Genomic DNA, 57475 nt, shown 5'->3' on the forward strand with positions numbered 1-57475 from the left:
TCCATGGTAGACGCGCCGCCGCAGCTGATGGGGATGAGCGGCCCAAGGTGGCGGGCCAGCAGCGGTGTGAGCAGCAGGGTGATGAGCTCGCGGGCAATGTTGCTGATAAGGGCGATTGTGCCCAGCTCTGCCCCCTTGTACTGCGAAATGAAGATGGACGACAGCGAGTAGTAGGCAAAACCCGCACCCACCGCCATGCATTCGCTCACACTGTAGGAAAGAAACAGGCTCACCAGCGCAGTGCCTGCAAAAGTACCCGCCGTGGTGGCCAAGGGCAACAGCAGCACACGTGGCTTGAGGGTGCGCAAAATTTCGCCAAGCCTGCGGTCTGAACCGATGGAAATGCCCACCAGCAGCATAAGCAGCCACAGGGCGTACACTGTGCAGTCGTGCTCCAGCAGATAGGTGGGTATCAGGCCCAGGCGGGCGAGCAGCACGCCGGTACAAAAGAAAAACAGGATGATAAGGCTGCCCTTCATGCCCGATCCTCCGGCCCGGCGCTTTTGGACGTTTCGGCCTTGCCGCTCAGCGGGGCTGGCGCGGGCGACCGGGGAAAGAAGCGGCTGATGAGGCCTACGCACACAAAGGAACCCGCAATGCCCGCCACCGTCAGGGCAATGGCCGCACCGCCCAGCCGGGGCAGCGACTGCATGAGCATTTCATTGCTGCCTACCGATATGCCCAGGGCAAAAAGCAGCAGCATGATGGCGGGGGTGACACCGCGTGTCAGCCAGGTGATCCAGGGCTGGCCGCGCAGCAGAAAGCCCAGGGCCATGCCAAGAAAGGTGAGTCCAAGCGCGATAAACATGAAAAAACAGTCTCCTCGACGCCGCAACCGGGGCGGCGTGGCATGCGGCGTCAGCGTTTGCGGCTGGCGCGCGTCGCATCAACAACTGTGGGCGGGCTAACGTAAAAAATGGCGCAGGGCATCGCGCAGCAGGGCCAGCATGGATGCGTAACGCTGGTCAAACTGAAGCAGATTATCCACGTCCCAAAGAACCCACACCAGCTTGCCCCGGTGGCGAATCTGCTGCGGGGGCCGCAGGCCGCCGGGCAGGGCCACGGCACGGGCAGCGGCTGAGCCCATCACAACTACGCCTCTGGCCTTGAGTTGCAAGGCTCCCGACCAGAAAACATCGGGGTTTGCCACATAGGCTTGCCCCTGCGGGTCTGCGGCATCGGGCGAGGGCAGGGCGGCGGGGTCTGGCGGCAGGCATGAGGGCCAGAAGGTGTGCGTGCCGGCAGGATGCCCCAGGTCTTGCAACAGGCGCTGCAAAAACTGGCGGCGTTCAAGCCTGCCGGGAGTCTGCGGATCGCACATGTCCGGGCCGAGGTTCCAGTATGTCCACAGCACCGGGCCGGGGCGGGTTTGCTCCAGCCGTGTCTGCCACGGTGCGGGCCACACATGGGGCGGCAGGGGCAGCCATGCGGCTGGCTTGCCCTGATCTGCGGGCCGCCCGGCGTCATTGTCTGGCCGGTGCGGGGCCTGCGGTTGGGACTCGGCCGGATTTTGCGGGCGCGCCTGCGCACGGCTTTGCTGCCAGGGCTGGCGGTCGCGGGGCAGCGCCTGCGATTGCCCCACATGCGCCTGCGCCGTGTGCGAATGTGTAGAATCGCTGCGTGCAGGCCCCCTGGCAGCGGGCGCAGACACAGAACTTTGCGCTGCGGCAAAGGCGTCGTAGCCATCGGGCATGAGCAGGCTGGTAAGCCCCCGGCGCTGCCAGAGCGCGCTGACCGGGTTTACGAACGCAAAAGCCATGAACACAGTTCCCAGGCCACGTCAGCCTTGCTTTGGTTGGGCCAGATTTCCTCATGCCCCGTGGCGTCCACCACGGCCATGGAATTGGTGGCCGTGCCAAAACCGCTGTCAGTGGCATTAACCCGGTTGGCGGCCAGCACATCTGCCTTTTTGCCCTGAAGCTTGGCGTGGGCCAGCGGCAGCAGGGCCTGCATGTCGGCGGCTGTTTCTGCGGCAAAGCCCAGTACCTTCTGGCCGGGTTTGCGGCCATGCGAGAGCGTGCGCAGAATATCCGGGTTGGGCGTAAAGGATACGCTGAGCCCGTCAGGAGCATCAACTTTTTTGAATTTGCGGGGCCCGAAGGGCTGGGGCGAAAAATCCGCCACAGCGGCGGTAAACATGCCCATATCCATATTGGGCCAAAGGTCGACGGCGGCCGCAAACATGTCGCGGGCGCTCACCACGTCAACCCGCGCAATTTCGCGGGGCAGGCGGGCGCGCACGCCAGGGCCGCACACCACTGTAACCTCTGCGCCGCGCAGCCATGCGGCCACGGCCAGTGCCGCGCCCATGAGGCCCGTGGAGGGGTTTGACCAAAAGCGCACGCCGTCCCACGCCTCGCGGGTGGGGCCAAGGGTGACCATAACCCGTTTGCCCGTCATATCCTGCGGAGAAAGTGCGCGCAGCGCGGCAAGAAAGATATCGTGCAGGGGGGCAAGGCGGCCCTCGCCCTGTTCGCCGCAGGCCGTGCCGCCGCAGGCGGGAATGACAATGCGCGCGCCCCGCTGGCGCAAAATATCAATGTTGGCCTGGGTGGCGGGGTTGCTCCACATGCGCGGGTTCATGGCTGGCGCAATAATCATGGGCCCGTCAAAGGCAAGCGCCTGCGCCGCCAGCATGTCGCCCGCAGCGCCGTGCGCCAGGCGGAACAACGCGTCAGCCGAGGCCGGGGCCACCACCATGGCCTGGGCGTGCTGGCCCGGCTCGAGATGCGAAAAAACGTCCTGTCCCGCCGTGAACATGTCTTCGTACACAGGGGCAGCGCCCAGGGATTCAAACAGCAGGGGAGCCACAAAACGCCGCGCGCCGGGCGTGAGCGTGGCCGAAACGTGTATGCCCATGCCTGACCACGCGCGCAGCAGATCGGCTGCCTTGTAACAGGCCACAGAACCGCACACGCCAAGGTGCAGCCGCTTGCGTTCAAAGCGGGTGCTCTGGTCAAAGGGAGTTTTCAGTCCACTCTTGGTTTCGCTCATAGGTTGCGCTCCTGAATACCGCCCTTGTTGCCGCCGCCTCCCCAGCTTTCGGAAAAGCCGGGTTTGGGCGCAGGATTCATGCCGCCGCCACCGCCTGTGCTTTCGCTGTAACTGCCCGTGCCGCCACTGCTGCCACTGCTGCTGCCGCTGCCGCCGCCATAGCCGCTGGCCCCGGTATTTTCCTGCATGGGCAGGGTTGCGCCGTCGGGCATGCGGTCTGCCACCCAGATGGCCAGCACAGTGCCGATGGCCTCTCGCTCAACGGTGAGGGTGGCAATGGAGGATCCTCGTTCATACACATACACGCCGCGCACACCCTTGCGTTGCGCCTGGCGCAAATGCCAGCCTTGGCTTTGAAGGCCGTTGTACATAACCTGTGCTGCAAAGGCCATGTCTACATCGCCGCGAAATATTTCAAGCCCTTGCGTGCCGCCCGTGCCGGGAACCTGGTAGCCGTGGGTAGGGAAACGCTGCATGCCTGCCGGTGTAGAAACAGCCAGCAACTGGCTTTTTCCTGTGTCCACACCGCCCGTAAGGGGGTCATTGGTAAAGGGATTGCTGATTTCCATTGTGGAACAGCCCGCCATCAGGGCGGCAAGCAGGGTGACTGCAAGGATGACAAGCGGGCGCTGCATGGCTATAATCTCCTCCTTCCGGTGCGGAATGCCCGGAATCAACCCAAGTACACTAGCCCCTCAGCCGCATGCTGACAAGCCCGCAGCGTGAGGGGTTCATTAACGAGGCCCACGTATTATGCCCATTGAGGAAGCGGATTTTCTTCTCGAAAGTTATAATTTTGAATTGCCCGAATCGCAGATAGCCCAGTTTCCGCCAGAGGAACGCGGGGCTTCTCGTTTGCTGGTCATGCCCCGCGAGGGCGCGCTTGAGCTTGAGCACCATCAGTTCAGCGATCTGCCAGACTGCCTGCCCAAGGGGGCGCTGCTGGTGGCCAACAATTCGCGTGTGTTGCAGGCGCGCCTGCTGGGCACGCGTTCTACCGGCGGCAAGGTAGAGTTTTTGCTGCTTACGCCGCTGCCGCTGGTGCTTGAGCGCGCGCGGCCCGACAAACTTGGCGGCACAAGCGCCGAGGTTGAGGGGCTGATACGCTCTGGCGGCAGTATTCGTGACGGCGAACGCCTGGAGTTTGGCGCGGGTATTAGCGTAACCGTGCTGGAATCTGGCGAATTTGGCCACCGGCGCGTGCGGCTGGCCTGGGACGGGGATCTCTCGAGGGCTTTTGCGGCCACCGGGCATATCCCCCTGCCGCCCTACATCAAACGTACAGATGCGGAAGAAGACCTGAGCCGCTACCAGACCATCTACTCCCGCGAGGACAAGACGGGTTCTGTGGCCGCGCCCACGGCGGGGCTGCACTTTACCCCTGAAATGCGTGAAACCCTCAAAGCCAGAGGCTTTCAGTGGGCCGACGTAACCCTGTATGTGGGTTACGGAACCTTCAGCCCTGTGCGCAATGCCGACATACGCGGCCACCGCATGCACAGGGAATACGTGGAAATACCCGAAGCAACGGCCCTGGCCATTGCCGAGGCCAAGCGCGAAGGACGGCCCGTGATTGCCGTAGGAACCACCAGCCTGCGATCCATGGAAGGCGTGGCCGAGCTGTGTGGCAGGGTTCAGCCCTTTACCGGCTGGACAGACATCTTTTTGTACCCTGGCAGGCCCTTCCGTGTGGTGGATGGCCTGTTGACCAATTTTCACTTGCCTGAATCCTCCCTGATCATGCTGGTTTCTGCCCTGGCCGGGCGCAAGCGCGTGCTTGATGCCTATGCCGAGGCCGTGCGCAGGGGATACCGGTTCTTCTCATATGGCGATGCCATGCTTGTTCGCTGATTGTTTCATGATGCGGGTGTGGAATCCCAAGGAGCTGAAATGTCAAGAGTTGTATTCTTGGAAGAGCGCTGTAAGGGCTGCCGCCTGTGTGTGGAAGTCTGCCCGGCGCACATCCTGAAACCTTCGGGCCGGTTCAACCGTCACGGGTATGAAGTGATGGAAATGGACGGCCAATGTACTGGCTGCGCTTCGTGCGCGGTCATGTGTCCCGATGTGGCCATACGCGTGTTCAAAAGCGCGAAAACCAAGGGGGGCAAGGCATGAGCGCTGCAACAGAACGTGTGCTCATCAAGGGCAACGAGGCCGTGGCCTTTGGCGCTATCGACGCGGGTTGCCGCTGCTACTTCGGCTACCCCATCACCCCGCAAAACGAAGTGCCCGAAGCGCTTTCGTCCCTGCTGCCCGAAGCTGGCGGCCAGTTTGTGCAGGCCGAAAGCGAAGTCGGCGCCATCAATATGGTGCTGGGCGCAGCTGCCAGCGGTGTTCCCGCGCTTACCTCGTCTTCCAGCTGCGGTATTTCGCTCATGCAGGAAGGCATTTCGTACATGGCTGGCAGCCAGATTCCCGGCGTGATCGTCAACATGCAGCGCGGCGGCCCCGGTCTTGGTGATATTGGCCCCTCGCAGGGCGATTATTTTCAGGCCGTCAAGGGCGGCGGGCACGGTGACCACCGCAATCTGGTGCTGGCCCCCTCCACCGCGCAGGAATGCTACGACTTCATGTTCAGGGCCTTTGCCCTGGCCTTTAAATACGCCAACCCGGTCATGGTGCTGGGCGATGCCATTGTGGGGCAGATCAAGGAACCCGTGCGCCGCGTGCCACCCAGGGACGCCGTGCCCGCCGAAGAACTGGCCGCCCTTGCCGCGCCCTGGCGCATGGAAGGCTTTGGCCGCCGTGGCCCCGGTGCGCAGCCCCGTCTGCTCAAGTCGGTGTATCTGGCCGAAGGCGCTCTGGCCGAGCGCAACCGCATGCTCATGCGCAAGTACGAATCCATGAAGGCCGACTGTGCCTTTGAATGTGTGGATACGGACGATGCAGAGCTGATCGTGGTGGCCTTTGGCTCCATTGCCCGCATTGCCCGCAGCGCCATACGCCAGCTGCGCGCAGAGGGCCACAAGATCGGCCTGTTCCGGCCCATAACCCTGTTCCCCTTCCCCGATGAAGCCCTGCGCGCCCTTGCGCCCGGCAGGCGTTTTCTGGTTATGGAGCAGAACACGGGGCAGATGGTGGAAGATGTCCGCCTGTCCCTGTTCGGTCAGGCCGGTGTTTCATCCGCATCCGTGCTGTGGCACGGCGTTATGCCGGGGCTGTTCATCGGTGCCGATGCCCTGCGCGACCCCATGCTTCAGGCCCTCAAGGAGAAATAATCATGCAAGCTCAGGAACTGGACGCCTTGCGTCCCGCCGAGGGCGAAAGCCTGGTTTTTGATACCAACCCCGTGCTCAACGAGCGCCCCACCCACTACTGCCCCGGCTGCCACCACGGCATTGCCCACCGGCTGGTGAGCGAGGTGCTGCACGAGCTTGGCGTGGCTGACCGCACCATTCTGGTGGCATCGGTGGGCTGCGCTACCTTTACCTACGACTACTTCAACGTGGACGGTCTGGAAGCCCCGCATGGCCGCGCCTGCGCCGTGGCCACCGGCGTGCGCCGCGCGCGGCCCGATTCTGTTGTCTTTACCTATCAGGGTGACGGCGACATGGCCGCCATAGGCATGGCCGAATCCATGCACGCCGCCAACCGTGGTGAAAAGATCACGGGTATCTTTATCAACAACACGGTGTACGGCATGACCGGCGGGCAGATGGCCCCCACCACCCTTGTGGGGCAAAAAACCACCACATCGCGGGCTGGGCGTTCCATCGGCAACGAGGGCGGGCCCATCCGTATGGCCGAAATAATGGCCCAGCTGGACGGCGTGGCCTATTCTGCCCGCTGTTCGCTGCATTCGGTCAAGCATGTACGCGAAGCCAAAAAGGCCCTGCGCAAGGCCTTTGAAGTGCAGTTGCAGGGGCTCGGCTTTGGTTTTATCGAGATGCTTTCGGGCTGCCCCACCAACTGGCACATGGACCCCATTGCCGCCAACAAGCGTATTGCCGAGGCCATGATGCCCGTATTCCCCCTTGGGGTGTACAAGGACATGACCGCCAACGTGGAGGCCGAGCATGCCTAACGCGTATCAGGATGTGATCATCGCCGGTTTTGGCGGTCAGGGCGTTATGCTTATTGGCAACCTGTTGGCCCAGGCTGGCATGGAGCACGGGCTTGAAGTGAGTTTTATCCCCGTGTACGGGGCTGAAATGCGCGGCGGCACGGCCAACTGCACCGTGGTGCTCGATGAGCACCACATCGGTTCGCCCCTGGTGCGCGAGCCCCTGTCCACCATCATTCTCAACGAACCCTCGCTTACCAAGTTCCAGCCCCGGCTGGCGGCAAGCGGCGTGCAGATCGTCAATGCCTCGCTGGTGGCGCAGAATCTGATCGATGCCGACAAGCGCACGGTCTACATTCCCGTCAACGACATGGCCCACGAACTGGGCAATGTGAAGATGGCCAACATGGTGGCCCTGGGCGCATGGCTCAAGGCCACGGGCGCGCTGCCCCTCAACGTGGTGCAGGAAGCCCTGAACCGCGTGGTGAGCGCGCACTATGCCAAGCTGATCTCTGCCAACGCCAAGGCGCTGGAGCAGGGTTACAACTTCGCCTAGCAAAGGCCAAAAGCCCGATCACCGATACGGAATCAAATAGTACGAAAAAAATCCGGCAGGGGTTTGCGCCCTTGCCGGATTTTTTTTGTTCTAATTATTTGTTTTTTTGAGTTGCATGCTTATTAGTGGTGTAAGTATGGGCGTGTTCGGTAAGAAAAAATATACTATCATTGTTCAGATAGTCTTAAGGGGGGGTATCCAAAGGATTTTAACATTGAATCAATTACCTCCGAAACTATGATTTCAATTTGTGATTGTCCATCTGAAGAATTTGCCCATTCGGAAAATTGTTCGAAGGTGCTATCTTTTGATGTGAATTGAATTTCTATTGATATCGTAAAGTCAAAAGGCAGATGATCGCTTTTTATATTCGTGGTAACTTTTGCAGCAAAGACGTGGCTCTGTGCTTCATTCCATCCAGGAGTGACGGACATTGAAACTTTTAGGGGGAATTTCTCTTCAGCCTTACTGAAACTGACCTTAGAAAAAGAACATTCTGAGACAATATATTTTGTTTTTTCAAACGAACTCATAAGTTACTCCTGCAACGTTCTTCTGTAAGGGCAGTGGCGAAGCGTTCGCAAAAAAATCTTAAAAACTTTGTTTGTATAAATAGTTATAACGTGAAATAAGTTTTATAAATCCACTTGTTGAATACACAGGGATTTCCTCGCTGAGTGGAAGGCTATAAGTATTGTTCTTTGTGTGTTCTGAGTAATAAGGGAATGTTAATTTACCCCCAACCTTTGGGGGAGTCGGAGTGAATAAATTATCCACAGCAATTAGTTCTAGTCTGTCATCATTGTAGTAAACCCTGGCCGTTTGGATATTGCAGACAGAGTAAATATCAAGAAGGTCAATTTCTCCCCGAAGATATCTATTAAATATATCCTCTTGTCCGGCGACATCTACAATTTTCCAATGTTCACATTCATCTTGATAACTGTCCCACAGATATAACTCTTTGCGTGAAATACTAAACGCCTCTTTTAACCCGTCATAAAAAGTTAGCGGCGTCATTTCAGACAGAAATCGCTTATGGGCAAGTGTACTCATGCTTACACACTACCAGTTCTGGTTGTACTGTTCTTAGGGGATACCAATCTTTATGTGCTTTATCTTTAGGGAGATCAGTGAGATATCCGTGGATTTTTTGAATAATTTGCCCGCTATGAATAAGATTCCCTAAGACAGGAAATTTTAAGGCGGTATCTATTGCAGATTGAATACAAGTGAACACAGATATTCCATAACAAGCTGTGGCTGATGGGAAACGTCTGCTCGGCTGAGAAAATCTTTGTGGTATAAAATCAGAATGTTGAGATGGGTTATTTTTTGTTATCCTATAGCAATAGTAGTCGTCAGGGCAACAGTTGTTGCAAATATGTACAACGACACATTCAGGATAATCAAACAAGAATTCGCGTGTAATTTCAGATGTCTCAGGCATTATGAATCACCTAGCGCATATTTTAGAATCTACACAAAAAATAATTATGAATTATGCCCTCAAATTTTGCAATTGTCCATAGAGGAATAATTGATATTTTGTAGGGTCAGTATAAAATTGCGACATTATAAATGGAAATTATTCACTTGAATTGGATCTCTGCGGACTGTTGTTTAGGGGTAAAAAGTTTTTAAATACAATTGTCAAAATTTCGAAAATTGTGTGGCAAAGGCCCCCGGCCCACGCAGTGCGAGGAATCCGGGGGCCTTTGCGGTCAAATGTAACCGGCGGCTTGTGCTGGCAGCGGCTAGAAGCCCTTGGCTCCCATCAGGCAGGCCAGGTCGCACACGCGGTTGGAATAGCCCCATTCGTTGTCGTACCAGGCCACAATCTTGACCAGGCGGCCTTCCTGCACGGTGGTGTAGGGGGCTTCAAGAATGGAGGAATGCGGGTCGCCCTTGAAGTCCATGGAGACCAGCGGCTTTTCGTTGTAGGCCAGAATGCCCTTGAGGTAGGTTTCCGAGGCCTGCTTGAGTTCGCCCAGCAGGCCTTCGGTATCGGTGGATTTTTCCAGAATGCCCGAAAAGTCCACCACCGAAACCGTGGGCGTGGGAACACGCAGCGAATAGCCGGTGAACTTGCCCTTGAGTTCGGGAATAACCTTGGCCACGGCCTGAGCTGCGCCGGTGGAGGTGGGGATGATGTTGCAGGCAGCGGCGCGGGCGCGGCGGGGGTCCTTGTGGGCCATATCCAGAATGCGCTGGTCGTTGGTGTAGGCGTGGATGGTGGTCATGTTGCCCATCTCGATGCCAAACTTGCGTTGCAGCACAAGGGCCACCGGGGCCAGACAGTTGGTGGTGCAGGAGGCGTTGGACACAACGTGGTGTTTGGACGCGTCGTACTGCTCGTGGTTCACGCCCATGACAATGGTGATGTCTTCGTCCTTGGCAGGGGCGGTGATGATGACCTTTTTGGCGCCGTTTTCGATGTGTACCGCCGCCTGGGTGGCAGAGCGGAAAATGCCGGTGCTTTCCACAACGATGTCAACATCATGGGCGCCCCAGGTCAGCTGCTTGGGGTCGCGCTCGGCAAAGCAGTGGATATTCCAGTCGCCCACGGTGGCGTCCTGGCCGTTTACCTTGGCGTCAAGGTTGGCGCGGCCATACACGGAATCGTATTCCAGCAGATGAAAATTGGATTCCGCGTCAAAAAGATCGTTGATGGCAACCACTTCCACGCGGTCGCGGTAGCTCTGGTGCAGGGCACGGAAAACCTGCCGGCCAATGCGGCCAAAGCCGTTGATGCCTACTTTGATTTTTTTCATATGCACGTTCCTCATAACGTAGAGGGAAAAGGCGAATTCGGTGCGCTGTTGCGGCCTGAACGGCGGCCTGTGCGGCGGCATGTACTGCGGCCTGTGCGGTGCAGGGCGAACAGTGGTGTTGGGCCTGAGCCCAGACACTGCGCCAACGCACGGGGCAAGCCGCTGCATTTTCTGCACACGCAAAGAGCGGCGCATCGCCAGTGCCGCGCCTAGTCTTCGTAGACCGAGTAGGCGTGTTTGGCCATCAGCTCGTAGTTGTTGCGCAGGGCTTCGTGCAGGCGCGAGTTTTCAATGGCCAGTGCAGAAATGGCGGCCACGGCTTCCATAAAGGTCACTTCGTCGGCGCTGAATTCGCGTTCTTCGGCGGAATAAACGCGGATAAGGCCAATGGCCTTGCCGTCGGCCATAAGCGGGGCAGACAGCACGGAAACCAGGCCTTCGGACTTGGCCGATTCCGGGTACTGAAAGCGTCCGTCGGCTGTGGCATCCTTGAGGTGGATGGTCTTGCCGGAAAGCACTTCGCCGTCAAGGCCGCTGCGCTTCACTTCAACGGGCCCTTTGCGCATATAGGTGGTGGAAAGGCCGTATGCGGCACTGGGCAGCAAAAAGCGGCCCGTGCTGTCGAGCAGGCGGATGGTGCTTGCCTTGCAGCCCATGGTGGCTGCGGTCTGCTCGGTGATTTTGTGCAAAACTTCGCGGGGCTCAAGGCTGGAATTGATGACCAGCGCCACATCCCTGAGCGCACGGAAATAATCGTGTGCCATAGGTGCCTCCTGAGGAAAGCGTTTCGGCAGTGCGTTAGCTCTGCCGCGCAAGAATTGTTAAACTGGTTAGTAACACGTTTTCCAGTTGCAATTATGCGCTATTTTCCTGCATCAGGCAAATGTGCTCTGCACAAGCTGGCGGCGGGCAGGCTGCCGGGGATACACACCCGTAGTATGGGTTCAGGCCTTGGGCTTGGCGGGGGTTTTCATGCTGATCTGCCCTTCAATAACGCCGCCTTCTTCAGTCAGCAGGTTGGGCGTGGTAACCTGTCCTTCAAGAACGCCGGTGCTGTAGACCACAACGCGGCGCTTGGCGGTCACCTCTCCGTTAAAGCGGCCCGAAAGCAGCAGCTCGCCCACGTCAAGGGTTCCCTGCACCTGGGCATCCTTGCCCACGTTGAGGGTTCCGTCGCTCACGATTTCGCCGGTGTAGCGGCCTTCGATGCGCACAGTGCCCTTAAAGTGCAGCTTGCCTTCGTATACGGTATCAGAGCCGAGGTAGGCTATTTCGTCTTTTGCCACGTGTATCTCCCTTGGCTTGCGGTTAGCTCTTGAACATGAAACGGCGCATGGACACGTTGAGAACAATGCCCAGCAGGGTGAAATTAACCACCGTGGCGCTGCCGCCGTAGCTGATAAAGGGCAGGGGAATGCCCACCACCGGCATGAGGCCGATCACCATGCCCATGTTGATGAATATCTGCCAGAAAAAGTAAAAAAATACGCCCACCACCAGGGTGCTGCCAAACCTGTCCTTGGCCTGCACAGCAGAGGAAAAGATGGAGAGCAGGAACAGGCAGAACAGGGTGACCAAGGCCACGCAGCCCACAAAGCCCCATTCTTCGCCAAAAACGGCAACGGCAAAGTCAGAGTGGCGTTCGGGCAAAAAGCGCAGCTGGCTTTGCGTGCCTTCGCGAAAGCCCTTGCCCCACAGCTCGCCAGAACCAATGGCAATGCGCGACTGAATGATGTGATAGCCCGTGCCGCGTGGGTCGTTGCCGGGGTCGAGAAATGTGAGGATACGTTGCCGCTGGTAATCGTGCATGCCCACAAACCACATGAAGGCCACGGCAGCTGGCGCGGCCAGCAAACATGTTTTGAGCACATAGCCCTTGAGCCCGTGGAACAGGATCATGCCGCCCATGATCAGCAGAATAAGCAGGGTAGTGCCAAGGTCGGGCTGAATGACGATGAGCCCGCAGGGTATGAGCCCCACGCAGACCACGCTGAAAAAGTTTTTCCAGCCCAGGGGTCGGCTGTCGCGCGCAAGCAGGCGTGCCACCAGTATGAGAACTGAAAGCTTTGCCATTTCAGAGGGTTGCAGGCTCATGAAGCCCAGCGATATCCAGCGTTTTGCGCCGTAAACCGTTTTACCTGCTATGGGAACCAGCAGGAGCAGAAAAACGGTTATGAGAAAAAAAGGCCAGGCCAGGTTGCGCAGCTGCCGGTAGTCAAAAAGCATGGCCAGCAGCATGCACGCCACACCGCACAGCCCCCAGATGAGCTGCCGCTGGTAGAACGGATTGAATGCCGTGCCGGATTCAATTCTGGTACCGCTGGCAGAATACAGGTTGCCCACGCCCACAAGATAGAGCAGCAGCATGCAGGCCAGCAGGCCCCAGTTGATATAGCTGTATAAATGTTTGTCCATGCTGCCTGTTCGCTTGCCGGTGCTGCCTGTTTGCAGATTGGTGTAATATGTGCCGCAGCTGCCAGCGGCGCGCCAGAAGGGCTATTCGGGGTGGTCGCCCACGGGGGTGGGTGCTGGCAGGGCAAGCATGGGCGCGTTGGGGTCTGGGCCGAAAAGGTAATCGTATACCTTGCGCGCCACCGGGCCAGCCACGCTCGAACCGCCGCCGCCGTGTTCCACCATGACAATAACCACGTATGATTTGCCGTCCTTGACACCCCAGGTGGCAATCCACGCATGGTCACGCTGGGCGTATTCCATTTCCGAGGTTTTCAGGCGGCGGTCGCCAGCGGCCATCTTGAGTTTGACCACCTGGGCCGTGCCTGTTTTGCCGCCCATGTCTGCGTCTTTGCGGCCCACAACCTTGGCTGTGCCGCCGTTGGCCGTGCGGCGCATGGCTTCAACCACAAATTTGAGTGTTTCCGGCTTGGCAGGAACACGGCCCCGAACCTCGCGGGTGGCATCGTCCACCAGCTGGGGCTTGAGCAGGTCGCCACCGTTGAGCAGGGCAGAAACAAAAACAGCCACCTGCACCGGGGTAACCAGGGTGTAGCCCTGACCAATGGATATGTTGTAGGTTTCGCCGCGTGTCCAGGGGCGGCCAAAGCGCCTGCGCTTCCAGTCGCGCGAGGGCACAAGGCCCGATTTTTCATGGGGCAGGTCAATGCCCGTGGGCCGCCCGAATCCACAAGCCTTGGCGAATTCCTCGATCTTGTCAATGCCCATGCGGTCGCCCATCAGGTAGAAGTAGACGTCGCACGAATCAATGAGCGAATGCACCAAGTCTTCCGAACCGTGGCCGCCCTTTTTCCAGCAGCGGAAAATCTGGTTGCCCAGCTTGACCTGCCCGGCGCACGAAACGCTTTCGCGCGGGTTGACGCCCTTTTCAAGCAGCATGGTAGCCATAACCAGCTTCCAGACCGATCCGGGGGGATACACGCTCTGGATAACGCGGTTCTGAAGGGGAAAACGGTTGTTGGTGCGCAGGGCGTCCCAGTCGCGCTGCGAGATGCCAGCGGCAAAAAGGTTGTTGTCGTAGGCTGGCGAGGTTACCAGGGCGCGCAGTTTGCCGCTGTCGGGCTCCATGACCACAATGCAGCCCGCTTCGCCGCCCAGGGCGTCCCACGCGGCCTTTTGCAGGCCGTCGTCCAGCGAAAGATGTATCTCGTGGCCGCCGCGCGGTTCTTCGCGCAGGGTTTTGCCCAGCACGCGGGCGTGGGCGTCCACTTCCACATCGTACAGGCCCTTGCGGCCACGCAGCTGTTTTTCCAGCTCCAGCTCCAGCCCCTGCTTGCCCACAAGGTCGCCCATGGCAAGGGCGCTGTCCGAGCTCATTTCCTGCTCGTTGGCTTCAGCCACATAGCCCAGAACGTGGGCAAAAAGCTCGCGCTCAGGATAGCTGCGCTTGGTGCGCACCACAATTTCCAGGCCCGGCCATTCGTGGATTTCAGATTCGATGCGCGCCACCAGATCAAAGTCGATATCGGTGATAAGCAGCAGCGGTTCAAAGGGTTTGACCTTGAAGCGGTCCTGACGGAACTTGTCCCAGACCTGCTGGAGAGGAATGCCCGACCATTCGCTGATCTGCGCAAGGGTGGCGGGGATGTCGTGGCAGTCTTCACGCACTATGGAAAGGCCGTAGGCCGTGCGGTTGTCTGCCAGCACCTTGCTTTTGTCGTCGAGGATGCGCCCGCGCGGGGCAAAGATGCGTTCAATGCGCAGGCGGTTGTCCTGCGCCTGACGGGCAAATTCTTCGCCCCGGTGTACCTGCAAATACCAGAATCGCACCACAAGCACAAAAAACAGCAGGCCCACCATGACCTGAAGCAGGATGGCGCCAGCGCGCGGCGGTTGATAGCCCTCGCTCTCGACCTGAATCTTGAGCCAGGAGCGTATGCCCTTGTGCGCGCCCTTGTCCTTGTGCGCGAGCAGAGAGGTATTGTCAGTTTTCCTGATCATTGGGGTTCCAGTGGCGGGTGGCCACCAACAGCCGCCAGGCGAAAGGCACAAAAATGGCCTGTATCAGGCTTCTGTCCAGGGTTCCCTGCACGTCGAAGGGCAGGTTCTGCAAGGGCGACATGAGCCATGCCACGCCGTAATAGGCTGCCCCAAGGCAGGCTGAGAGCAGAAAAACAAAGATGAAGTTTTCCACCTCAAACAGCCAGCGGCCCATCTTGAACAGCAACACCACGGTAGCGTACCACACAATGACAGCGCCAAAGGGACGCGTACCCATGCCCTCTTGCAGCAGTATAAACAGGGGCAGCAGCCAGAGCATGTTTTTGTAATCACGCTCCTGCAACATGATAATCAGCCCCACCGTAAGCACATCAAGCCCCGGTACGGCCGCCTGCAAAACAATGGCCCCGGCCATAAAACAGAGCCACCATACAAGGCTGCGCAGCTTACTCATGGTGCGGCGCTTTTGGGCGCGGGAGGCCCGATAAATTCTTTGGGGGCGTCGCCCAGATCAAGAGGGCGCGGCGCGCCGGTGGGTTCGAGCAGCAGCACTTCTTCAAGATGCTGCAAATCCACCAGGGGTTCGGCCTTGATGGCCATGAACTGGGTGTAGTCCGAGGGGGCCACGCGCAGCACCCGCGCCACGGGAATACCCTTGGGATATTTGCCGTCCAGCCCAGAGGTGATGATAATCTCGCCGGGCTTTACCTTGGCATCGCGCTGCACAAAGTTGACCTCAAGCTTTTGGCCCGTGCCCATGCCCATGAGGATGCCGGGGGCGCGGCTTTCTTGCGAAAAAACGGCAATGCGGCTACTGGGATCGGTGAGCAGCAGCACGATGGAACTGTGGGCGCTGGCCTTGAGCACGCGGCCCACAAGGCCCAGATGCGTTACCAGCGGTGTGCCGGGGCGGCCGCCCGTGCTGTAGCCTCGGCTGATGGTGATGCTGTCGAGTACGGCGTTGGGGCCCATGCGGCCCGAAAGCACGCGCGCGCCAAGCGGTCGCCACGACTGGTCTACCGGCAGCTGCACCAGGGCGCGCAGGCGTTTGAGTTCGGCCAGGTCTTCGCCATTGGCCAGCAGGCGGGCTTCGAGTTCGGCCACCTTCTGCTTGAGGGCTTCGTTTTCTTCGCGCACGCCCACAAGGTCAAAATAGCGGTCCCACATGTTTTCTGCCGTATCCTGGGCAGAGCGTATGGGCGTGAGAACGGCACCAGTTATTTCGAGCCCCAGTTTTGCGGCCATGTCATCCAGAAAGCGCGTGCGCTGGTTCCAGGAATACATGCCCAGAAACAGGATGAGCAAAACGCCCGCGAGGAGGAGAAGACGCCGCAATGTCACTGGCCGAAGCTCCTAGAGCAGATTACCCCTGAAAGGTCGCACGCTTCAAGGGTGCAGATATCGCTCACATGGCCGCAAGCAGCGCTACTGATGCGCCGGGGCCGTGTGGCGGAAGGCTGTTTACAGCCCTGCCGGGCATTGGTGGTGTGCAATGCCCTGAAAAAATGGTGCATAATAAACCGCGCCCCTGCGCCGGAGACGCAGAGCCGGAAACAGGTGTTCCGGCATTGCGTCAGCCGCACAGGGGCGCGAGAACAGTCGGCTCTAGTCGATGCACACTTCTTTGAGAATGTGCAGATTGTCCAGTGCCTTGCCGGTTCCCATAACAACCGTGGACAAGGGATCGTCCACAACGGTGATGGGCAGCGAGGTTTCTTCACGCAGCAGCTGGTCAAGGCCCTTGAGCAGCGCGCCGCCGCCCGTAAGCACAATGCCCCTGTCCACAATATCCGCCGCCAGTTCCGGCGGGGTCTGTTCCAGGGCTATGCGCACAGCCTGAACAATGCTGTCCACCTGTTCAGAAATGGCCTTGCGCACTTCTTCAGAGGTGATGATGATATTCTGCGGAATACCCGTCACAAGATCGCGGCCCTTGACCTCAATCTGCTGTTCCGGATCAAGCGGATAGGCAGAGGCGATCTTGATCTTGATTTCTTCCGCCGAAGATTCACCGATGAGCATGTTATACTTGCGCTTGACGTGGGTCATGATGGCTTCGTCCATCTTGTCGCCGCCCACGCGCACCGAGCGCGAGTACACAATACCCGAAAGGGAGATAACAGCCACTTCGGTAGTGCCGCCGCCGATGTCCACCACCATGTTGGAGGTAGGCTCCTGAATGGGCAGGTCGGCACCGATGGCAGCGGCCATGGGTTCTTCGATGAGGTACACTTCTCGCGCACCGGCAGACTGTGCCGATTCTTTCACTGCGCGTTTTTCCACCTGGGTGATACCCGTGGGCACGCAGATCATGATGCGCGGGCGCACAAGACGCCGCGAATTGTGAACCTTGGCGATAAAGTGGCGCAGCATGGCCTCGGTAACTTCAAAGTCGGCGATAACGCCGTCCTTCATGGGGCGGATGGCCCAGATATTGCCGGGGGTTCTGCCCAGCATGCGCTTGGCATCATGCCCAACGGCCAGAACCACGTTGTTGCCGCGCGGGTCTTTTTTGACCGCAACCACAGAGGGCTCGCGCAACACAATACCCTGGCCCTTAACATAGACGCAGGTATTGGCCGTGCCCAGGTCGATGGCCAGGTCATTGGAAAACAGTCCTAGTGCGAAATCCAGAATTTTGGACATTAGTCTAACTTGCCTCGCTGTGCTGGTGTGCTACCTTACCGTCATGTTGAAACAACACCCGCACCCGGCGAGGCGAATAGGCCTGGAGTGGGGGCGCTGTTGGAATTGGTAACGTCAGGCTGAAAACTGTTCTGCTAAAACCGGCATGAAGTCAAGACGGTGGACGCAGGGTTAAAATATTTGTCCCGTCCGCATACGCGGATATAAGCCCCCAAGGCATGTAAACATGCAGCGTTGGCATACTCTGGCCGCCCATTACAATCATAAGTGCGGTTGCCGGGTGCAAAAAATTCCACTTGATGCCGGGGCTTCCTGCCCCAACCGCGACGGCACGCTTTCGCGTTCTGGCTGCACATTTTGCAATGCCAACGGTTCCGGCTCTGGCCGTGCAAAACAGGGGGATTCCCTGTTGCAGCAATGGAATGCCCAGCGCGCAGCATACCTGCGGGACGACCCCAATACGCGCTTTATTGCGTATCTGCAATCATTCTCTAACACCTATGGGCCGCAGATACGCCTGCAACAACTGCTCCAGACCGTGTGCGGCCTGCCAGAATGCTTTGGCGTGGCCGTGGGAACCCGTCCCGATTGCCTGGATGGCCACAAGCTCGACACCCTCGCGGCCCTCAACTGCGACCTGTGGCTGGAACTTGGCCTGCAAACGGCCCACAACGCAACCCTCAACCGCATTAACCGTGGGCACACCGCCGCCGATTCCGAAAAAGCCGTGCGCCTGGCCGCAGAGCGCGGCATAGCCGTGTGCGCCCACCTCATGGCCGGCCTGCCTGGTGAAGACGAGCGCCACTTCCTGCAAAGTCTCGACTGGGCGCTTTCTCTGCCCATCAAGGGCCTCAAGCTCCACAACCTCTACGTTCCCAAGGGCACAGCCCTCGCCACCCACTATGCAGCTGGCCTCTACCACCCCCTCTGGCGCGACGAATACGTGGACACCCTCTGCGCCGCCCTGCCCCGCATTCCCTCAAGCATCGTCATCCACCGCCTTCAAAGTGATCCCGCCCCCCGCGAACTGCTTGCCCCCACCTGGGCCTCCGACAAACGCGGCCTGCTGGGCGATTTGCGCAAGGCCCTGGGGGCCAGGGAGTTGTGGCAAGGTAAGCACGCCGACTCCCCCCTGGGGTGTCCGGCGGTCTTTTTGGGCGCTGGCGGCGTCAGGGATGATCTATGATCGGGTCGAGTACCATTGTGAGTACACTCCCCTCACAAAGCTCCTCCCTTCCTTGCCAGCGCCCAAAAATCCTCGCCGGACACGGCGCATGCGCTGGGGGGGGGCAGATGTTGCCCCGGCGGCGTCAGGGATGATCTTTGATCGGGTCGAGTACCATTGGAGTACACTCCCCTCACAAAGCACCTCCCTTCCTTGCCAGCGCCCAAAAATCCTCGCCGGACACGGCGCATGCGCTGGGGGGGGCAGGTGTTGCACCGGCGGCATCAGGGACGATCTTTGATCGGGTCGAGTACCATTGGAGTACACTCCCCTCACAAAGCTCCTCCCTTCCTTGCCAGTGTACCCCTCAAAAAAAGCGCCGGTTGCCATGATGACAACCGGCGCTCGCTGTGCAAAGCTTGCTGCGGGCTAGTCCACAGTCAAAATAACGGAAAAAGCCTTGAAAAATACGGTAACCGTCTGACCAGCCACAAGGTTGATGGGATTTTCCGGGCCACGGTTGCGCAGGGCGCACACCTGGCTGCCCTCGCCCAGAGCCACCAGAATTTCGGCCACCATGTCGTCCTCGCGCACGCGTTCAACCACGCCGGTAAAGCAGTTTTCTGCCGGGGGCGAACTTTTGGGCGACAGCTCGCCGCCCTGCACCAGCACCCAGGGGGCTTTGATGCTGGCATTGACCAGTTTGCCCTCATTGAGCGCCAGGGTTTTGCAGCTTTCGTCGGTAATGAGCGACGAAACGCGCAGGCCGCCTGCGGTGCGCAGCACCACCTCGACCAGCAGCCCGCTTTGGCGCAATGTGGTTATGCGCCCCTGAAAGACGTTGCGCGCACTGGTTTTCATGGGTCGCTCCCTTTGCAGTTGTTCGCGCAGCAGGCGTTTGGCCTCCTGCGGGTCGCAGCGGACAATGCCGCTCTGGCCGGGTGCAGAACGCCGACCCAGAAAAATATCCACAACGGGCAGGGGCAGGCCCTGCCGCCCCAGTTCAAGAGCGCGTGTGTGCCGTAGTGCGCGCGCGCTCAGCAGGCCCTTGGGCAGGCCGCAGGCCGCCCCGCACTGTTGCAGGCAGCGGCGCACATAGCTTGCGTCGCAGCGCAGAAGCTCGCGCGTTTCGGGAAACAGCGCCGGGTCTTCCAGCACTCGCCGGAGGCGGCGGCTGATGGTCAGCGGCAGCGGCACTTCACGTCCAGGCGTGTCGTTGTTGCCGGGAACCCGGATGACCCCCTCCTGAAAATCGAGATGCGAGGGCATGATTTCAAAAATTTCCACAAGCCGCAGGGCCGCGTAACGCAGCAGCATAAAGATAAGCCACATGCGCAGGCGGGGCCGTTTTTCGCGTGGGCCGCGTGCCGCGCTGGCACGCTCCCACAGCCATGTTTCCACGGCAAGAAGTTCACGCGGGCTTATGCGTCCTGTATCTTGCAGCAGTGCAGCCGAATCGCGGCGCATGAGCCTTTGGCGCAGCCAGGCTCTGTCTGCGGAAGAGAGCGAGCGCAAAAGCGCGGCCATTTCCTCACGGTTTTTGTTTTTTTCCATGCTGCTTCCCGTCAGTTTTCTGATCTTATACAAATAAAAACCCTTTGTTGTACAGTGTTCACGCTTTTAATAAAAATCGCGACTGTATTGCCCGCCCTGATGGCTTCTGTACTGTGAACGTACAAACAGCGCATCTGGCGCACGGAGGGACTTCATGAAAAAGACAGCACATGTTCGTGGGGCATTTGGCCGTATGGCACTGGTACTGGCCTGTCTGGCCCTGCTCGGTCTTCCTGTTCAGGCAGCGGAAATGACGGTTTCTGCCGCCGCCAGCCTTACCAATGCCTTTACCGAAATCAAGGGCTTGTTTGAAAAGAAGCATGCGGGCTTGCAGGTACACACCAACTATGCCGCCTCCAACCCCCTGCTCAAACAGATTCAGGAAGGCGCGCCTGTTGACGTTTTTGCCTCTGCCGACCAGGCCACCATGGACAAGGCCGTGGCTGCGAAGGTTGTGGACCCCGCCACCCGCAAGGATTTTGCCCTCAACGACCTGGTGCTCATCGTGCCTGCCGGTTCCAAAAAGCCTGCCAAGCTTGACGACCTCAAGGCTCTCAAGCGTGTAGCCATCGGCAATCCCGATTCCGTACCGGTTGGGCGCTATACCAGGGATGCGCTGACCACCGCCAAGCTGTGGGAAGCCCTGCAACCCCAGCTGATCATGGGCAACAGTGTGCGGCAGGTGCTGGACTATGTGGCGCGCGGCGAGGTTGACGCTGGCTTTGTGTACCGCACTGATGCCAAGCAGCTTGCCGACAAGGTTGACGTGGTCATGATTGTGGAAGGCCATGATCCTGTGAGCTATCCCATTGCGGTTGTTACCACCGGCAAGGAAGCCAAGATGGGGCAGGAATTCCTTAATTTTGTGCTCTCGGCTGAAGGGCAGGCAGTGCTTGCCAAGTACGGTTTTTCCAAGCCGTAATAGCAGAAGTGCTTGAGCCTCTAGCTGAAACAACTTTTGCGTGGGCTTGAGTGTGCTGGCGGTTGCCGTTTTGGCAGAATCGGCAACCGCTTGAATTTTTTATGTTCATTGCGGTGATGTGGCAGGGGGATGGACATGGATTTTGATTTTGCATTTGTCTGGAGCCCCCTGGAGCTTTCGTTGCGCGTGGCCGGAGCGGCCACGGCAGTCTCCTTTGTTGTGGCGACGCTGGCGGCCTGGCGGCTGGCCCGCAAACGCGGCCCCATGCCAGCCCTGCTGGATGCCTTGTGCTCCTTGCCTCTGGTCATGCCGCCCACAGTGCTGGGCTACTACCTGATCCTGCTTGTAGGGCGACGCGGCGTGTTTGGGCCGGGGCTGGCAGAACTGGGAATAAACCTGATTTTTTCGTGGCAGGGCGCGGTTGTCGCGGCCACGGTGGTGGTTTTTCCGCTCATTTACAAATCGGCACGCGCAGCTCTTGAGCAGGTAGACAAACACCTGGAAGACGCGGCGCGCACGCTTGGTGCATCTGAGTGGCGGGTATTTGTGAGCGTATCACTGCCGCTGGCCTGGAAGGGCATTTTTGCGGGCATCATGCTGGCCTTTGCGCGCGGTATGGGTGAATTTGGCGCAACGCTCATGATCGCGGGCAATATTCCGGGCAAAACACAAACCCTGGCGCTTGCCATTTACGATGCTTTTCAGGCAGGCAACGATCTGCAAGCCTCGTGGCTTGTGGTCATCACCTCCGCCGTATGCGTGAGCCTGCTGATGGCAGCGGAACTGCTGGTAAAATTCAAGAGGCGGCGCTGATGTTATCCCTGCATCTGGAAAAAAGTTTCAGGAACGGCGTAACGCCCTTTAGCTTGAACGTGCGCTATGACATTGGCGACGAGCACAAGTGCGCGGTGCTCTTTGGCCCATCGGGCTCGGGCAAGTCGCTGACCATGCAGTGCATGGCAGGGCTCACACGGCCAGATGCCGGGCATATCCGCATTGGCGACTGCACGCTGTATGACAGTGCGCAGAATGTCTTTGTTTCAGTGCAAAAAAGGCGCATCGGCTACATGTTTCAGGATTACGCGCTGTTTCCGCACCTGAGCCTTTTGCAAAACGTGGCTTATCCGCGCACGGGCTGCTGGCCCTGGAAGGTACACGGCGAGGAGCGCGACAAGGCGCAGGGCATGCTCGAACGTCTGGGTATCGGGCATCTGGCGGCCCATCTGCCGTCGCAGATATCCGGCGGGCAGCGGCAGCGGGCGGCGCTGGCTAGGGCGCTCAACGCAGACCCTCTGCTGCTCCTGCTCGACGAGCCCTTCTCTGCGCTTGATCCTCTGCTGCGCGAACGCCTGCGCGAAGAGCTGCTTGAGCTTATCGGCAATCTCACCATTCCGGCTGTGATCATCAGCCATGACCCGGATGATGTGGATACCTTTGCTGGCGGGCTTGTGCTGTACGACAGGGGAGGGGCGCGCACGGTCGCGGATTATGCAGACATGCGTAAAAGCTTTGCCACAGCTGGCAAGTGCCTGCGGTACTTGCAGGAGCAGAACGGGGCGGCGTAGCTGCCTCAATCCGCAACGTACTGCGCGTGGTGGGGGAGGAAGCTAGGGCAGATTGCCAGAATCGCCCTGGGGGAGTTTGGAGGCCTTTTTGGCCATATACAGGGCACTGTCGGCGCGCTTCAGGGCATCTTCAACCGTTTCCTGCGTGCAATCCCATGTGGCGTGCCCAATGCTTATGCCAATGTGCAGCAGCAGGCCGTCGGTGGCAATGGGTGCGCCCACAATTTCGCGGATGCGCCGAACCGTGCGCATGATGTCGGGCGTGCCATTGCGGTGGCCCAGCAGGGCCAGAAATTCGTCGCCGCCAAGACGCACAAGCACGTCCTCCTTGCGCAGGCAGCCCGAAAGCCGCTGGCCGAGAATGGTCAGAACCGTATCACCCACATGGTGGCCGTAGGTGTCGTTGACAGGCTTGAATCCGTCAAGATCCATATATAACAGTTCAACAACACCGTGGTTTTGGCGCAGTTCTGGCATGGATTCATCTATGCGGGCGGCAAGGCCGTGCCTGTTGAGCAGGCCCGTGAGGGAATCGCGTTCTGCGGCGTACTGGATGCGGTTTTTGTCTTTTTCAGCACGGGTAAGGTTATCAATCAGGGTCGAAAGGGTGGTGGAGAGCACTTCTATTTCCAGAATGCCCTGATCGCGCGGAATGGCCACGCGCTCGCCCTTGCTGAGCTTGTCGGCGGCGAGAGTGAGGGCCTTGAGCGGGGCGATAACCCTTCTGGCAATATAGCCTGCCACCAGCGCAAAAAGTGCGGCCAGCAGCAGCCCGGCCACAAGTATGCGCGACACAAGCCTGCGCACCGGCTCGTAGGCCGCTTCAAGCGATTGGCGTGCCACAACGCTCTACTGCAAGCCGTCGTAATCCTTAAATCCTGTACACTTGACAGCAGCGGTAAGGTAGGAGGAACCGTCGGGCCAGGGCTCCACGCCCCAGGCGGAAGCGGCGTTCTCAAGCTGTTGCAGCAAGGGCAGTGCCAGCGGTTGGGTGTTGGTGTCGCCCCCCAGTATAACGCTGCCGTCTGCACCAAGAACCATAATCCGGGTATCGGTATCAGAGCCTTCGCCGGACAGAATGAATTCTTCCACCTCTCTGGCCCATTCCCAACTGAGGTGGGCCACAATAACCCAGTCTTTCAGCTCACCGTTGCCGATGGGCATGCTGATGTCCACAAACCTGAGCGGCGCGTCATGTGGGTGGGGCAACAGCTGTGCCAGCAGGCTGGCCTTGCGCACGTCGCCCACGAACAAACCGTTTTTGCCATGGCGAAAGATGGAGCAGATAGAAAGATCAGTGCCTTGCAGCACCCCGCCTGTGGCGGCCTGAACCTTGCCCGATGGGTCCATGAGTCCGATCCAGGCAAATGAGGGCAGTGTGGCCTGCAACCGATTGATTGCGGAAGAAACCTTGTCCATGTCAGTGCCAAGCAGGCCCACAGTGTACCGCAGGGTGTCCACTTCCTTGATCCAGAACCACATGGACTGGTCGAGTGCCCTGGCCAGCGATTGTACGCGGTTGGTCAGCAGCAGGCCGCGTTCATAGCGCGCCTCGCTGCTGGCCTCGCGCCCGGTTATGGCCGCAAGAAAGCAGGAGGAAAGCAGAATGAGCAGGGTGAAGGCCTCAATAAATTGCGCCTTGAGGCTGCGCGTAAATAGGCGCATGGCTCCTCCTGCGGAGGCATGACAAAACAGCGGTCAAAGGTTCTTTTTCGTTATTATTGCACCTTATCGAATTGCGCGAAATACGCAATGGGTTGGGAACTTCTGGCCTGCCAGCTCATCAGAAATAAAAAAGGGAGGTGCAGACGCATTGCACCTCCCTTTTTGGCTACAGGTTTGAGGAGAAGAGATTTTTTATGCGGCGTTGCCCAGGGCAGACTCCCTGCGGTTGCGCTGTTGCCCGCGCCACATGGCACCAAGTATCATGCCTGCACCCACAAGCAGACCGGCGCACATGGTCACAAAGCTGACCACCTTGAAGATGTACAGTATGCCCGATCCCATGTGGATGATCCCCAGCGCGTTCAGGTATCCAGGTAGGGCCACAATACGGCTGGCGGCCACGATGAGCATGATGGCGGCCATGACATATTTGATCATGATGGGTTTGACGTAGGTGGTGCCGATGGCCCCAAGCTGCACGCCGAGCAGTGAACCTGCCAGAATGATGAAGACCAGACGAATGTCTATCATGCCGTGCATGGCCCAGTTTACAGAGCCGCAAAGGCCCATCACAAAGGCTGTGACCAGCTCCGTACCCGAAGCGATCAGCCCCGGCACGCCGATAACATAGATCAGCCCAGGCACGCCCACAAAACCGCCCACGGCAATGGTTGCAGCCAGCATGCCGGTGGCAATGCCCACGGGCAGGGTAAACCACAGCGAAATACGCAGGCCGGATTTGGGAAAGGAAATCATGGGCCACAGGTTGATGGCCTGAAGCTTCTTGGCCAGAGGCGGGGTTCCCTCGTCATCGTCCATGCCGGCCTGGCTGGAGCGCAGGGCATCCTTGAGAATATAGCTGCCCACAACAACCAGAACCACCACGAATGAAACACTCACATAGAGGTCGGAACCGGCCTGTCCCCAGTTTGCAAGAATATACCGCTGGATGCGTATGCCAATCTGCACGCCAATACCGGCCGTGGCAGCGATAACAATACCCAGCTTTATATCCACCTGACCAAAGCGGTAACGCTTGATGGCGCCCACCATGGCCTTGGGAAATTTGTGACACATGTTGCTGGCCACGGCCACGGCACCGGGAACACCCAGGCCCATCATGCCGGGAGTAAGAATAAATGCACCGCCAGAACCAATAAAACCGCTCACCAGACCGCCCACAAAACCCACAGCCAGCAAAAAGGCTATGGAAACAGGCGTAAGCGTAATGAATTGCGACGGGTCAAGACTGAGCAGATCCATGTTTACCTCCACGGGCATATTGCCTGGGCGTGCTGTGCTTGCGCTGGCAGTGGCAGGCCTGCCGCCGAGCAACAAATGGTACGGGCCGGGCGGCGGCGCTGCCCGGCCCTGTAGAAAACGCTGTTCTAACCGTGAACCACGGCAGTGGTGTCAATGCGCGGCGCGGGCGTGGCAGCCTGACGCACAGCAACCTTGGGAGCGGCCTTGGCGGTCTTTTGCACGCCGGTAATGCCGCACAGTTCCCACAACGCACCGGCAAAATGGCCGTGTACATAAGAGAGCAGCAGCACCGAGGCAATGGGCAGGGCTGTCCAAAGCCCACCCTTGGCGCACAGGGCCGCAAAGGCATCGGCATTGGTAAAGGCCAGCACATACATAAGTATGCTGCCCATGCCGAAAACCAGCAGCTGCTTGAGCGCCTTGGGCTGTGCCTTGCCGTTAATGGTCCACAAATCGTCTGTCCATCCGGGTTGCCCCGCATCGGCATAAGCCACAGCGGTAAACCAGTTTTCCATCGTTTTTTGCAGGGTGTTCATGTCGGCCTCCTGCACGGGTGTTTACAACTATTGTGCCAAAAAGTTCAAAATATAACATGCTGATATGAAAGAGTAAATTTTTTGCCAGCCCATGGCTGCCCCTGCGCGCAACTGTTGCATTATGGCATGCCCCGGCAGGTATTTGTCTGCAAAGTGTTGGGGCGCAATGCTTGTCAGTTGTGTTTTATTTTTGTACGCTGTAGCAAATTGAAACAGTATCGGGCGCAGAGTTGAAACATTGCGCCTGCGGGGGTGAGATCATGCTTCCGCTTTTATCTCTCTGGCACACCATTCGCGGCAAAATCGCCATCGGCACGGGCCTGTTTCTGGTCATGCTGCTGCTTTTGGGCGGCATTGCCAGCTATGACCTTGGGCGCATCGACCATGCGGCCCGCCTTATTGATATGGTGGACGACCTGCGCAGTGATGTGCTTGAAATGCGCAGATATGAAAAGAATCTTCAGCTTTTCCCCGGCAGGACAGGGGACATGGCTGCCCTGCACAATTTTGTGGATCTGACCCGCGAACGGGCCACTGCCGTGGGGCAGGAGTATAACGCCGCCATGGGCCGCCGCGTGGGCGACGGCGCGCACCGCAATCTTGATCTGCTGCTTGAGGGTATTGGAACCTACGAGGCCCTGCTGGACGATGTGCCGCCTGACAGCGCCGCGCTTACCGACCAAGGGCAGCGGCTGAGCGAACTGGCCGATTCGGCGGTGCGGCGCATGCGTCAGGGCATTTTTACCGCCGTGGGTGATCTGCGTACCCAGCTGCTGGCCGCCGTTGCTGCTCTGCTGGCCTGCGGCATCGGTTTTGCCTGGCTGATTGGCAGGCATATTGTGCGTGCGCTGGCAGCCATTGAAAGTGCCGCCCGCAGCGTGGGTGCGGGCTTGCCCCTGCCGCCGCCACCGCCACAGCTGGAGCAGGAGGCCCGCCATGTGCTCCAGACCCTGGACGGCATGGCCGCAGAGCTTGAAAAGCGCCACGCCATGTTGTTGCAGGAAAAAAAGCTGGCCTCGCTGGGCGTGCTGACTTCTGGCGTGGCCCATCAGCTCAACAATCCCCTGAACAATATTTCTGTTGGCTGCCAGTTGTTGGGTGAAGACATCAACGACGCCCGTCTGGGGGTGCGGCCCATGCCTGCGGCAGCAGATGTGGCGGCCCAGCTGGACGAAATTCAGGCCGAGGTGGTGCGCGCCCGCGATATTGTGCGCGGCCTGCTCGATTTTGCGCGCGACCGGCCATTTACGGTGGCGCGGCACGAGCTGGCAGAAGTGGTGGGCAGGGCCGTGGCCCTGGTGCGGCACGACATGGGCGCGGGCGTGAGCATAGAGGTGGATGTGCCGGATGCTCTGGCGCTGCCCGTGGATGCCCAGCGCCTGCAAGAGGTGCTCATCAACCTTCTGCTCAATGCGGCGCAGGCCATGGACGGCAAGGGCGAAGTGCGCATCAGCGCGCAGACGGACGAGATTGCGGGCATGGCCGAACTGCGCGTGAGCGACACGGGCAAGGGCATAGAGGCGCAGTATCTGGGCCGGGTATTTGATCCTTTTTTCAGCCTCAAGCCCGTGGGAGAGGGAACAGGACTTGGCCTTTCCATAGCCTTTGGCATTGTGGGCAAGCACAAGGGTACGCTTGAGGTGCAGAGTCAGCCGGGACAGGGGGCGTGCTTTACTGTGCGTCTGCCGCTGGCAGGGCGGCTCGGTGTGGACGATTCAGGAGCAGACGCATGACTACGGAACGTTTTCGCCTCGAAGAACAGACGAGGGCCTCAGCGGAGGCTGGCCAGACCTACGGCGGCCACGCCCGCGAAGCTGTGCCACGCACGGGCGGCAGGCTGCTGATCATTGACGACGAGCGCATGGCGCGAGCCAACCTGGCGCGCGCCCTTGAGCGCGGCGGGCACGAATCGGCCCAGGCGGGCAGCGGCGAGGAAGGTCTTGCCCTGCTTGCCGAGCAGGATTTTGACGTGGTTATTACCGATATTGCCATGGCGGGCATGAACGGTATGGAGGTGCTCAAGGCGGTACGGTCGAGCAAGCCCGATGTGGAAGTGATCATGGTCACGGGCTACCCCATGATTGAAAACGCCGTGGAGGCCATGCGGCTGGGGGCTTTTCACTATCTTGCCAAGCCCTATTCGCTTGAAGAGGCCCGCATGCTGGTGGCGCGTGCGCTCGAAAAGCGCCGCCTGCGGCAGCAGGTGGCCCAGATGCGTGCCCAGCTTGAGGCCAGCGGTTCTGTTCCTGAGATGGTGGGCGTGTCGCCTGCCATGTGCGGCCTGCGCCAGGCGCTCATGCGCCTTGCTCCCACCGATGTGGCAGTGTTGCTGCAAGGTGAAACAGGAACCGGCAAGGAGCTGGCGGCGCGCACCATGCATGCGCAGAGCCAGCGTTCGCGGCGGCGCTTTTTGGCGGTGAACTGCGGGGCGCTTTCGCCAGAGCTGCTTGAAAGCGAACTTTTTGGACATGAGCAGGGGGCTTTTTCTGGCGCGGTGCGGCGCAAGGAGGGCCTGTTTGAGGCCGCCAGCGGCGGCACGCTTTTTCTGGACGAGATAGGAGAGATGCCGCCGGGTATGCAGGTCAAACTGCTGCGCGTGTTGCAGGAGCAGAATCTGCGGCGCGTGGGCGGCACAGTGGACATTCCCGTTGACGTGCGCATTATCGCCGCCACCAACCGCAACCTCAAGGAAGAGGTGGAGGCCGGGCGTTTTCGCCGTGACCTGTACTACCGCGTGGCCGTGGTCACGCAGGAACTGCCGCCCCTGCGCAGCCGCGCCGAGGACGTGCCACTGCTGGCGCGTTTTTTTCTGGCGCGGCTGGCCGAGCAGGGCGGGGCTGTTCCACTGGATATCGACGACAGCTCCCTTGACGCTCTGCGGCTCTATCCCTTCCCCGGCAACGTGCGCGAGCTGGCCAATATTCTGGAACGTGCGGCGGTGTTCTGCCCGCCGGGCGGCTGTATCGGCCTTGCCCATCTGCCGCCCGAAGTGCGCGAGGACGGAGGACGTTTTGCCCCGGCGGCCCCTGCCGCTTCTCCTTTTCGGGATGTCCCGCAGACAGAATTGGCCCCTGCGCCCTTGTCTCCCCCGCAGGCGGAAAAGCACGAGGCCCCGCTGGTTCCTTTGGCAGAGATGGAAAAGCAGCACATTCTGCACGCCCTTGAACTGGCGGGCGACAACCGTACCCTGGCCGCAGACATGCTGGGCATCAGCCGTTCATCCCTGTGGCGAAAACTGCGCGAATACGGCGTGTAGCACTGGCCGGGCGGGCATGTGCGGCGGCGTTGTTTTGCCGTGAAAGTATAAATGTGTGCAGTAATGTAAAGAATTACATGATCATTTTACTTTGAAATACGGCACATCTGAAGTAAAAAAAATTGTCTGGGAGTATTTTCGCAAAAAATACTTTTGGCTGCCTGCCTTCCTTGCTGCAATTGTTTTGCTGGTAAAGGCAGGGCTGGCGCAGCCTTTGCTTCTCGCGACGCGCTCCCTGTATCCGTTTACCCTGGAGGAACCATGCAGGCTCGTATGAAAGAACACCCCCTGACCGCCGAACAGATGGATTGCCTGTTGGACACCCCCTCGGTGGGGCATTTGGCAACGCTGGGTGAAAACGGCTTTCCCTACGTAACCCCCGTACACTTTGTGCGCATGAACGGGCGGGTCTATTTTCACGGTCTGGCGGCGGGGCAAAAGCTTAAAAACCTGCGCGCCGATGCGCGTGTCTGTTTTGAGGTGGAGGGGGCGCACAAGTTCATTCAGGCCGACACGCCGTGCGATACCAATACCGCCTACCAAAGCGTTATCATCACGGGGCACGCGGCGGTGGTGGAAGATTCCGCAGTAAAAACTGCCGCACTTGATGCCATTGTTGCCAAGTACACCCCCCAGCATGCCGGGGCGGTGTATCCTGCAAACATGCTCAAGATGACGGCGGTGGTTGCAATCACCATTCATGAAATCACCGGGAAATACTATGCGTGAGCAGGCGCATGGGGTAGGTTTGGATCAGGGTTTTGTCCGGCGTGTAGCGGGGCTGTCCCTGCCAGTGCTGCCGGTGCAGGATTATTACGCTCTTGCTCCACGTGGGCAGCTTGCTCTCTGGAAAAAAACACATCGCCTCCGCGCTAGGCCGTCATGGATATGTTGCTGCTCCGCAACTGGCCGGGCAAGGTGGGTGAGTTCGAAATCGTCATCCACCGGGCGGTGATTATGGCCGAAGGCTAAGGACGGCTACAGCTTTCTGGCAATGATATAGCGGGGCCTGCGGCGTACCTCGGTAAAGACCTTGGCAAGATACTCGCCCACCAGCGCCAGGCAGAAAAGCTGCACAGAACCCAACAGCAGCACCACAATGATCAGCGATGTCCAGCCGGGAATGGTTTCGCCCATGGCGTACTTGAGCAGCGAAACACCGCTGAAGGCCACTGCCGTCAGCATGCAGAGCATGCTCATGAGGCCCGCAAAACGCAGCGGCGCGGCACTGCACGCTGTAATGCCCTTCCAGGCGAACGACACCATTTTCCAGAAGGGATACTTGCTTTCTCCGGCCATGCGGCTTTGGCGCATGTAGTACACCTGCGCGCTCTTGAATCCCAGAGCGGGAAAAAGCCCACGCAGGAACAGGCTCTGCTCGTGTACCTGGTCCAGAGCCTCAAGCACGGGGCGGGCCACCAGCCGGTAGTCGGCGTGGTCGGGAATGAGCGGAACCTTGAGCCAGCGCATGAAACTGTAGAACATGTGGGCCGTGCGGCGTTTGAAGGCCGTGTCGGTGGTGCGGTCGTTGCGCACGCCGTAAACAATGTCGTTGCCCAGGGCGTAGCTGGCGATCATTTCGGGGATGGCGGCTATGTCGTCCTGCAAGTCGGCGTCGAGGCTGATAATGCAGTCTACGCCCCATTCGCGGGCTGTTATCATGCCCGCCCAAACGGCGTTCTGGTGGCCGGCATTGGCAGCAAAACTGACAGCCCTGCAATGGGGGTCAGCGGTGTGGCGCGCTTCCAGTATATCCCACGTGCGGTCACGGCTGCCGTCGTTGACGTACAGGGCGTAACTGTCGGGGTGGATACAGCCCTTGCCCTTGAGATCGTCCAGCAGATTCGCCAGAGCATCAAGGGTGCGGGGCAGGGTTTCCTCTTCGTTGTAGCAGGGAACAACCAGCGCTAGCAGGGGGGCCGAACGGGACAATTTCTCTCTCCTGGGGAATGCGCTGAAAGCGCTCAGTTCTGTGGCCGGGCAGCGGTAACACGCCGCCATTCAAGGGGCTTGCCCGGTTGTTTTACTGCGATTGCGGCAATGTCGTCCACTGATTTGATGCCGGGAATATACACGGCAGCCTTGCCGTCATCGGTAACATCCGCACTGGCGGGAAAATACAGCAGGCCAACATCCTGGGCAGAAATGATGCCCTTGTCAGAGCGTTCAAGCAGGGCGCGTGTGACAAGTTGCAGCGCCCGGCTGGTGTTGGCTGCGCGCACTCTGGCCGCCACATGCACCTCACCCTGTGGCAAGTTGTCAAAAAACGCAATATTGCACGCAACAAGTGCCTTGGCGTCGGGCGCGCCATAAATGCTCAGGGTGCGGGTTTCGTCCCAGGGGACAAGGCTCCGCCATTCCTGCGAAAAAAGGTCTATCTGGCGGATGTCGTAACCGGGGAAAAAATATTTGTCGGTTTCGGGGTAGTCCAGATTGCGCAGGCTGTACTGCGCCTGAGAGGCAATCATGGGCTGCGCCATAAGAAAAACGCGGGCTTCAACCAGCACGCTTGACAGCAGCAGCCCGCAGAACGCGATGAACAGCGCCCTGGCCTTGAGGTTTGTGGGGTTCAGGGCCGCGAGCAGCGAAAAGGGGCAGAGCGCGGCGAAAAAGAAGGTGGCGCTCATGGCCCTGTAGGGTGTGGAGGGACTGGCCACAAAGGCCGCCAGGCTTGCCTGCGCCATGAAAAAAAACACCACGGCGGGTATCCAGACAGCGGGATTCAGGAGCCCGCGTCGGCGCAGCAGCCATGCAAGCAGCAGCGCAGCCAGAAAGTAGGGCAGCATTTCTAGCTGTTCCGTGCTCCAGAACTGCATAAAACGCAGCAGGGATTCTGCGGAGAGGAGGGGAATTTTGCCTGCACCACCCACCGCAGCCAGACGCACGGCATTGCCGGGGGCCGCCATCATCATGGTCCACCCCAGCGCCGCGCCAGCTATGCCGGCAAGGGCCCACAAATGTACCCGGCCCGATGCCCGCCAGCGAAAGGCGGCAACGCCCGTAGCCGCAAGCAGGGCCAGCATGCCCACATTTTCATTGCTCCAGCCCGCCAGAATGCCCGCAACGACAAAGAGCGGGCCGCCCGGCAGGCGAAAATCGGCCCTGTCGGCCCACATGCGGTAGGGTACAAGAAAAAGCGTGGCCCACACCAGACTGTACCCGTAATCGGGCGTGCCAGTGCGCCAGAAAAAGACCGTGCCGAAAGCGGGCAGGGCAATCCAGACAAGTCCGGCCACCACCACCAGATGCCATGCGTTCAGGCGTTCGCGCCACTGCGCCCCAAGGGCCAGCAGTGCCCCGCCAGCAACAAGCAGCATGAACATGATGGGGGTGAGCACCGGGTGCAGCCAGGAAGGGCCAGAGAGCAATACGCGTGACATGAAGTGGCCGACAAACTTGCCGCTCCATTCCATATATTCCCCGACCTGGGTTGCCCACAGGCCAGCATCGTTTTTTGAAAAGCCAAAATCGTCGCTTATCCAGGGGGTCATGGCACAAAACCACGACATGACGGCCATGATAGCAATACTCACAAGCACTATCCGGTTGCGCCTGAAATTACAGCGGCCGGAAACATGCTGTTGTGCAAAACAGGAATCAGTGTGTTGCATTCCGTAAAAATCCTAGAGTCCATACAGGCGGGAGCATGAGTGCAAAGTACTTCTTTTGCCGATATCTACGAGTAAATATCCCGTGGTGTCAACGCCTTTGCGGCTGGGGCCCGGCACTGCCGCGTTAGTAGTATCTGCCACCCTAATGGTTTGATACCAGTTGTCGTTAAGTGACAATATCGCTAGGATTTAATCTGAAACGTTTTTTGAGACCATGTCTGCTGCCGCACATGTCGGCTCACGTCTGTCCCCGGAGTTTTTCATGCGTCAGGTCAGTATCAACAGCATCTGCACCCTTTCTGTGACGGCTGCCATTGTTGCGGTGATCACCGTGCTTGTCATCTATGTGTCCACCTCTTCTTACCGCATGGTGGCGGGTGTGCAGACAGAAGCCCTGGACGAAGCCAGCAAGATTGTGGCGCGCTCGGCAGAGATATACATCAATCAGTCCATAGATGTGGCCAGCATTCTTGCCCGTCAGAAACCGGTGCAGGATGCCTTTGCCGGGCAGCCCGAAGCGGCGCAGGAATTGTTGCGCGGCTACGTTAAAGCCCTGCCGGGCTACTGGTCGTTTCTGCTTTTTGATCTCAAGGGGCGGATTGTTGCCGGGGTGAATGCCGACATGGCCGATCTGACCGGCGGTGACAGGGCCGACAGGGACTATGCCCGCCAGATTTTCAGCGGCAAGGATGTGGCCCTGAGCGAAAGCGTCATGAAGGCCGCCTCTGGAGACGTGCTGATCTATGTGGTTGCCAGGGCTGTACACGGCAGCAAGGGCGAGGTTCTTGGCGCAGTGGCGGTTTGCCCCCGCTGGACAGATTTTACCGAAAAAACCATCGATCCCATTCGCCTTGGACGGCGCGGCTACGGCTTTACCCTCGACAAATCTGGCCGTTTTATTTCGCACAGCATGGATAAAAAGCTGCTGCTTCAGGATTACTCCAAGGAAACATTCATCCGGGACGCACTGGCAAAGGGCAGCGGCACGTTCGAATATGAGTGGAAGGGCGAAGACAAGTTCATGTCTGTGGCCAAGGTTCCTTCAACGGGCTGGCTTGTGTGCATGAGCGCCTACGATTCGGAACTTACCGCACCGGCGGCAGACCAGCGCACGGTGCTGTATGTCGTGGGCATATGCGCGGTGCTGTTGCTGACCCTGGTTATCCGTTTTGTGAACGGCAGGCTGGTGTTCGGCCCCTTGCAGCGCCTTACCGATTATACAGAAGCTGTAGCCGGGGGCGATTTTAAGGCAGAACTTACAGGCCGCTACCGTGCAGAAATGCAGCGCTTTGCCAGCAATTTGTGCGCCATGGTAGACGAACTTAAAAAGCGCCTGGGTTTTGCCCAGGGCGTGCTCAACGGCATACCCACTCCATGCTATATAGTGGACAGCAATTTTACCATTACCTGGCTTAATGAACAGGTGTGCAGCCTGCTCGACAAGCCGGATTCCAAGGATGCGTATTTGGGCCAGCGTTCTGGCCAGTTTTCGCGGGGTGACGCCAACCATGAAACACTCTCAGACAGGGCCATCAAGGAAGGCAAGCCGCTGAACCGGGAGTTTGATCTCGCAACGCAGACAGGTAAACAGCTGCGCGTATCTGTGCAGACAACGCCCTTTTATGATCTGGACGGTCGCATGCTGGGCTCCATAACCTTCTGGACAGACCTGACAGAAATTTATGGGCAGAAAACCCGCATCGAAGCGCAGAATACCGCCATTGCGCAAACCGCAGTTGAAGTGTCGCAGGTGGCAGAAAGCATCGCCACGGCCTCGCAGCAGCTTTCGCGGCAGGTGGCGCATTCCAGCCAGGGCGCGCGCGAACAGCGTGGCAGGGTTAGTGATACCGCCAATGCCGTGGAAGAAATGAATGCCACCATTCTTGAAGTGGCCCGAAGCGCTTCGGCCACCTCTGAAAATGCGGAGAGGGCCAAGCACAAGGCGCAAGACGGAGCCAAACTGGTGGAAGAGGTGGGCGTTGCGGTCGAGAGTATTCGCGCCGAGGCCGGGCAGATGACCGACAGCATGCGCCGCCTTGGTGAGCAGGCGCAGGGCATTGGGGCCATCATGGGCGTTATTTCAGACATTGCGGATCAGACAAATCTGCTGGCGCTCAATGCGGCCATTGAAGCGGCGCGGGCAGGCGATGCCGGGCGTGGTTTTGCCGTGGTGGCCGACGAGGTGCGCAAGCTGGCCGAAAAAACAGCCCACGCCACCACCGAGGTGCGCACGGCCATCAGCGGTATTCAAAGCGGAACCAACACCGCTGCCGCGCAGATGGACGCGGCAGCCGAGCGGGTGGCCGAGGCAACGGGCCTTGCGCAGCGGTCTGGCGAAGCGCTGGCAGAAATTGTGGAAATGGTCGAGTCGGCCGGGGATCAGGTGCGCTCTATCGCCACGGCAGCCGAGCAGCAGTCTGCCACGTCGGAAGAAATCAACCGGGCGGTCAGTTCCATCAGTGTGATTGCCTCGGAAACTGACGAAGCCATGGCCCAGTCAACCGAGGCCGTGGAGGCCCTTGTGACGCAGACCAAAAAGCTTGAGCAGCTCATAGCGGCCTTGCGCTCCAGCTAGCTTTTTCTGTTTATCGCCAAAGGCCCGTGCTGCTCCCCCACCCCGGGAGAGCGGCACGGGCCTTTTTTATAATAAGGGTAAAACAGCCGCCAGAGTTACACGGGTTTGGCCTGGCGCCAGCTTTGCAGCTCGATGATGTTGCCTTCAGGGTCGCGGGCGTACACAAAAACGGCTTCCATGTTGTTGGGGTAGGCGGCGGTCACCACCTCCCCAACCCGCCCGCCGCCAGCGGCAAGAATTGTCGCCAGGGTTGCTTCCACATCGTCCACCTCAAAGGCAAGATGGGCGAGTCCGGGGCGGTTTACCTCCGGCGGCAGTGCGTCGCGCAGGCTGTCGTAAGAGAATATTTCAAGCGTTGGGTGCGCGGTGTCGCATCCGGGCAGGAGCAGATGTTCGCCGGTAATATGGGCCTGGGGCAGGCCCGTGAGCTTGTCGAGCCACGGTCCGCACAGATCGCGGGTTTGCCCCAGGCTTTTGCAGGCCAGGGCCTCTTTGTAAAAGGCAATGAGTTTTGCCGCATCCCTGGCAATAATGTTGGTGTGTACGTATCGAATCATGGGGCCTCCTGCAATCGGCGGGCTGGTGTCTTGGCGCACGGTAAGCGGGTTGGCGTGCCGCTGCCGGTCTGCGTAGGCAACGGTAACTGTGTGGATGGATAGGCAGAAATTTAACTATGATCAGTCAGTCAGTTCTTGTAAATATGTTCTTTTCATGCACGCGTGATATTGATATTATGTCATGCAGATTACAAGCGCTGCCTATTCCCTTTAAAATCAAGGGTTGGCCTCATGGAAAAGCTATCGTTAAAAGAATTGGCTGTTCCTGTTATTAAGGATATTGATAGCTGTAACTATCTGCTAAAGTCACATCACCGCCGAACAGCCGTAATTGCCTACCATATCGGTAAAAAAATGGGTTTGGGGCATGACCAGCTTTTTACGCTGGTCATCTCTGCCGCAATACACGATGTTGGGGCATTGTCGGTGCAGGAGCGCGATCTGCTGATTCGGGAGGATGTGCAAAATCCCCGGCCTCACTGCGACATGGGTTGCAAGATGCTTTCCTCGTTCGCACCGTTTGCAGAGGTTGCCAGGGTTATCAAGCACCACCATATTCGCTATGCCTCGATGCAGGACATGCCCGATGGAGCTGTGCCGTTAGAGAGCCATATTCTGCATCTGGCAGACAGGGTGGATATAGTAATCAACCCTGATGTCTTTGTGCTCAAGCAAAAATCTGCTGTGGTGGAAAAAATACGGACAAATGTGGGCACGGTCTTTCATCCGCAGGTCTTCGAGGCCTTTGCTGCCGCTGCTGTGCCCGATATTTTCTGGATAGAAATCAATAATCTTGAGCTCGACCAGCTGTTCCGGCGGGTGGATTCGTCGCTCAATTTTGCCCTCAGCCTTGATAATATTCTTGAATTTGCCCTTACAATTTCACGCATCATAGACTTCAGAAGTCATTTCACCGCGTCGCATTCGTACACTGTTGCCAACCTTGCGTATGAAATCGGCAAGATATTCGGCTTTTCGCGTGAGCGGTGCCTTAAACTTAAAATAAGCGGCTATCTGCACGATATTGGAAAAATTGGCATTGATCCTGGTTTGATAGAAAAAAACGGCCCCCTCACCGACGACGAATTTGATCTGGTAAAGCTGCACACCTATTATACCGGGCAGATTTTAAGCAGTCTGAGTATCTCTGAATGGTTTAACGAAATAGTAACCTGGGCCCAGAACCATCACGAAAAATCTGACGGTTCGGGGTATCCGTATTCTTTGCAGGCGGATAACCTTGATCTTGGCTGCAAGATACTGGCCTTTTCAGATGTGATTGCAGCCTTGATGGAAGACAGGCCGTACAGAAAAAGTTTGTCCATTGATACTGCCTTTGAGATCATCAGGGACAAACTTGCAGCAAAAATATCAACCACGATGTTTGAGACTATTGCACTGCACAAGCAGGAAATAAATGATATTGTGGAACAGTCGCACAAAAATGTTTTGAGTGAATACCGTTCAGAAGTTTAGCTTTTGCCTGCTGGCATATATAAAGGTTTTAACACAAAGTGCGCCGCATGATGCCATACATGCGGCGCACTTTGTGTGCAAAAACATATGACGGAATTACACGGTTGAAATCTGCCGCATCATTGTGTCTGATATTTCAATGGCAAGCTCAAAAGATTCTGAAACAGCGTTTTCTGGTATGTGCAATGCCTTGGCCAGCCTGTTTGCCCGGTCAAAATCCAGGTGCTCCATGGCTACGGCAAGGGCAATGTAGTCGGAATAAATGCCCCTTTCGCCCCGCAGTGATGCCTTGATTTCAGAGCTCAGGGGCAGTTCCTTGAGAATTGTGGCCATGGGCACGCCCAGTATGGCTTCGAGCAGCGAAAGCATGCCCACAAGAAAGAGGCTTTCGTTTTTTGGGGCGGCAAACCGGGAGGCAACGCCCAGAGCATCCAGAAAGTGTGCCCGCTGCAAGGCCATGCGCAGCACCTCTGGATTTGAACTTGCGCTGAGCATGTCAGAGTAGAGCATGAGGCGCAGCCAGTATTTTGTTTTCATTGCGCCAAGCAGGGTCAAGGCCTGACGAATCGAGGTGATCTTTTCCCTGAACGAAAAAACTGCCGAATTGATGTATTGCAGCAGTCTGTAGCTGAGAGAAACATCAGATTGCACAACGCTGAGGATAACCTCGGTGTCGGGCGTGTCTTTTTCAATTTCAGCGGCAAGCCTGAGGCGCACGGCGGCAGAACTTGTAATGCCCTTGCCCGTTAAAACCTGTGGTTTGGCAAAATAGTAGCCCTGAAAAAAGGAAATACCCTGCTCGCGAAATGCAAGAAAAGCCGCCTCGGAATCAACCTTTTCTGCCAAAAACTTGCACCGCGTGCCCGAAAAACGGTTTTTGATGGCAATCACGTCATCAATACTGCGCCCGAGGCATTCGAGTTTGATGATATCGATGTAGGGGAAGATATCCTTGTAGCCGGGATCGCCCACAAAATCGTCGAGAGCAATCATATAGCCCTCGGCCTTCAGTTCCTTGAGGCGTTCGACCAGCTCTGGGGTGACGGGAATGTTTTCCAGTATCTCGATAACCGTGTTTTGCGGTGGCAGCGCCAGCGGAAAACGCTTGAAAATCAGCTCTTCCGTGAAATTGATGAAAATTTTGACGTTTTCGGGCATGCCGGATGTTGCGCGTAAAAAACCGCCAGAGGCGACCAGTACGGTTGCTGCGTCCGGATCGTCAATGACGGCGATATTTTCGCACAGCCCCGTGCGGAAGAGCAGCTCGAAAGCCCAAAGCTTGCCGAAACTGTCAAAGATTGGCTGTCGCGCGACAAAAAAATTGTTGAGCATGTGTATTCCTGAAGGCTGCCAAATCCATGAAAATGCAGAATTACTATGCTGATTAATCAGGCATGTTATCAGTGCCTATAATCAATAGCAAGGGGATAAGGTTTTTACTGGGTCGGTTCGGATTTTATATACATCGACAGGGCGGGATGGCATGGATTGCGGCAAAAAAGTGTTTTTTGGCCGATTACCGTAATGTCGCAATATCTGAAGCCATATGATGGATAAAAGAAGAGGAGGGGGTGATGATGCGTTCAAAAAACTCTCTTGAATGTATTATAAAATCGCTGCCAACGTGGCTGATGATCATTCCGTTGGCAGTGCTCAATGGTGCGTTGCGGGACTTTGCCCTGCACCCGCTGCTGGGCTGGTATGCCTTGCCAGTCAGTGGCGTGTTGTTGTGCGGCATGATTGTGCTGCTGGCGTGGCTGCGTGTTCCGCGTTTTGGAAATTGCGGGTTACGACAGCTTGTGCTTGTTGGTGTTGTATGGGCTGTGCTGGCGGTGATTTTTGAGTGTTTGCTGGGCGTTGCCCTGAACAGACCGTGGGTCGATCTGGCGGCAGCCTACGACCTGAGATCCGGCAATCTTTGGCTGCTGGTTGTGGTCTGTGCGGGCTTTGCGCCCTGGCTGGCCGCGAAAATGCGCGGCATTGTGTAGGGTGTCAGTTTCGCATGTGCTTGCCTTGGAAGCAAACGCAGCGCGCCCCACAATGCTGTTTACAATCAGCCTGCGCTGTGTTCAGGTATTCGGGTTAGAGCAGACGATCCGCCAACCGTGAGTGCCAACAGCATGACTGATTTTATTGATATAAAAACGCTAGCTATTTGCTATGGTTTGTGCTGTGGCACACAGCTGGTAGCCTTTTTGTTGCAGTGCAGGATCAACAGGGGCGGGCAGGGGCTTGCGTGGTGGGCTTTGGGCAGCGCACTGATGGTTTTTGGTTTTTTTATAAATTCATTCAGGGACGTTGAAGCCGTATCATCTGTCGCAATTTTTATTTATGCGGGATCATTCATACTTTGCTTTTTGTCGATTTATATTGGCTTGGCAGAGTTTGTAGAGAACAAAAAACTGCTGCGCCCCGTATTGCTTGTTGCGGGCATGACTTTTGCCGTGCTGTGCTATTTTGTGTTTGTTGAGGGCAGTATCTTTGCGCGGCGAACCCTCATCTCTTTTTCGTGTTCCATAATTTCTCTGGCTTCAGCCCTTACGGTTGCCCGTGGCAATTGCAGGCACACTCTGCCTGCCAGATTTTTAAAATATGTATTTGTCTTCAACGCGGTCTGGCTTTTTGTTCTTGCCGTGCTGCCGTGGTGGGGTGCATCGCAGATGCCCGTGTTCCAGCGGCCCGCACCAGTCGCGGTCACGTATTTCCTTCTTATGACCACCAGTACCTTCTGGACCATCTGGTTGATCATGATGGTGAGCCAGCAATTGTCTGACCAGTTGCGTTCTTCCAAGCACTTTCTGGAATCCACGCTCAACGGGCTTTCAGCCAACATTGCTCTCATCAACGCGGCGGGCGAAATCGTGCTGGTCAATCAGGCCTGGCGCGACTTTGCCGCTGGCAATGGCATGCGACACGAACTGGTATCTGAAGGGGTAAACTATCTGCATGTCTGCCAGGGGGTGTGCGCAGAGAATGCCAAGGAAGCGCAGTCGTTTGCCCAGGGAATGCAAGCGGTGCTTGACGGGACGGCTGACTCTTTTGTGATGGAATATGGCTGCCACTCGCCAGAGCAAAAACGCTGGTTTCTGGGCAGGGTTAATCCCTTTCGCGGTGATGGCCCGCGCATGGTTGTGGTGGCGCATGAGGATATTACCGAGCGCAAACTTGCAGAGATCGCCCTGGCGGAATCTAACCGCAAGCTGGAGCTGATGACCAACGAGGACGGTCTGACAAAAATTTCCAACAGGCGGCATTTTGACGCCATGCTTGCCTATGAATGCAACCGCCATATCCGCTCTGGGGCAACACTTTCGCTCATCATGCTGGACATAGATTTTTTCAAAAATTTCAACGACACCTACGGCCATGTGCAGGGTGACGCATGCCTTCAGCTGGTTGCGCAGACTGTTGCCCAGTGTCTCAACCGTCCCACAGATCTGGCCGCGCGTTATGGAGGGGAGGAGTTCGTCTGCCTTTTGCCCGAAACGGATGTTCTGGGGGCGCTGAGTTTGGCCGAGAATATTCGCAAGGCAGTTTTGCAGCGGGGTATTCCCCATGCCGGTTCGCAGGTTGCCAGCGTGGTGACTGTCAGCGTTGGGGTTGTTTCCTGTCTTTGCGATGCCTCTGCAACGCCAGAGCAGATAGTGCAGCGTGCGGATGAGCAGCTCTATCAGGCAAAACACGATGGCAGAAATTGCGTCAAATTCAGCGCAGACTGGGATGATCTGCATATTCAACACAATTCGTCGAGCAGCTGGGGCTTACAGGTTGTCTGGAACAGGGATTATTCTTCGGGAAACGCCCTCATCGACGGGCAGCACATGGAATTGGTCTCCATCGTCAATGGCCTGCTTGAATGTGCCATTGCGGAGGAAGATGCCACAGATCTGCGTTTGCGGTTCAGTAACGTTTACCAGATTGTTGAAAAACATTTTGCCGACGAAGAAGAAATTCTGCATGCCAGCGGATACCCAGATGCTCAGGAGCATGTGGCACGGCACCACGAGCTGCTGCAAAAATGCTCTGGTCTGCTGGATCAGGATGCTGAAAGCCCGGTAACGTCTGTGCAGATGCTGCAATGTATCATACACGATCTTGTTTTGAACCATATGGTCAAGGAAGATGGCAAGTACTTTGCGTATCTGAAGACCGAGAATGCCCCCGCACACTAGCCTGTATGCGGTAATGCGGCAGTAAAAAGCTGGTGCGCCATGTCTGTTTGATGGCGCGCGGCCCTAGCTGGCCAGTACGCTGTTGTTTCTGCCGTTGGCCTTGGCTTTGTACAGTGCTGCATCAGCTTTTTTAAGCAGGTCTTCCGGGTTCTGACCTGTCGCCGGATAGCAAAAGGCCACCCCCGCGCTGACAGTTACTACGCCGGTTGCCTGAATCTTGTCGTGCGGAATCCCCGCGTCTTCAACAGCCTTGCCAATTTTTTGCGCCACAGTCAGGGCCTCTGGCCCCTCACAACCCGGCAGCACAACTACAAACTCCTCGCCGCCGTAGCGGGCTGCAAGCCCCTGGCTGCTTCCGGGAATCTGCTCAAGTATGCGGGAGATGCGGCGCAGGCAGTCATCCCCCTCTTGATGCCCGTACCTGTCATTGAAGTTTTTGAACCAGTCCACATCCAGCATGATTATGGCAAGTGGCAGGGCACTCTCGCAAGCCTGCTGCCAGGCAGACTGATAGAATGCATCGAATTTTCTTCTGTTGGGCAGTCCTGTCAATCCGTCGAGATTGCTGAGAATTTCGAGTTTTTTATTGGCTTTTGCCAGCTCGGCCGTGCGCTCGGCAACCCGTTCTTCCAGGCTGGCCCTTTCATCAAAAAGGGCAACGCCCATGTCGTTGAAGGCCTGGGCAAATTCGGCAAGCTCCCGGCTTTTTGGCAGGGCGATGCGTTCGCCAAGGCGCTCGGTGGGGTTGGCGGCGATATGCATGGCAACATCGCGCGCGCGTTGCAGGGGAGTGATGACCTGGGTGTTGAGCAGATAGCCGGTAATAATCAAAAAAACGCACAAAAAGGCCAAAAAATACAGTGAAGATGCCTTGGCGTTGCTGTTGGCGGTTTCCAGAGCCGATGCCAGCGGTATCTGGATGGAAATGGCAGAAATTATCTCTCCCACAGGCCAGCCAAAGCCGCTGTCAGTGCCATAAATTTCCACAAGCCCTGGGGGAGCAACATCAGGGGTAGAGTGGCAGGGAGCGCAGGTTGCATCAGTAATCATAAAGGCATGCATAACCGTGTAGTATGGGCTGCCGTTGATTTCACGAACCCCCTGAAACCTTTTCAGAGCTCTGTTTGCATTGAATTCCCTGATTTTTTGCACTTCAAAGTCGTCCGCTTCATCCAGGGGGTGACGGGAGTTGATGGTAGAGAGTTTGATGCGGTACTGGTCGCCACCCATGGCGATATAGCCGCTGTTGATGCTGCGCAAATTGTAAAATGCAGACATGAGGTCGGGATCAAATTTCTGCCCGGGCGAGTTGCCCATCAAAAGCAAAGTCTTGGGCCTGATTTTGAGCATGAAGCGCTCAAGAATGGTCTGGTTCAGGGTGTAGATGCTCTCTGCCGCGATTCTTGCCTTTTCAATGGACCGGTTTTTTTCTTCATTGTAGGCGTTGATGATGTATATGGAAGCAGCAATGATAAACGCGGCCACAAAGCAGGAGTAGACAAGTGTTTTGATGGATCTTGTGTTCATAAGCGTGTTGCCTGGACGATGAGAATGATTGTTGTGTTCTCAAGCACCTTTTTCGCAACGTTATTGCTTTCTGCTCCAGCGTAAAAGTATCTGTTTGTCATAATCCGTATTGTTCCAGGTACTGGTGCTGAAGGTGGCTGCTTTTTTACATTGCAAAACGAGTGAATCTTGAAATCTGCTATCCGTCTGGCTGAACTAGGAGTAAGTGTGTGCTCAAAGAGTATAGCGTTGTTCTGATCCGAGGTATACGGCTTCCAGTCAGCTGAAAGCAGTTTTTAGGTATTGTCTTAAAACCATACATTTACAGACTGGAATAGCCTCAGAGGTCAGCTTTTGACTGTCTGGTGTGCAAAAATCGACGGCAGGGCTCTAGTTGCATTATCCTGATGCTTAGCTGTTTGCCTGTGTGCCGACTACACCGGAAAGAAAGATAGATTCGACGCGGTTTCTGCCGCTAGCCTTGGCAAGGTACAGTTGCGCATCTGCTGCCCGCACCATGGTTGCAATGGTATTGTTGGGTACACACGGGCCAGAAGACACGCCAAGACTCACGGTAACACAATCGGCAACGCCCGACTCAGTATGGGGGATCCGCAAATCCATAATGCCTGTTCTGATCTGGTTTGCGATGCCTACTGCTGTATGCAGGTCTGTATCAGGGAGCACGCAGGCAAATTCCTCGCCGCCAAACCGTGCTGCGCAGGCGGGGAGGGGGACATGCTGCGCGATAATGCTGGCAACTTTTCGCAGGCATTCATCGCCAGCAATATGCCCGTAGCTGTCGTTAAACCTTTTGAAGTAGTCTATATCTATAAAAATCAGGGCAAGCGTGCCCGATTCCTGCGCATGGCGTGCGTATTCCCTGTCCAGAACTTCATCAAAATGGCGCCTGTTGGGTATGCCTGTGAGCGAGTCTGTAACACTCAAGGCTTCCATCTGTCGGCTTGCCTCCGCAAGCGTGGCCTCTATGCGTTTGCGCTCTGAAATATCCTGAATAAAGCCGTGCCAGATTGTGCTGTTGTCGGGCTGCCTCTCTGGGCTGGCTGTACCCTCCCGCCACAGAATGCCCCTGCCTGGCAGATTTACCCTGAACTGGGCATTCCATACGGATTGCGTGGTGGCTGATTCAATCACTGCCGCCCAGATGTGTGAAAAATCTTCTGGCTCAATGATAGGGAGCAGGGCGTCAATATTGTCGCGTACTTCGTCAGGCCGCACGCCGAGCATTTCGTGCAGCCCTTCGCTGGCGTAAGGCAGGCAGGCTGAACCATCGGTACGCAGATGAAACTGGTATATGGCCCCCGGAATCTGTGATGACAGTTTGTTCAGCAGTTCATGGCTGGACTGCAACTGACGCGTCCTTTCTATCACCTGTTGTTCTATGCTTGCGTATGCAGCCCGGCTTCGTTTTTCTGCCAGGCTGTGCTGGGCTATCTGGTGCGCAAGGCCAGAAAGCAGGTTTAGAATGGCGGGAATTTTTTCCTCTGCAACAATGGGCACTTCAGACAGTGCAGCAAAATAGGCTGCCTCATCAAAGCCGAATTTTATTTGCTGCCTCGAAAAAAAGTCCATGTCTGGCGGTTCAAGAAAGAACTGTCCAATAAAAATGTTCGCCACGTGCTGGTTTTCAATCACAATTGGGGCCGTGCAGTCTGTGAGGCCATTGAGGCATCTGTATGTGGCATAGGGTTTTGCACCCAGTTCTTTACGTGAAAGCACGGCATCGCATTCCAGGCAGCGCTCAAGAGTATGCTTGTTGGCGCGGTGAAATTCTGAGCAGATGCGTTGCCATTTTGATGATGCCAGCACCCGTGCATTAAAATCTATGACTGATACCGGGAGGCCCACGACTTCAAGAAAATTTTGAAATATGTGATTCAGTGGGCTGAAGTCGATCAGCTCTGCCAGTTCGTGGGAGCTAAGTTTCTTGTCCAGCTCCTGGTTCCATTCGGCGCAAAGCGGATCACGCATGTGCGCAATGGAGGGATAACGCCTGAACAATGTCCGCGAAACGGGTGGTATTTCTTTGTTGTATTCGTCACTCATAAAAATAAAACCCAGCTGAACCGTTTTTTAGGGCATAAAATCATATGGTTGTGCTGTGTTTATTGGGCAGCGTCTGTCCAAATAGTATCCCCGACGTAAATATGTCGTCAGGTGGGATTTTATTGAAAATGATTGGATTCAGAGCCGCAACTTGCGCGTATTGCCACTTTGGCATGTTATATAGATTGCACAGAAGGCATGCTGTGTCCATAGGTGGGCCGCGTCTCTGTGTCATTAATAATGTCATTAGTAATCAGAGTATTAGTGTTCTGTCATAAAGAAGGCACAAATAATCTGATGCCAGATATCTGGGTTGTTCTCCCGGCAGTATGAACGCCAATCCACCTATCTCTCAGTGTGTTTTCTATACGCGCATATCGGTATTTTTTTGTGAAGCTCTAGGGGGATTCAAATTTATTAAGGCGAAAATACTCGAAAAGGCAAAGGGGTAGCAGCTTGGCCAGTCAAAAGCTCTCACAGCGGCGGTTGTTCTGAGATGCACGGCCCTTTTCAGAGGTATGTCGTCATATATCTTGCATTGCAGCAAAATGGTGTAAGTGGCTGTATTGTTGTGTTAGTTTGCTGGCCGCAAACAGTGAGCCCGCCCTGGACGCTCGCCCTTGTACCTTTTGCGTCTGCCAAAACATAAAAAATCCCGACCACAAGTTGCCGGGATTTTTTATGCGAACTAACGTGCAGATATTTACTGCGGATAACGGCGAACCGCTTTTCCTTCCCCAAGCACCAGTGTTTGGTCTGCGTTGAGTGCAAAGACCTTGATCATGTACTGGTGGCGCTGCAACGCGGGCGGCTCCGGCCCACGGTAGCCCTTTATAGCGCCAGCCTCAATTGTGGCCACGCCGTTTTTGACCGTGCAGGGTACAACACCGCCGCCGTGGTCAAAGCTGGTCATGTCCAGATCTGTCATCTGCACACGGAAAAAAGCGGTTCCAGTGGGCGGGTTGGTCACAACAATCGGCGGGCTGGGGGATTGCAGTCCTCCGCCCTGCCACTCAAAGCTTACTGCAAATTGCTGATAATTCTCTGCCTTTTTGATGCACCCTGCGGATAGCATGATGGATGCATACATAACTACCGCTATGCACGGCATGAGCCATTTTTTCATACCCTGGTTCTCCTTGCCTTTGCCATGATTAAAGAAATATGAATATATTTGATAAAGTTGTGTTTTATGTCAATGCGCAACGAAAATTTTCTTTTTCGTGGTCTGGCTGGTGTGTTAATGTGTTGGAAACACGTTGCAATTTTTATATTGCAGCGGGTAGGCAGGCGAGTTATATTGATTTATATTTTTTATATTATTTTATTGCATGGCTAATATGCAGTGAAAAACAGTAAAAACAAAGCATGTTCTGGTTTGATTTCACAAGTACTCTCAATTCAAATTATGGCAACTGGTGTAACTTGTGCTGTGTGATTGTTACACTTCAGAGCTGTAGTCAAATACATCTGTTGCTCACGCTGGGGGGCATCGCCGCATATGGGCGGGCGGCAAACGCCACCAGCAGCCGCAGTAGGCATAGAGGCATCACGCTGGTTGGCAGGCATTCACACGTAAGTGGAGAACGACCATCATGATAACCATCAGGCTGCACTATTTCTTTCTGATGCTGGTTTTGTCCGGTTCTCTCGCATGCTGTTCGCCAAACGAACCGGTGAAAATTGGCTTTATGGGCGGTGTTTCAGGCCGCGTGGCCGATCTTGGGATTGCTGGCCGCAATGGAGCCCTGTTGGCGGTTGAAATGTGCAATCAGGCTGGCGGCGTGAATGGCCGCACCGTTGAGCTGCTGGTTGAGGACGATCAGCAGAATGCCGATCAGGCGAGATTGGCGGTACAGCGTCTGATTGATCAAAAGGTAGCAGCCATTGTGGGGCCGATGACCAGCATGGTTGCCATGGCGACTGTTCCCCTCGTCAATCAGGCCCAGGTTGTCATGGTAAGCCCTACTGTTTCGACCCAGGAATTGTCGCACATCGACGACTACTTTTTTCGGGTTATCTCATCCACGGCAGAGTATGCCCATAAAAGTGCTGATTATCATGCAAGCCAGCAAGGCATTCGCCGGGTTGCGGTGGCCTACGACATGCGCAACGAGGCATACAGCGAAAGCTGGTTAAAGGCCTATCGCAAGGGGTTTGCGGCACACGGCGGCGAAGTTGTTTTGGCCGAATACTATTATTCGGGTGATGATGTGAATTTTGCCGCACTTGCAGAAAAGCTGCTCAGGGTAAAGCCTGATGCTGTGCTTGTAATTGCCAATTCGCTCGACACCGCCATGCTGGCGCAACAGGTGAGAAAACGCGACCAGCACGTTCATATTGCAACATCAGAATGGGCTGCGACCGAGCGGCTGAGTGAGCTCGGCGGACGCGCGGTTGAAGGGATGATGATTGCCCAGTTTATGGACCGTGAAAGCAATAATCCCAATTATCTGGCGTTCCGTCAGGCATATATCGACCGGTTTTCCATGGAGCCAGGGTTTGGCGGCGTTACAGCGTTTGACGCGATGAATGTGGTGCTGACCGCCCTGGCGGGCAAGGACAAAAACCAGACCTTGAAGCAGGCAATCCTTTCCAAAGGAACTTTCATCGGAGTTCAGTCCGAAATTTTGTTTGACAAAATGGGCGATGCGAAAAGGGAAACGTATATGACCACAATCCACAACGGCCACTTTTTGCGGGTGCGTTGAGGGAGGCGGCTATGTCACGTCCACTCAGGTTCTGGCTGTCACTGGGTCTGTCAATTCAGGTTGTTTTGTCTGTATTGACGGTGGCCCTGGTATTGCTTTGGGCGCTTGTTCCCAAACTCAAGACAGAGGCGAGTAACCAGCACCAGCTGCTGAGTCAGGCTGCGGCCTCGCAGGTTGGCCACTATTTGGGCAGTTTTGACTCGCACCTTAGCCTGCTGGTGGCCGATATTGCGGCAAAATCGCCGGTGCAGCCAGAGCAGCTTGAAGAAATGCTTGATACTGTTGCTCAGGTGCAGATGGGAATCGAAGCCCTGTATGTTGTTGATTCCACGTACCGTGTTGTGGCGGTGGGCATGCCCAAGGATCATCGCAGTCTTCGCAGTAACCTGACGGGAATTGATTTTTCAGGACGCCTTTTTGCCATGGAAGCCAAGGAGCGCGCCGGAAAAATCTGGTCAAACACATATCTCTCTGCACGCGGTAATATTGTGGTGGCTCTGGCAGTGCCATTTACGTTTTCCACGCCCGCTGCCGTCCATTCTTCGCAGCGCTATGTTCTGGTGGGTGAGCTCGATCTTAAGGATGTCTCAAGATTTGCAGGCAGGTTGAGCGACAAGGGCACGTTGTTGACCATGATTTTTGACCAGCGCGGCAATGTGGTGGGCCATCCCGATGCAGAAAGGGCCCTGCGGCAGGAAAATCTTAAAAATCTGCTGCCGTTGGCCGCTGCGCGCAACGAGGCAAAGACACAGCACTTTAGGCTTGATGGTGTGGATTATATTGGCTACCTGACGCCCATTGCCGAAACAGGGTGGACAACCCTTGCCGGCCAGCCTGTTGACCAGGTGTACGGCATTGTTCGGTCAACGCTTTGGTCGTTGGCGCTAGGGTGTTCGATAGCTCTGGTCATTACCATTCTGGCTGCCTTGTGGGTCAGCAGGCGTATTGCGCAAGGCGTGGAAAGAATCTCTGGGCGAATAGGAGCCATTGCCAGCGGTAACTATGATACGCGTATCCCCCTTTCACCAATAGAAGAAATTGAAAATCTGTCGCGGGATATCACCGTGATGGCAGAATCTGTGGTTGAGCGCGAAGACCGTTTGCGCGAGAACGAAACCAGGTTCCGCACCCTGGTGGAAAACGTGCCCCAGGGTATTGTGCTTATAGGCGAAGATGAGCAGTTTATTGTCGTTAATCCTGCATTTTCGCGGATGTTTGGCTATGCTTTGCAAGATGTGCCAACCGTGGAAGTGTGGTGGCTGCGCACATGCCCGGATGAACTGGCCCGCAAAAATGAAATCCAGAAATGGCATTCGCAGCTCAAGGCCGCCCATGGCGGAAAAGTGACCATGTGCGCCTATCAGTTGTACCGTGCCGATGGCGTGCTGCGTACTTTTGAGATTGTGGCCGAGCGCTTGCCAGACGGCAGCACTCTGCTGACGGTTGTTGATGTAACGGAAAAGAGGCTGGAAGAAACCCGCCGTCAACGCGCCGCCAATGTTTTTTCCCATTCACACGAGGGGATCATGATTCTTGATCCTGATGGTGTGATTGTTGAAGTAAACAGTGCGTTTAGCCGCATTACGGGGTACAGTGCAAACGAAATTCAGGGCAAGAGCCATCTGGTGTTGCGGTCTGAACTTCAGAATGACGACTTTTACCACAACATGTGGCAAACACTCATACAGCGGGGCAACTGGTGCGGAGAACTCTGGAACAGAACTCGCGGCGGGCAGCTGTATGCGGCGCTGACAGATATAACAGCAGTTAACGACTCTACGGGCGCTGTGCAAAATTATGTGGTGCTGTTTTCAGACATCACCCAGATGAAAGACTATCAGCGCCAATTGGAGCGGGCAGCACATTATGATTCGCTCACAGGCCTGCCCAACCGTGTTCTTTTGGCAGACAGACTGCGCAAGGGAATGATTTTGTGCCTACAGCGCAACGTTTCGCTGGCAGTGCTGTATCTCGATCTTGACAGCTTCAAGCAGATCAATGATCTGCATGGCCATGCAATTGGCGATCAGCTGCTGCTGATACTTGCCCAGCGTATGAAAGATGTTTTGCGCGATGGCGACACGCTGTCTCGCATTGGTGGAGACGAATTTGTTGCTGTGCTGAATGGCCTTGAGCATGAAATTGACTGTTTTCCGATAATAGAACGTCTGTTGCACGTTTCTTCGCAGCCATTTCATATTGCAGGGATGGAGCTCGTCATTACTGTCAGCATCGGGGTAACGTTTTATCCCAGAGATAATGGAGAAGCTGATCTGCTGATGCGCCACGCCGATCAGGCCATGTATCAGGCAAAGCAGCAGGGCAAGATTCAGTACGCAATCTTTGATATTGTGCAGGGAGAAGCGACGATCCGTTTGCAGCATCTGGTGACCAGCCTGCGCAAGGCCATCGCCCAGAACGAACTTGTTCTGCATTTTCAGCCCAAAATCAATTTGCGTACCAAGACATTGATAGGCGCGGAGGCCCTGATTCGCTGGCAGCATCCTGAACTCGGCCTCTTGCCCCCTTCAGAATTTTTGCCGCCCATTGCCGAACACCCCATTAGTATCGCTATCGGCGAGTGGGTGATTGACCACGCTCTGGAACAGATCAATATCTGGTCCTGCTACGGGCTGGATTTGCCCGTAAGCGTCAATATCGGCGCCCATCAGCTCCTTCACAGCGCGTTCAAGATGCGGCTCAAGGAGCTGCTGGCAAAACATCCAGACGTGCCACCCGATCATCTGGAGCTGGAGATTCTTGAAACAAGTGCCCTTCAGGATCTTGATCAGGTTTCGTCTCTCATGTTCGAATGCGTGAACATTGGCGTGGGATTTGCCCTGGATGATTTTGGAACAGGTTACTCTTCGCTCACGTATCTCAAGCGCCTGCCTGCCGCCGTAATCAAGATTGACCAAAGCTTTGTGCGCGGCATGCTAGAAGACCCCAACGACTTTGCAATTGTGGTTGGTGTGGTGGGGCTCGCCAAAGCCTTTTATCGTCAGGTGATAGCCGAAGGGGTTGAAACAGCCGAGCACGGTGAAAGCTTGTTGAAGCTGGGGTGTGCGCTTGCACAAGGCTATGGTATTGCCCGGCCCATGAGCGCTCAGGACTTTCTGGACTGGGCAAAAGTGTGGAATGAAACGCACAGCAACAAGGTATAGCCGTAGTGCGGCAGCGATTACGGCCGCAGTGCAGCCGGAAGTTTTTCATATTCCTTTTCGTTTTGCCCTAAGCCTGAACAAACCGCAGCGGTTGGGATGTTCAGCAGCGCGGGGCTGAGCTCGAAGACGGCTTGGTTGCAGTAGTTTGAAAGGCGGGTTACTTTGCGACAGCTCGCCTTTTTTTTATCAAAGTATTATGCTGGGAATGACTGTTCGCCAAAATATTGGCGAAAAAAGCTGCTTTTGGAGGGTGAACGGGAAAAAAATATCCATTAACTTGTGCATGAAATTTGCAAATCCCCAAGTAATCAGGGGGGCACATGTACATAAACACCAATTGGATGGCCAACAGCGTTGCGAACAATCTTCAGTCGCACTACACCGAGTTGGCAACATCCACACAGCGCCTCTCAACCGGGTTGCGGGTGAACAGCGCCGCAGACGATGCAGCTGGCCTTGCCATTCGTGAACTGATGCGAACTGACATTTCTACCCTCAATCAGGGGGTGCGCAACGCAAACGATGCCATTTCGCTGCTCCAGACGGCAGACGGGGCGCTTGCGGTCATTGATGAAAAGCTCATCCGCATGAAGGAACTGGCAGAGCAGGCTGCCACGGGAACCTATGATTCCACGCAACGGCTTATGATAGATTCGGAATATCAGGCCATGGCTTCTGAAATCACCCGAATCGCCAACGCTACAGACTTCAACGGTATCCATCTGCTGAATGGCAATCTGTCCAGCGGTACCCACGATGGTGTGGGCATGACCTCCTCCGGCAAAATGAAGATCCATTTTGGCACTGCCAACGACAGCGCCGAAGACTATTACTATATTCAGATCGGTAGCGTTACGGCGAGTTCGCTTGGGTTGGGGGATAGCGGTGGTTTGTCTAGTTCGGCAGCAAAAGCGGATTATATTTCCAGTAAGGGCCTGACTTATATGGGAACTGACCAGCTTAACTTCTTGACTGTATATTGGAATAATATGGCACATTTTTCAAACTACGACCCAGTACAAACTGTGGAGTTGTACGAAGATGCTTCGTCAAATTTGTATGTATTTGCAACAAATAACTCTGGAGTGTTGCACGCTATAGAAACTGATCAAACTAGCTCTCCTACTGTGCACGGTGATGATGTAATTGGTTCAGGCTCTGGAGCGGCTGAGAATATCCGCACGCAGGATGCGGCCCAAAAGGCACTTGTGGCTATTGATAACGCCGTTGTTTCAAAGGACAAAATTCGCGCCTCGCTCGGTGCATTGCAAAACCGGCTTGAAAATACCGTGAGCAATCTTCAGACGCAGGCTGAAAATCTGCAATCCGCAGAGTCGCGCATTTCGGATGTGGACGTGGCCTCGGAAATGACGCGCTTTGTGCGCGAGCAGATTTTGACACAATCGTCGGTGGCCATGCTCTCGCAGGCCAATTCCATGCCCAAGATGGCTATGCAGATTATCGGCGGCTAAGCAAAAGCTTTTTCCATATCTCCCTCCACGGCATCCCCCCCAGCCGCACGGATTTCTGTCTATTCAGACGCAAAAAAGGCCAGTAACGGGCAATGTGGGCTTTGTGCTCACTAACCCGATATCAACCATATACCATGTGCCAGCCATCAATATGCGCCAGCCGTCAATGAAGCTGATGCTGAAACGGCTTTGCAAGAAAGCAGGGGTAACCCCCTTCGGGTTTCATGCCATACGGCAGTATTTTGCCGTCAGTCTGGTTAAATCGCAGAAGGCCGACATAACCGACATCCAGCAGCTTTTGGGCCACCAGATGCCCACCACAACGGATATTTACCTGCGTAGTGTTGCCCCTAACCTTGACCGCTTAGCCGGGGTCATTGAAGGGGTGGTTGGGGGTGTAGCTATTCACGGTGACGGGGCTGAGGCAGAAGGGTAGGCTTGGCTGAGCCAGTAGTAAGGGCGGGTTGTCTTGAGGCAACCCGCCTTTTTGCGGCTAATGGTGGGGTTAAGTCGCTTGATTATAACTAGCCGAGGTGGGGAATGTCTGACGTTTCAAAGTGTGGTTGTGGCTGGTACATGATTGCCATCGGTGTATGGTTACAATCGGATTAGCATTGACTCTGCGTGATTCGGAATGGGGAATTTATGTTGGGTTAATGTGCCGTTTGAGTTTCTGCTGCCGAGAGGATAAGAAGGGGAGGCAAGCATTATGTCTGCGGTCTTGGGAGTCAACACCCTTGCTGGCGTGTAACAGCATGTACACTGGTGTGCTTTTCCTTCAACTGCACGATAGCTATATATCTGCACGAAAAATAGCGGAGGCCGTATGTATATTAAATCTATATCTCTAAAAAATTTCCGCTGTTTTGAAGGGTTGACTCTTAATTTAAATGCAAAACTAAATGTCTTTTTTGGTGAAAATGGATCAGGAAAAAGCTCTTTATTTGAAGCTATAAATATTTTGCTCGGGAATATTACAGATAAGCTCGGAAAGAATTTTGCTGTAAAAATTAATTTGTCGTATGAAGATATTTATAATGAGTCTATTGATTCATATATAGAAATTTCAATGTTTGATAAGTCGCTGATAACATGGGGATTAGGAGCTACAAAAACAATTGAAAAAGGAAATTTTTCAACAAAAACGACATATCATTGCCATCAGCTTGAGCCGTATGTAAAAAATATTATTAACGCTATAGTTCTGAATAAAAAAACTCGGAATCTTCCAATATTCTTGAGTTATAAGGCGACAAGATCTACAGAATGTTTTTATGCAAAAAATGAAAATGAATATATCATATCTCCTACTGCATGTTATGACGATGCTATTTCTAGGAATTATGACTACCATTCATTTTTTAGATGGTTCAAAGCTCGTGAGGATTTGGAACTTCAAAAAAGTAAACATAGTATAACTCATTACGATGAGCAGCTTCAAGCAGTAAGGAGCGCAATAAAAAGCTTCTGTGATTTTTCTGATTTTAGTTTTGATAGAGAAACATGGCAATTTGTTATTGAAAAAGATGGGAAAAATATATTTTATAGGCAGCTGTCAGACGGAGAGAGGGGCTATATCATTCTTATTGGGGATATCGCCAGGCGTCTTGCAATTGCTAACTCCGAACTAACTAATCCGCTTGATGGGGAAGGCATTATTCTTATTGATGAAATAGAATTGCATTTACACCCGAAATGGCAGCGCAAAATTATTCCCAGCTTACAAAAGACCTTTCCAAATTGTCAATTTTTAATTTCTAGTCACTCCCCCCAAGTTCTGGGTGAAGTGCCCAAAGAGTCGGTATGGATACTTGAGCCGGGCGAAGAGCCATACCACCCGTCACGCTCTTATGGCATGGAGTCGTCTGAGCTCTTGCGTGAGGTTATGGGGGCTGAAAGCCGAAGCCCAGAAGTGACTGAAGTTCTTAAAGATATTGATCACCTTATTGAAGAAGGCAAATTTGAAGACGCGCGGAGGTCGATCTCGGATCTGGCTAAAAGTACCGGTAAAATTCCTGCACTCATCAGCGCAAACAGCTACTTAACTATGATGGGTCAAGAACAGGCCGATATTGAGGAGTAGCCGCATGCTTCCGATACATAAAAATAGCACGGATCCGTTGCGTCAATATCGTAGTACGCCAAATGCAAGCTATGACAACTGTCCTAAAGAAGCATTGAAAGATAGCCTGCTTCGAGAACAAAATTTTTTATGTGCGTACTGCATGGCGCGTATTACAAAAGATACAATGAGCATCGAGCATTGGAAATGCCAATCTGACAATTGTGATCTTGAACTTTCATATTCTAACCTATTAGCGGTATGCAGTGGAAATGAGGGTCAACCTCCCCGTAAGCAGCACTGCGATACCAGAAAGAGTAACCGGAATTTAACATACAATCCGGCGAACCCAGAGCATCATGCGAGGCTTAGAATACGCTACACACGGCTAACAGGTAAAATTGAATCAGAAGATACCGCCTTTTGTCTAGAACTTGGAGGTGAGCAGAGGGGAACAGAAGGTGTTTTAAACTTGAATTATGAGCAGATTATGAATAATCGTTTGGCAGTCATTGGTCGTGTGGAGCAAGAGATGAACAAATTGCCTCAGGATGCTAAAAAATCACAAATTCGTCAGCTCATTGAACGCTGGAAGACAGCCAACGGGCAGGGAGAACTCCCTGAATATGCAGGGGTTGCAATATATTTTCTCGAAAAACGCCTTGCTAGGGCGCAATGATTTTACCGTGGTACTTCGCTGCTAGCGTTGTATGATGCGAAACGGTTTCCCTTGGGCAATGGCACTATCTGATTTTCCCCACAGATTTCCCAAAAGTATGCATGGCGGTATGCACGCCACCCCGCGCAGCCCCGAATTTTACCCAGCTAGAACGCAAAAACGGCGAGTTACCTTTGACAGTAACTCGCCGTTTTACTTGCGTATGTGGCGGAGAGGGAGAGATTTGAACTCTCGATACAGGTTTAAGCCCGTATACTCGCTTAGCAGGCGAGCTCCTTCGGCCGGCTCGGACACCTCTCCGCGTGCATTGGCCATCCAAATGGTGAACCAGAATGCAGAAGTGCAAGCTAGCCCAGACAGAAGCACCTGTCAAGAATGTTCTTCCACTCTGTGGAAAATGATCGCGCTGGCGTGTGGACCGTGCGCGCCATTGACCGGGGCCGCAGCTTGGCGTAATTTTAAGAACTTCTCTCTTTAAATGGAACTATTGGAGCGCATTATGGCCCCCGAAAATGAAAAGATGCCCGCCGCCCCCCAGGCTGCCGAATCTGCAGCCACCGGCGAAACCGGTAAAGTCGGCATGGACTTTATTCGTACCCGCATTACCGAAGACAACGCAACGGGCCGTTTTGGCAACCGCGTACACACGCGGTTTCCTCCAGAGCCCAATGGGTATCTGCATCTGGGGCATGCCAAATCCATCTGCCTCAACTTTGGCGTGGCCAAAGAATTTGGCGGGCTGTGCAATCTGCGCTTTGACGACACCAACCCCACCAAGGAAGAAACCGAATACGTCGATTCCATCCGTGAAGACGTCCGCTGGCTTGGCGGCGTGTGGGACGACCGCGAATTCTATGCTTCCGACTACTTCGAGAAGCTCTATGAATACGCCGAGCAGCTTATCACCATGGGCAAGGCCTATGTGGAAGATCTTTCGGCCGAAGAAATACGCGAATACCGTGGCACGCTCACCCAGCCCGGCAAGGAAAGCCCCTGGCGCAACCGCAGCATAGAGGAAAACCTCGACCTGTTCCGCCGCATGCGCGCGGGCGAATTTGCCGATGGCGAAAAGGTGCTGCGCGCCAAGATAGACATGGCCTCGCCCAATGTGGTCATGCGCGACCCCACCCTGTACCGCATCCGCCATGCGGAACACCACCGCACGGGCAGCAAGTGGTGCATCTACCCCATGTACGATTACACCCACTGCCTGTCCGATTCCATCGAGGGCATCACCCATTCGCTCTGCACGCTCGAATTCATCAACAACCGCGAGCTGTATGACTGGGTGCTCGAAACCCTGGGCACGTACCGCCCGCAGCAGATCGAATTTGCGCGCCTTAATGTCACCTACACGGTGCTCTCCAAGCGCAAGCTCATCCAGCTGGTGAAGGAAGGCCACGTGACCGGCTGGGACGATCCCCGCATGCCCACCCTCAGCGGTATGCGCCGTCGTGGTATTCCGCCAGAGGCCCTGCGCGAATTCTGCTCGCGCATTGGTCTTGCCCGCGCCGATTCCACTGTGGATTACTCCATGCTCGATTTTTGCGTGCGAGAATACCTCAACGACCACACCCCGCGTGTCATGGCTGTGCTCGACCCCATCAAGGTGGTTATTGAAAATTATCCCGAAGGCCAGGTGGAAGAGTTTGAAATGCCCTACCACCCGGAAGACACCTCGTACGGCAGCCGCAAGGTTCCCTTCTCGCGCGAGCTTTTTATTGAACGCGATGATTTTCGCCTTGAGCCACCCAAAAAATATCACAGGCTGGCCCCAGGTGCAGAGGTGCGCCTGCGCTACGCCTACTTTATCACTTGCCGCGAGGCCGTGCTCGACGACGCTGGCAATGTGGTGGAGCTGCGCTGCGTGTACGATCCCGAAAGCAGGGGCGGGCAGAGCCCCGATGGCCGCAAGGTAAAGGGCACCATCCATTGGGTTTCGGCGGCGCATGCCATTCCCGCAGAGGTGCGGCTGTACGAGCAGCTTTTTGCGGCAGAAAACCCCAACGCCACGGCTGAAGGGCAGACGTTTCTGGATTACCTTAACCCCGAATCGCTCAAAAAGGTTGAGGCCAAACTGGAACCGGCGCTGGCTTCCTTCAAGATTGGCG

Annotated in this window: 50 protein-coding genes and 1 tRNA gene (2 of these 51 cut by a window edge); 23 read left to right on the plus strand and 28 right to left on the minus strand. The window is 55.9% G+C overall.

Features of this window, described 5'->3' with window-relative positions; genetic code table 11:
* The 5 genes from ACE3NW_RS04950 to ACE3NW_RS04970 all read right to left on the minus strand — a co-directional run.
* On the minus strand, positions 1-479 hold the 5' portion of the coding sequence (locus tag ACE3NW_RS04950; RefSeq protein WP_374280980.1) for a lysine exporter LysO family protein. It extends 121 nt beyond the left edge of the window; 479 of the gene's 600 nt are visible here — the first part of the coding sequence; the start codon lies at positions 477-479; its stop codon lies beyond the left edge, outside the window.
* Entirely contained in the window at positions 476-808 is a 333-nt protein-coding gene (locus ACE3NW_RS04955; RefSeq protein ID WP_374280982.1) for a LysO family transporter, read from the minus strand. Before ACE3NW_RS04955 ends, ACE3NW_RS04950 begins: the two co-directional genes overlap by 4 nt.
* Before the next feature lie 96 nt (positions 809-904).
* Entirely contained in the window at positions 905-1759 is an 855-nt protein-coding gene (locus ACE3NW_RS04960) for a hypothetical protein (RefSeq protein ID WP_374280984.1), read from the minus strand.
* Positions 1741-2994, minus strand: coding sequence for a bifunctional phosphopantothenoylcysteine decarboxylase/phosphopantothenate--cysteine ligase CoaBC (gene coaBC, locus ACE3NW_RS04965; RefSeq protein WP_374280986.1), 1254 nt, complete (start codon positions 2992-2994; stop codon positions 1741-1743). The genes ACE3NW_RS04960 and coaBC overlap by 19 nt, the downstream gene beginning before the upstream one ends.
* Complete coding sequence (locus ACE3NW_RS04970; RefSeq protein ID WP_374280988.1) at positions 2991-3629, minus strand: hypothetical protein; 639 nt, start codon at positions 3627-3629, stop codon at positions 2991-2993. The genes coaBC and ACE3NW_RS04970 overlap by 4 nt, the downstream gene beginning before the upstream one ends.
* A 118-nt stretch (positions 3630-3747) precedes the next feature.
* Here ACE3NW_RS04970 and queA point away from each other — a divergent pair, with 118 nt between their 5' ends.
* The 5 genes from queA to ACE3NW_RS04995 are packed head-to-tail and all read left to right on the plus strand — an operon-like array spanning position 3748 to position 7553.
* Positions 3748-4845 (plus strand): tRNA preQ1(34) S-adenosylmethionine ribosyltransferase-isomerase QueA, encoded by a 1098-nt coding sequence (queA, locus tag ACE3NW_RS04975; protein ID WP_374280990.1) that lies wholly within the window; start codon positions 3748-3750, stop codon positions 4843-4845.
* A 39-nt stretch (positions 4846-4884) separates the two neighbouring features.
* Positions 4885-5109 (plus strand): indolepyruvate ferredoxin oxidoreductase subunit alpha, encoded by a 225-nt coding sequence (locus ACE3NW_RS04980; protein WP_374280992.1) that lies wholly within the window; start codon positions 4885-4887, stop codon positions 5107-5109.
* Positions 5106-6212 carry a 3-methyl-2-oxobutanoate dehydrogenase subunit VorB gene (gene vorB, locus ACE3NW_RS04985; protein ID WP_374280994.1) on the plus strand — a complete coding sequence of 369 codons (1107 nt, stop codon included), beginning with the start codon at positions 5106-5108 and terminating at the stop codon, positions 6210-6212. Before ACE3NW_RS04980 ends, vorB begins: the two co-directional genes overlap by 4 nt.
* A 2-nt stretch (positions 6213-6214) precedes the next feature.
* Positions 6215-7018 (plus strand): thiamine pyrophosphate-dependent enzyme, encoded by an 804-nt coding sequence (locus ACE3NW_RS04990; RefSeq protein ID WP_374280996.1) that lies wholly within the window; start codon positions 6215-6217, stop codon positions 7016-7018.
* Positions 7011-7553 (plus strand): 2-oxoacid:acceptor oxidoreductase family protein, encoded by a 543-nt coding sequence (locus tag ACE3NW_RS04995; protein WP_374280998.1) that lies wholly within the window; start codon positions 7011-7013, stop codon positions 7551-7553. Before ACE3NW_RS04990 ends, ACE3NW_RS04995 begins: the two co-directional genes overlap by 8 nt.
* Positions 7554-7720: 167 nt before the next feature.
* Here ACE3NW_RS04995 and ACE3NW_RS05000 read toward each other — a convergent pair whose 3' ends face one another.
* The 10 genes from ACE3NW_RS05000 to ACE3NW_RS05045 form a co-directional block, all read right to left on the minus strand.
* Positions 7721-8086 carry a hypothetical protein gene (locus tag ACE3NW_RS05000; RefSeq protein WP_374281000.1) on the minus strand — a complete coding sequence of 122 codons (366 nt, stop codon included), beginning with the start codon at positions 8084-8086 and terminating at the stop codon, positions 7721-7723.
* A gap of 58 nt (positions 8087-8144) precedes the next feature.
* Complete coding sequence (locus ACE3NW_RS05005; protein WP_374281002.1) at positions 8145-8609, minus strand: hypothetical protein; 465 nt, start codon at positions 8607-8609, stop codon at positions 8145-8147.
* A 701-nt stretch (positions 8610-9310) separates the two neighbouring features.
* Positions 9311-10327, minus strand: a complete 1017-nt coding sequence (gene gap / locus ACE3NW_RS05010; RefSeq protein ID WP_374281004.1) for a type I glyceraldehyde-3-phosphate dehydrogenase — start codon at positions 10325-10327, stop codon at positions 9311-9313.
* A 209-nt stretch (positions 10328-10536) separates the two neighbouring features.
* Complete coding sequence (locus ACE3NW_RS05015) at positions 10537-11091, minus strand: GAF domain-containing protein (protein ID WP_374281006.1); 555 nt, start codon at positions 11089-11091, stop codon at positions 10537-10539.
* A gap of 180 nt (positions 11092-11271) precedes the next feature.
* Positions 11272-11613: a polymer-forming cytoskeletal protein gene (locus ACE3NW_RS05020; RefSeq protein WP_374281008.1), complete on the minus strand. Its 342-nt coding sequence runs from the start codon at positions 11611-11613 to the stop codon at positions 11272-11274.
* A gap of 22 nt (positions 11614-11635) precedes the next feature.
* Positions 11636-12742 carry a rod shape-determining protein RodA gene (gene rodA / locus ACE3NW_RS05025; protein ID WP_374281010.1) on the minus strand — a complete coding sequence of 369 codons (1107 nt, stop codon included), beginning with the start codon at positions 12740-12742 and terminating at the stop codon, positions 11636-11638.
* Between the two features lie 81 nt (positions 12743-12823).
* Entirely contained in the window at positions 12824-14740 is a 1917-nt protein-coding gene (gene mrdA, locus ACE3NW_RS05030; RefSeq protein ID WP_374281012.1) for a penicillin-binding protein 2, read from the minus strand.
* The gene (locus ACE3NW_RS05035; protein ID WP_374281014.1) at positions 14724-15194 is read right to left on the minus strand and encodes a hypothetical protein; all 471 of its coding nucleotides are present in this window, start codon (positions 15192-15194) and stop codon (positions 14724-14726) included. The genes mrdA and ACE3NW_RS05035 overlap by 17 nt, the downstream gene beginning before the upstream one ends.
* Positions 15191-16045, minus strand: a complete 855-nt coding sequence (gene mreC, locus ACE3NW_RS05040; protein ID WP_374281016.1) for a rod shape-determining protein MreC — start codon at positions 16043-16045, stop codon at positions 15191-15193. Before mreC ends, ACE3NW_RS05035 begins: the two co-directional genes overlap by 4 nt.
* Before the next feature lie 300 nt (positions 16046-16345).
* On the minus strand, positions 16346-17386 hold the full coding sequence (locus ACE3NW_RS05045; RefSeq protein WP_136400742.1) for a rod shape-determining protein: 1041 nt from the start codon (positions 17384-17386) through the stop codon (positions 16346-16348).
* A 226-nt stretch (positions 17387-17612) separates the two neighbouring features.
* Here ACE3NW_RS05045 and ACE3NW_RS05050 point away from each other — a divergent pair, with 226 nt between their 5' ends.
* Positions 17613-18572, plus strand: a complete 960-nt coding sequence (locus tag ACE3NW_RS05050) for a TIGR01212 family radical SAM protein (RefSeq protein ID WP_374281018.1) — start codon at positions 17613-17615, stop codon at positions 18570-18572.
* 408 nt (positions 18573-18980) lie between these two features.
* On the opposite strand, the gene ACE3NW_RS05055 is transcribed toward ACE3NW_RS05050, so the two are convergent.
* A complete protein-coding gene (locus ACE3NW_RS05055) occupies positions 18981-20105 on the minus strand; it encodes a TOBE domain-containing protein (RefSeq protein WP_374281020.1) in 1125 nt (374 codons plus the stop codon).
* 154 nt (positions 20106-20259) lie between these two features.
* On the opposite strand from ACE3NW_RS05055, the gene modA reads away from it, so the two are divergent.
* From modA to ACE3NW_RS05070, 3 genes are all read left to right on the plus strand, one after another.
* Positions 20260-21027 (plus strand): molybdate ABC transporter substrate-binding protein, encoded by a 768-nt coding sequence (gene modA / locus ACE3NW_RS05060; RefSeq protein WP_374281022.1) that lies wholly within the window; start codon positions 20260-20262, stop codon positions 21025-21027.
* A 135-nt stretch (positions 21028-21162) separates the two neighbouring features.
* Entirely contained in the window at positions 21163-21840 is a 678-nt protein-coding gene (gene modB / locus ACE3NW_RS05065; protein ID WP_374281024.1) for a molybdate ABC transporter permease subunit, read from the plus strand.
* Positions 21840-22592 carry an ATP-binding cassette domain-containing protein gene (locus tag ACE3NW_RS05070; RefSeq protein ID WP_374281026.1) on the plus strand — a complete coding sequence of 251 codons (753 nt, stop codon included), beginning with the start codon at positions 21840-21842 and terminating at the stop codon, positions 22590-22592. The genes modB and ACE3NW_RS05070 overlap by 1 nt, the downstream gene beginning before the upstream one ends.
* Positions 22593-22634: 42 nt before the next feature.
* Here the strand turns inward: ACE3NW_RS05070 and ACE3NW_RS05075 are convergent, their stop codons facing one another.
* The 4 genes from ACE3NW_RS05075 to ACE3NW_RS05090 form a co-directional block, all read right to left on the minus strand.
* Complete coding sequence (locus ACE3NW_RS05075) at positions 22635-23435, minus strand: GGDEF domain-containing protein (RefSeq protein WP_374281028.1); 801 nt, start codon at positions 23433-23435, stop codon at positions 22635-22637.
* Positions 23436-23441: 6 nt separating this feature from the next.
* A complete protein-coding gene (locus tag ACE3NW_RS05080) occupies positions 23442-24257 on the minus strand; it encodes a hypothetical protein (RefSeq protein ID WP_374281030.1) in 816 nt (271 codons plus the stop codon).
* A gap of 192 nt (positions 24258-24449) precedes the next feature.
* Positions 24450-25520 carry a sulfite exporter TauE/SafE family protein gene (locus ACE3NW_RS05085; RefSeq protein WP_374281032.1) on the minus strand — a complete coding sequence of 357 codons (1071 nt, stop codon included), beginning with the start codon at positions 25518-25520 and terminating at the stop codon, positions 24450-24452.
* A gap of 125 nt (positions 25521-25645) precedes the next feature.
* Positions 25646-26056, minus strand: a complete 411-nt coding sequence (locus ACE3NW_RS05090; RefSeq protein ID WP_374281034.1) for a hypothetical protein — start codon at positions 26054-26056, stop codon at positions 25646-25648.
* 260 nt (positions 26057-26316) lie between these two features.
* Here ACE3NW_RS05090 and ACE3NW_RS05095 point away from each other — a divergent pair, with 260 nt between their 5' ends.
* From ACE3NW_RS05095 to ACE3NW_RS05105, 3 genes are all read left to right on the plus strand, one after another.
* A complete protein-coding gene (locus ACE3NW_RS05095; RefSeq protein ID WP_374281036.1) occupies positions 26317-27789 on the plus strand; it encodes a sensor histidine kinase in 1473 nt (490 codons plus the stop codon).
* A complete protein-coding gene (locus tag ACE3NW_RS05100; RefSeq protein WP_374281038.1) occupies positions 27786-29312 on the plus strand; it encodes a sigma-54-dependent transcriptional regulator in 1527 nt (508 codons plus the stop codon). Before ACE3NW_RS05095 ends, ACE3NW_RS05100 begins: the two co-directional genes overlap by 4 nt.
* Before the next feature lie 273 nt (positions 29313-29585).
* On the plus strand, positions 29586-30041 hold the full coding sequence (locus ACE3NW_RS05105) for a pyridoxamine 5'-phosphate oxidase family protein (protein WP_374281040.1): 456 nt from the start codon (positions 29586-29588) through the stop codon (positions 30039-30041).
* A 249-nt stretch (positions 30042-30290) separates the two neighbouring features.
* Here ACE3NW_RS05105 and ACE3NW_RS05110 read toward each other — a convergent pair whose 3' ends face one another.
* Together ACE3NW_RS05110 and ACE3NW_RS05115 are read right to left on the minus strand one after the other, a co-directional pair.
* Complete coding sequence (locus ACE3NW_RS05110; protein WP_374281042.1) at positions 30291-31244, minus strand: glycosyltransferase family 2 protein; 954 nt, start codon at positions 31242-31244, stop codon at positions 30291-30293.
* Positions 31245-31276: 32 nt separating this feature from the next.
* Positions 31277-32923 (minus strand): DUF6056 family protein, encoded by a 1647-nt coding sequence (locus ACE3NW_RS05115; RefSeq protein WP_374281044.1) that lies wholly within the window; start codon positions 32921-32923, stop codon positions 31277-31279.
* 262 nt (positions 32924-33185) lie between these two features.
* Here ACE3NW_RS05115 and ACE3NW_RS05120 point away from each other — a divergent pair, with 262 nt between their 5' ends.
* Positions 33186-35498, plus strand: coding sequence for a methyl-accepting chemotaxis protein (locus ACE3NW_RS05120; RefSeq protein ID WP_374281046.1), 2313 nt, complete (start codon positions 33186-33188; stop codon positions 35496-35498).
* Positions 35499-35593: 95 nt separating this feature from the next.
* On the opposite strand, the gene ACE3NW_RS05125 is transcribed toward ACE3NW_RS05120, so the two are convergent.
* Entirely contained in the window at positions 35594-36055 is a 462-nt protein-coding gene (locus ACE3NW_RS05125; RefSeq protein WP_374281049.1) for a VOC family protein, read from the minus strand.
* 231 nt (positions 36056-36286) lie between these two features.
* Here ACE3NW_RS05125 and ACE3NW_RS05130 point away from each other — a divergent pair, with 231 nt between their 5' ends.
* Positions 36287-37531 carry an HD domain-containing phosphohydrolase gene (locus ACE3NW_RS05130; protein WP_374281096.1) on the plus strand — a complete coding sequence of 415 codons (1245 nt, stop codon included), beginning with the start codon at positions 36287-36289 and terminating at the stop codon, positions 37529-37531.
* Positions 37532-37627: 96 nt separating this feature from the next.
* Here the strand turns inward: ACE3NW_RS05130 and ACE3NW_RS05135 are convergent, their stop codons facing one another.
* Positions 37628-38863 carry an EAL and HDOD domain-containing protein gene (locus tag ACE3NW_RS05135; RefSeq protein ID WP_374281051.1) on the minus strand — a complete coding sequence of 412 codons (1236 nt, stop codon included), beginning with the start codon at positions 38861-38863 and terminating at the stop codon, positions 37628-37630.
* 242 nt (positions 38864-39105) lie between these two features.
* Between ACE3NW_RS05135 and ACE3NW_RS05140 the strand changes: the two genes are divergently transcribed.
* Positions 39106-39519: a hypothetical protein gene (locus tag ACE3NW_RS05140; protein ID WP_374281053.1), complete on the plus strand. Its 414-nt coding sequence runs from the start codon at positions 39106-39108 to the stop codon at positions 39517-39519.
* Positions 39520-40242: 723 nt separating this feature from the next.
* The gene (locus tag ACE3NW_RS05145) at positions 40243-41703 is read left to right on the plus strand and encodes a diguanylate cyclase (RefSeq protein WP_374281056.1); all 1461 of its coding nucleotides are present in this window, start codon (positions 40243-40245) and stop codon (positions 41701-41703) included.
* A 63-nt stretch (positions 41704-41766) separates the two neighbouring features.
* On the opposite strand, the gene ACE3NW_RS05150 is transcribed toward ACE3NW_RS05145, so the two are convergent.
* From ACE3NW_RS05150 to ACE3NW_RS05160, 3 genes are all read right to left on the minus strand, one after another.
* Positions 41767-43230, minus strand: a complete 1464-nt coding sequence (locus ACE3NW_RS05150) for a diguanylate cyclase domain-containing protein (protein WP_374281058.1) — start codon at positions 43228-43230, stop codon at positions 41767-41769.
* 390 nt (positions 43231-43620) lie between these two features.
* Positions 43621-45276: a diguanylate cyclase gene (locus tag ACE3NW_RS05155; protein WP_374281060.1), complete on the minus strand. Its 1656-nt coding sequence runs from the start codon at positions 45274-45276 to the stop codon at positions 43621-43623.
* Between the two features lie 703 nt (positions 45277-45979).
* A complete protein-coding gene (locus tag ACE3NW_RS05160; protein ID WP_374281062.1) occupies positions 45980-46402 on the minus strand; it encodes a hypothetical protein in 423 nt (140 codons plus the stop codon).
* A gap of 469 nt (positions 46403-46871) precedes the next feature.
* On the opposite strand from ACE3NW_RS05160, the gene ACE3NW_RS05165 reads away from it, so the two are divergent.
* The 6 genes from ACE3NW_RS05165 (at position 46872) to ACE3NW_RS05190 (ending at position 55364) form a co-directional block, all read left to right on the plus strand.
* On the plus strand, positions 46872-47987 hold the full coding sequence (locus ACE3NW_RS05165; protein WP_374281064.1) for an ABC transporter substrate-binding protein: 1116 nt from the start codon (positions 46872-46874) through the stop codon (positions 47985-47987).
* An 11-nt stretch (positions 47988-47998) separates the two neighbouring features.
* Positions 47999-51151 carry an EAL domain-containing protein gene (locus ACE3NW_RS05170; protein WP_374281066.1) on the plus strand — a complete coding sequence of 1051 codons (3153 nt, stop codon included), beginning with the start codon at positions 47999-48001 and terminating at the stop codon, positions 51149-51151.
* A 320-nt stretch (positions 51152-51471) separates the two neighbouring features.
* Complete coding sequence (locus ACE3NW_RS05175) at positions 51472-52623, plus strand: flagellin (protein WP_374281068.1); 1152 nt, start codon at positions 51472-51474, stop codon at positions 52621-52623.
* A 151-nt stretch (positions 52624-52774) separates the two neighbouring features.
* Positions 52775-53059 (plus strand): tyrosine-type recombinase/integrase, encoded by a 285-nt coding sequence (locus ACE3NW_RS05180; protein WP_374281098.1) that lies wholly within the window; start codon positions 52775-52777, stop codon positions 53057-53059.
* 390 nt (positions 53060-53449) lie between these two features.
* Positions 53450-54706 (plus strand): AAA family ATPase, encoded by a 1257-nt coding sequence (locus ACE3NW_RS05185; RefSeq protein WP_374281070.1) that lies wholly within the window; start codon positions 53450-53452, stop codon positions 54704-54706.
* 4 nt (positions 54707-54710) lie between these two features.
* Entirely contained in the window at positions 54711-55364 is a 654-nt protein-coding gene (locus tag ACE3NW_RS05190) for a retron system putative HNH endonuclease (protein ID WP_374281072.1), read from the plus strand.
* A 205-nt stretch (positions 55365-55569) separates the two neighbouring features.
* On the opposite strand, the gene ACE3NW_RS05195 is transcribed toward ACE3NW_RS05190, so the two are convergent.
* Positions 55570-55664 (minus strand) — tRNA-Ser (locus tag ACE3NW_RS05195).
* A 220-nt stretch (positions 55665-55884) separates the two neighbouring features.
* Between ACE3NW_RS05195 and ACE3NW_RS05200 the strand changes: the two genes are divergently transcribed.
* Positions 55885-57475, plus strand: partial view of a glutamine--tRNA ligase/YqeY domain fusion protein gene (locus ACE3NW_RS05200; protein WP_374281100.1) — the 5' portion only. It continues 128 nt past the right edge of the window; the window shows 1591 of its 1719 coding nt (coding positions 1-1591); it begins with the start codon at positions 55885-55887; its stop codon lies beyond the right edge, outside the window.

It is taken from the genome of Desulfovibrio sp. (assembly GCF_041907885.1).
GTDB lineage: Bacteria > Desulfobacterota > Desulfovibrionia > Desulfovibrionales > Desulfovibrionaceae > Desulfovibrio.

Coding starts and splice junctions, on each gene's coding strand:
- mrdA (WP_374281012.1), bottom strand. CDS start 14,740: ATGATCAGGAAAACTGACAATACCTCTCTGCTCGCGCACAAGGACAAG.
- coaBC (WP_374280986.1), bottom strand. CDS start 2,994: ATGAGCGAAACCAAGAGTGGACTGAAAACTCCCTTTGACCAGAGCACC.
- ACE3NW_RS05160 (WP_374281062.1), bottom strand. CDS start 46,402: ATGAAAAAATGGCTCATGCCGTGCATAGCGGTAGTTATGTATGCATCC.
- ACE3NW_RS05185 (WP_374281070.1), top strand. CDS start 53,450: ATGTATATTAAATCTATATCTCTAAAAAATTTCCGCTGTTTTGAAGGG.
- ACE3NW_RS05100 (WP_374281038.1), top strand. CDS start 27,786: ATGACTACGGAACGTTTTCGCCTCGAAGAACAGACGAGGGCCTCAGCG.
- queA (WP_374280990.1), top strand. CDS start 3,748: ATGCCCATTGAGGAAGCGGATTTTCTTCTCGAAAGTTATAATTTTGAA.
- ACE3NW_RS04960 (WP_374280984.1), bottom strand. CDS start 1,759: ATGGCTTTTGCGTTCGTAAACCCGGTCAGCGCGCTCTGGCAGCGCCGG.
- ACE3NW_RS05015 (WP_374281006.1), bottom strand. CDS start 11,091: ATGGCACACGATTATTTCCGTGCGCTCAGGGATGTGGCGCTGGTCATC.
- ACE3NW_RS05035 (WP_374281014.1), bottom strand. CDS start 15,194: ATGAGTAAGCTGCGCAGCCTTGTATGGTGGCTCTGTTTTATGGCCGGG.
- ACE3NW_RS05115 (WP_374281044.1), bottom strand. CDS start 32,923: ATGCAACACACTGATTCCTGTTTTGCACAACAGCATGTTTCCGGCCGC.
- ACE3NW_RS05145 (WP_374281056.1), top strand. CDS start 40,243: ATGACCACCAGTACCTTCTGGACCATCTGGTTGATCATGATGGTGAGC.
- ACE3NW_RS04990 (WP_374280996.1), top strand. CDS start 6,215: ATGCAAGCTCAGGAACTGGACGCCTTGCGTCCCGCCGAGGGCGAAAGC.
- ACE3NW_RS05150 (WP_374281058.1), bottom strand. CDS start 43,230: ATGAACACAAGATCCATCAAAACACTTGTCTACTCCTGCTTTGTGGCC.
- ACE3NW_RS05085 (WP_374281032.1), bottom strand. CDS start 25,520: ATGGATCTGCTCAGTCTTGACCCGTCGCAATTCATTACGCTTACGCCT.
- ACE3NW_RS05135 (WP_374281051.1), bottom strand. CDS start 38,863: ATGCTCAACAATTTTTTTGTCGCGCGACAGCCAATCTTTGACAGTTTC.
- ACE3NW_RS04995 (WP_374280998.1), top strand. CDS start 7,011: ATGCCTAACGCGTATCAGGATGTGATCATCGCCGGTTTTGGCGGTCAG.
- ACE3NW_RS05080 (WP_374281030.1), bottom strand. CDS start 24,257: ATGCGCCTATTTACGCGCAGCCTCAAGGCGCAATTTATTGAGGCCTTC.
- gap (WP_374281004.1), bottom strand. CDS start 10,327: ATGAAAAAAATCAAAGTAGGCATCAACGGCTTTGGCCGCATTGGCCGG.
- rodA (WP_374281010.1), bottom strand. CDS start 12,742: ATGGACAAACATTTATACAGCTATATCAACTGGGGCCTGCTGGCCTGC.
- ACE3NW_RS05050 (WP_374281018.1), top strand. CDS start 17,613: ATGCAGCGTTGGCATACTCTGGCCGCCCATTACAATCATAAGTGCGGT.
- ACE3NW_RS04955 (WP_374280982.1), bottom strand. CDS start 808: ATGTTTATCGCGCTTGGACTCACCTTTCTTGGCATGGCCCTGGGCTTT.
- ACE3NW_RS05140 (WP_374281053.1), top strand. CDS start 39,106: ATGATGCGTTCAAAAAACTCTCTTGAATGTATTATAAAATCGCTGCCA.
- ACE3NW_RS05125 (WP_374281049.1), bottom strand. CDS start 36,055: ATGATTCGATACGTACACACCAACATTATTGCCAGGGATGCGGCAAAA.
- ACE3NW_RS05105 (WP_374281040.1), top strand. CDS start 29,586: ATGAAAGAACACCCCCTGACCGCCGAACAGATGGATTGCCTGTTGGAC.
- modA (WP_374281022.1), top strand. CDS start 20,260: ATGAAAAAGACAGCACATGTTCGTGGGGCATTTGGCCGTATGGCACTG.
- ACE3NW_RS04970 (WP_374280988.1), bottom strand. CDS start 3,629: ATGCAGCGCCCGCTTGTCATCCTTGCAGTCACCCTGCTTGCCGCCCTG.
- ACE3NW_RS05055 (WP_374281020.1), bottom strand. CDS start 20,105: ATGGAAAAAAACAAAAACCGTGAGGAAATGGCCGCGCTTTTGCGCTCG.
- ACE3NW_RS05005 (WP_374281002.1), bottom strand. CDS start 8,609: ATGAGTACACTTGCCCATAAGCGATTTCTGTCTGAAATGACGCCGCTA.
- modB (WP_374281024.1), top strand. CDS start 21,163: ATGGATTTTGATTTTGCATTTGTCTGGAGCCCCCTGGAGCTTTCGTTG.
- vorB (WP_374280994.1), top strand. CDS start 5,106: ATGAGCGCTGCAACAGAACGTGTGCTCATCAAGGGCAACGAGGCCGTG.
- ACE3NW_RS05045 (WP_136400742.1), bottom strand. CDS start 17,386: ATGTCCAAAATTCTGGATTTCGCACTAGGACTGTTTTCCAATGACCTG.
- ACE3NW_RS05120 (WP_374281046.1), top strand. CDS start 33,186: ATGCGTCAGGTCAGTATCAACAGCATCTGCACCCTTTCTGTGACGGCT.
- ACE3NW_RS05095 (WP_374281036.1), top strand. CDS start 26,317: ATGCTTCCGCTTTTATCTCTCTGGCACACCATTCGCGGCAAAATCGCC.
- ACE3NW_RS05090 (WP_374281034.1), bottom strand. CDS start 26,056: ATGAACACCCTGCAAAAAACGATGGAAAACTGGTTTACCGCTGTGGCT.
- ACE3NW_RS05190 (WP_374281072.1), top strand. CDS start 54,711: ATGCTTCCGATACATAAAAATAGCACGGATCCGTTGCGTCAATATCGT.
- ACE3NW_RS05175 (WP_374281068.1), top strand. CDS start 51,472: ATGTACATAAACACCAATTGGATGGCCAACAGCGTTGCGAACAATCTT.
- ACE3NW_RS05165 (WP_374281064.1), top strand. CDS start 46,872: ATGATAACCATCAGGCTGCACTATTTCTTTCTGATGCTGGTTTTGTCC.
- ACE3NW_RS05000 (WP_374281000.1), bottom strand. CDS start 8,086: ATGAGTTCGTTTGAAAAAACAAAATATATTGTCTCAGAATGTTCTTTT.
- ACE3NW_RS05180 (WP_374281098.1), top strand. CDS start 52,775: ATGCGCCAGCCGTCAATGAAGCTGATGCTGAAACGGCTTTGCAAGAAA.
- ACE3NW_RS05130 (WP_374281096.1), top strand. CDS start 36,287: ATGGAAAAGCTATCGTTAAAAGAATTGGCTGTTCCTGTTATTAAGGAT.
- ACE3NW_RS05155 (WP_374281060.1), bottom strand. CDS start 45,276: ATGAGTGACGAATACAACAAAGAAATACCACCCGTTTCGCGGACATTG.
- ACE3NW_RS05070 (WP_374281026.1), top strand. CDS start 21,840: ATGTTATCCCTGCATCTGGAAAAAAGTTTCAGGAACGGCGTAACGCCC.
- ACE3NW_RS05170 (WP_374281066.1), top strand. CDS start 47,999: ATGTCACGTCCACTCAGGTTCTGGCTGTCACTGGGTCTGTCAATTCAG.
- ACE3NW_RS04980 (WP_374280992.1), top strand. CDS start 4,885: ATGTCAAGAGTTGTATTCTTGGAAGAGCGCTGTAAGGGCTGCCGCCTG.